Raw genomic sequence first — 55,916 nt, 5'->3', positions numbered from 1 at the left:
GTCAGGCGGCGATATGCGATCGCTATCTCGAGCTGATGGACAAGCTGCGGCTGGCGATGAACCGAGGTCTGTTCCTCGGGCTGGAGGAATTTGAGTGTCACTTCGCGATGTACCCGCCTGGGGCGTTTTACCTCAAGCATGTCGACCGCTTCCGCGACGATGACCGGCGCATGGTTTCGGCGGTGGTTTACCTGAACGATGCCTGGTTGCCCGAGCATGGCGGCCAGTTGCGTATGTACCTCAAGAGTGGGGTTGAGCACGATGTGGATCCCGCCGGCGGTTGCCTGGTGGTTTTCCTGTCAGGCGAGATGCCTCATGAAGTCCTGCCCGCGACTCGCGAGCGCCTATCCCTGACGGGCTGGTTTCGTCGGCGAGGTAACGAGCCTTTTTGACGCGCGATGGGTGTCTGGCCAGCCGCTGCCTGCGTGAGCACATCTCAAACCGGTGTCGACTCAGGGTTTCGCGGGCCTGCTCATATCCGTATCGAACCACTTCTGCGACAACGCCGCCAGCCGTCCATCGGCCTTGATCCGCTGCAATGCCTTGTCCAGGCTCGACTTGAACGCCGGGTTGCCCTTCTGGAAGGGGATCGCCAGGGTCAACGTCTTATCTTTCTTGCCGAGCGTTTTGGGCTCGACCTGACTGCGCAGGTCCACGCCTTCGGTTGCTTGCGTGCGGCTGGCAAACTGGCTGCTCGTGAGGGCGCCAAGACGCGCCAGCAGGGGCTTTTCCTGCTTGGGAGCAATCAGATGGGCCTTGGAGTAGCTGTAGGGTTCGCTGAAATCGAAACGATCCCGCAATTCAGGAGTCACAGCGATATGGTTGATCGCCACATCGTACTTGCCGCTTTCCACACCGGGCAGCAAATCGGTGTCGTCGGTAGTGATAAAGGAAGCGCGCAGATCCATTTCCCGGGCCAGCAGTTCACCCAGTTCCACCTCGAAGCCGGTGAGTTTGTCGTCTTTCTTGAAGTTGAAGGGCGGCGTATCGGCCTCCAGGGCGATGCGCAGCTCCCCGCGGTCAAACACATCATCGAACATTTCGGCGTGAGCCAAAGAGCTCATGAGGGGTAGCAAAAGTAACAGGCCAGGCAACAAGCGCATGGTCACTCCTAAAAAGATCGAATGAGCGAGACGCCGTTCAGGCCCGCTTTGCTATGGTGTCGAGTGCCTTGGACAACGTTTCGTCACTAAGTTGTCACAACCCTACAGATTTCGCAGAAAAACTGGAGAAGTTAATGAAAGCTATTTTGTCTCGTGCAACCCTGGCCAGCTTGCTGCTGGGTGTTTCGATGCTGGCTACTGCCGCTGACGGTATCCCGCGCAGCGCTCCACCGGCGGGCGCCGAAGTGTCCATCGTTTCGCCCAAAGATGGCGCTACCGTGGATAAGACCTTTACCGTCAAGTTCGCCATGGAGGGTCTGAAACTGGCTCCTGCCACTGACCAGGCTGAAGGTACCGGTCATCATCACTTGCTGATCGACCAGAAAGAACTCCCGGATGCCAGCCTGCCGATCCCTGCCACCGCCACCGTCATTCACTACGGCAAGGCCCAGACCGAAACCGAAGTGACCCTCGAACCAGGCAAGCACACGTTGCAACTGGTCGCAGGTGACAAACTGCACATGCAATTCGACCCGACTGTAGCCTCGAAAGTCATTACGGTTAACGTCAAGTAAGATTTGTTCAGACAAAAAAATGGGAGACCCTGCAGCAGGGGCTCCCATTTTTTGTACAGCGGTTGAAGTCTTAGAAAAGCACGCGGCTACGGATAGTCCCGTTGATGTGCTGCAGCTTCTCTTGCGCCAGGTCCGAGTATTCGGCGTCGACGTCGATGACGACGTAGCCGACTTTCTCGTTGGTCTGCAGGAACTGGCCGGAAATGTTGATGCCGTTTTCCGCGAAGACCTTGTTGATCTCCATCATCACGCCAGGGATGTTCTGGTGGATGTGCAGCAGGCGGTGCTTGCCAGGGTGAGCCGGCAAGGCCACTTCCGGGAAGTTGACCGAGGACACCGACGTACCGTTGTCACTGTATTTGACCAGCTTCTCGGCCACTTCCAGGCCGATGTTGGCCTGGGCTTCAGCGGTGGAGCCGCCGATGTGCGGAGTCAGGATCACGTTATCCAGGCCACGCAGCGGGCTTTCGAAGATGTCGTCGTTGGAGCGCGGCTCCACCGGGAATACGTCGATGGCTGCGCCGATCAGGTGCTTGTCCTTGATCGCGTCGGCCAGGGCATCCAGCTCGACCACGGTACCGCGCGCGGCGTTGATCAGGATCCCGCCTTTCTTGATGGCGCGAATTTCCTTTTCGCCGATCATCCACTGGGTTTCAGCGGTTTCCGGAACGTGCAGGGTGACGATGTCGGACATGCCCAGCAGCTCGGTCAGGCTCGACACTTGCGTGGCGTTGCCCAACGGCAGCTTGGTCAGGGTGTCGTAGAAGAACACCTGCATGCCCAGGCCTTCGGCCAATACCGACAATTGCGTGCCGATCGAGCCATAACCGACGATACCCAGCTTTTTGCCACGGATTTCGAAGGAGTTGGCTGCACTTTTGATCCAGCCGCCACGGTGGCAGGAAGCGTTCTTCTCCGGGATGCCGCGCAACAGCAGGATGGCCTCGGCCAGCACCAGTTCCGCAACGGAACGGGTGTTGGAGTACGGTGCGTTGAACACCGCGATACCGCGCTCGCGCGCTGCATTGAGGTCGACCTGGTTGGTGCCGATGCAGAAACAGCCGACAGCCACCAGCTTCTTGGCGTGATCGAAAACTTCTTCGGTCAGTTGGGTGCGGGAGCGAATGCCGATAAAGTGCGCGTCGGCGATCTTTTCCTTGAGCTGGGCTTCCGGCAGAGAACTGGTGATGTACTCAATGCTGGTGTACCCGGCGGCTTTCAGAACGTCGACAGCCGATGGGTGGACGCCTTCCAGAAGAAGGAACTTGATCTTGCTCTTATCGAGAGAAGTCTTGCTCATCTGCGTAAACCTGTATCCCGGAGAAAAATGGCAGGGAGTCGGGCCGCTTAAACTGACCCGGACGGCAGGAAAGCCGTCACCGCAGAAACGCCCTTGGGCTCTGTCCTGCGGGGGCGGTATGCTAGCATACGTGCCCCGCTAAACACCCATTCCTGCGACGTGAAGCGTTCTCAGGATGACCATGAATTGTTCGAGAGTTCTGTCGATGACCCATCCTGCCCTGATTGATGAGCTGAAGACCCTGGTTGAGCCTGGCAAAGTCCTGACCGATGCCGACTCCCTTGAGGCTTACGGCAAGGACTGGACCAAGCATTTCGCGCCGGCTCCGACCGCCATCGTCTTCCCCAAGACCATTGAGCAGGTACAGGCCGTGGTCCGCTGGGCCAATGAGCACAAGGTGGCGCTGGTACCGTCTGGTGGTCGTACTGGCCTGTCGGCTGCTGCGGTCGCGGCGAATGGCGAGGTGGTGGTGTCGTTCGACTACATGAACCAGATCCTCGACGTGAACCTCACCGACCGCACCGCCGTGTGCCAGCCGGGCGTGGTCACCAAGCAACTGCAGAACGTCGCCGAAGAGAATGGCCTGTACTACCCGGTGGACTTCGCTTCGTCCGGCTCCAGTCAGATTGGCGGCAATATCGGCACCAATGCCGGCGGCATCAAGGTGATTCGCTACGGCATGACCCGTAACTGGGTGGCCGGCATGAAGGTCGTCACCGGCAAGGGGGATGTGCTTGAGCTGAACAAGGATCTGATCAAGAACGCCACCGGCTATGACATGCGCCAACTGTTCATCGGCGCTGAAGGCACCCTGGGTTTTGTGGTCGAAGCGACCATGCGCCTGGATCGTGCGCCAAAAAATCTGACCGCGATGGTGCTTGGCACCACTGATTTCGATTCGATCATGCCGGTGCTGCACGCCTTCCAGGGCAAGCTGGACCTGACCGCCTTCGAATTCTTCTCCGACAAGGCCTTGGCCAAAGTCCTTGACCGTGGCGACGTACCCGCACCGTTCGAGACCGAATGCCCGTTCTACGCGCTGCTGGAGTTCGAAGCCACTACCGAGGAAGTCGCCAATCACGCGCTGGAAACTTTCGAGCACTGCGTCGAACAGGGCTGGGTATTGGATGGCGTAATGAGCCAGAGCGAAACGCAACTGCATAACCTGTGGAAGCTGCGCGAGTACATCTCCGAGACCATCTCCCACTGGACGCCGTACAAGAACGACATTTCGGTCACCGTGTCGAAAGTGCCGGCATTCTTGAAAGAAATCGACGCCATCGTCGGCGAACACTATCCGGATTTTGAAATTGTCTGGTTCGGCCATATCGGCGACGGCAACTTGCACCTGAACATCCTCAAGCCGGAAAACCTGAGCAAGGACGAGTTCTTCGCCAAGTGCGCCACCGTTAACAAGTGGGTGTTCGAAACCGTCGAGAAGTACAACGGTTCGATCTCTGCCGAACATGGGGTGGGCATGACCAAGCGCGACTACCTGACCTACAGTCGCTCCCCGGTGGAAATTGAATACATGAAGGCAGTGAAGGCGGTGTTTGACCCGAACGGGATCATGAACCCGGGCAAGATCTTCGCTGTTTAACCGTCACGAAAGAGGAAGCGGTCAAATGAGCTATCAGCACAAGTACGTCGACGGGGCCAACATCCATTTTCCCTTGGGTAAAGTGGTGTGCATCGGGCGCAACTACGCCGAACATGCCAAGGAACTGGACAACCCTGTGCCTTCCGAGCCCTTGCTGTTTATCAAGCCGGGCAGTTGCGTGGTGCCAATGGAAGGCGGCTTTGCCATTCCCGCAGAGCGCGGTTCGGTGCACTACGAGGCGGAAATCGCCGTCCTGATCGGCAAGCCCTTGTCCACCAAGCCAAGCCGCGAAGAAGTGCTGGACGCCATTTCTGGTTTCGCCCCGGCCCTGGACCTGACCCTGCGGGATAAACAGGCCGAGCTCAAGGCCAAGGGCTTGCCGTGGGAAATCGCCAAGTCCTTCGACGGTGCGGCCGTGATTGCACCTTTTGTGGTGAGCAGCAGCTTTGCAGACCTCACCGACATTGGCATCCGCCTGACCATCAATGGCGAAGTGCGCCAGGATGGCAACAGCGCGCAGATGCTCAACCCGATCGTGCCGATGATCCAGCACATGGCTGGCTGCTTCTCGCTGCAGGCCGGTGATGTGATCCTCACCGGCACCCCGGCCGGCGTAGGCCCGCTGAATGTGGGTGACGAGTTGGTGGTGGAGTTGCCGGGCGTGAGCCGCTTCGAAAGCAGCGTACGCTGAAGGTCGACCAGGCAGCGCGTGCTGCCTGGTCTTTTTGCATTTTTTTCACACCCCGTCCGGATAATCTCCAGCCTTTGGCGCGCGGGCCTGTTAATCCTGTGCTATCACCTATAGCTGACTTTCTGGAAAGCTCTCCATGGCTGTGCCTCTTCCTTCTGTGAAATCTCCTCGTCGTTCTCGCTTGGCCATGCGCTGGTATTCCTGGCTGTTTCTGGTCGGGGCGCTCATTTATGGTGTTTCCTGGGCGATGCACTGGGACGATCGCGGTGTGTTGTGGGTATTGGAGCGTTTCGAAAGCCCGGTCGAGCGCAAGGAGAGTGTCTGGCTCCCGGACTACCAAGCGGTCATCGACGCCAAGTTGCTGCCCGGCATGGAAAAAGATGAAGCCTCGGATCTGGCCTATAACCCGCAGACCAAGACCCTGTTTTCGGTAATGGGCAAAAACCCCTTCCTGGTCGAACTGAGCCTGCAAGGTGACGTGCTGCGCAAAATGCCGCTGGTCGGCTGGAACAACCCGGAAGGTGTGACCGTGATGGAAAACGGCGTGCTGGCGATCGTCGATGAGCGCATGCACACCCTGACCCTGGTCAAGGTCGATGCCGACACCCGTCAATTGACCTTCGCGGACTTCCCGACTTACGACCTGGGCCCCTCCAAAGATCAGAACAAGGCCTTTGAAGCCATCGCCTGGGACAAACGCAACCAGCAACTGGTGCTGGGTGAAGAACGGCCGGCCGCCTTGTTCACGTGGAGCAGCGACGGCAGCCAGACCCTGACCGGTGACAAACAGAAGTTGCCCAGCACCGAACTGGACATGCGCAACCTCTCGGCCCTGAGCGTGGACCCCCGTACCGGCCATTTGCTGGTGCTGTCGGCCGACTCCCACCTGCTGCTGGAGTTGGACGAAACCGGCGAACAAGTCAGCTTCATGACCCTGCTCGGCGGCTTCAACGGTTTGAAGGACACCATCCCCCGTGCCGAAGGCGTGACCATGGATGAGAGCGGCACGTTGTACATGGTCAGCGAGCCGAACCTGTTTTATCGTTTTGAAAGACAGAAATAACCGACGGTTTACGTCAGATCTTTCTCTAAGGGCGGCATTCTCCAGACAGCCAGGCGCGTTTAAGTTTAAATTCAGGCGGCCGTGATATCTATTCGCCAGTTTTCCTTTGAGCCCGCTCCCATGCGTCGACTTGCCCGCCCCAAACCTGCATTTTTTGTCCTGTTGCTGATCGCCCTGATGGCCGCTGGGGTGGTCGCGCAGCAATTTCGTCTGTTCGAGCGTGCCTGGTTCAACTGGCAAGTCTGGCGTCAGCCGCTGGATGAGCGCTCCATCGGCCTGGCGGATTATCAGGTGGTGCTGGAGGCGCAGGTGATCGATGGCCTGGACGATGACGTTTCGGCGCTGACCTACGATCCTGTGCGTAAAAGCCTGTTTACCGTGACTAATAAAAATGCCGAGCTGATCGAGTTGTCCCTGGAGGGCAAGATCGTGCGCCGTATTCATTTGGTGGGTTTTGGCGATGCCGAGGCGGTGGAGTTCATCAGTGAAAATACCTACGTGATCAGTGACGAACGCCAACAGCGGCTGATCAAGATTCATCTGGAAGACGACACTCGGTTCCTGGATGCCGCCGATGCCGAGCAAATGACACTCGGGGTGCATCTGAGTGGCAACAAGGGTTTTGAAGGCCTGGCTTATGACTCGGTAGGCAAGCGCCTGTTTGTTGCCAAGGAACGCGACCCGATGCTGATCTACGAAGTGCATGGATTCCCGCATTTCAAACCGGAAAAGACCTACTCCGTACATGTGGTCAACAATCCCAAGCGCGATGCCGGGTTGTTTGTGCGTGACCTGTCCAGCCTGCAATACGACGAGCGCAGCGGCCACCTGCTGGCGCTGTCCGATGAGTCATTTCTCGTGCTGGAACTGGATATCGACGGTCGACCTTTGAGCAGCCTTTCGTTGCTCAAAGGTCGTCATGGCCTGCAAAAACGTGTGCCCCAGGCCGAAGGGATTGCCATGGACGACCATGGCACGCTCTTTATGGTCAGTGAGCCGAACCTGTTCTACGTGTTTAAAAAGCCCTGATCAGAACATCCACTGCACGCCCAGCGAATAACCGGTCTGGCTGCCCTCGGCGTGGCCCAGGCGACCGTTCACTTCGGCGAACACCCCCAACTGCGGGGTAATAGCCAGTTGGCTACCCAGTTGAGCGCGGCCAAAACTCTTGTCCACTGCGCCGAGCCTTGCAGTCCGCGCCTGGCCGTCGGCGCGGGCGCTCAGGTCCAGATCGTCCAGCCGGCCATCGGCCAGTTCCTTGACCCAGGCGATATTCCCATAAGGCATCAGGTTCAGGCCGTAGGGCAGGGTGACGGCACCGCGCACACGCCAACCAACGCTGGCTTCCAGGGAATCGAAGGATTGCTCCTGATACTCAAGGGCAGTGCGCAGGTTCTGTTTTTCGTGGAATTTATCGATGCGGTAATGACTGTAATCCAGCCCGGCAAACGGTCCGGTCTTGATCGCGCCGAAGTCAAAGTCATACCCGCCCAGTGTTCGCGCGCCCAGGGACAAGGCGTCGGTCTCGCCGGTAAGTTGTTGATTGAGCAGTACCGGGCCGCCATTGGCCTGGATCAGCAGGTTGCGCTTTGAATCAAAGCTGCTGCGGCCCACGCTCAGGTCACCTGCCAGCCAGGCTGGGCCGCCATCGTTCAACAGGGCGTAGATCGCCGCTTGCCAGGTGTCGCTGTCCAGCTTGCCTCGGTGTTCAAGCTTGTCACGGCCATTGAGGTAACTGAGGCTGGCGCCGATGTTCAGGCTGCTGCTCAGTTGATAGTCGCCCAGGGCATGCAGGCCCAGGCGCCGTGCTTGTGGGTTGGCGGTTGTGTCAAAGCCGTTGTCCGGGTTGAACTCACCATCCACGCCAATTTCGCCGTCAAAGCTGCCCACGTCACGACTGGCCGATTGCAGCGTCAGCCAGCGCCGGTCATGCAGGCGCACCATGCTCTGGTGCTGGCGCTGCAGGTTGTCCTGCATATTGCGTGCAACCGCGCCGCCCGAGGCCGTGGACGCCATCAGGTCGGCATTGGTCAGTTCCAGCACCAGGCGGCTGAGCAGGCGCGAATAGTCCCGCAGGCGCTGATCGATTCGCTCCTGGCCGAAGGCGTTGGTCAGAACGGCTTTGTTGTCCTCAGTCGGATCGTGCCAGGTCGAGCCGCCGGGGATCGCCGGGTTGTCGGTCTGGGTGTAACCGTCCAGATCCCCCAGTTCCCAGTTGGTGGCTTCGATATAGAGGATGGGAATGTTCAGCCCTTCAAAAGCTTCGCCGTCACTGCAACATCCGGTGCCTGCGGGATATTGCGGGTCCAGGCCAGGGTTGGTGAACAGGTTGATGCCCAGCTCCCGGGCGATCTGCTGGGTGTGCTCGCGCAATGACGCCAGCGCCGGATTGGCGGTGCTGTTCTGGCCGGCGTGGGCGTACATCATGTCGCCGGTGATCAGGCTGTCGAGGTTGATCATCGCCAGCATGTTGGCGCGCTGGCTGGCACTCAACGAATCGACAAACGCCCGGGAGCCGCGCAGGCCTTCCTCTTCGGCGCCAAAGCCGACGATTTGCAGGCCGTTTTCCAGTTGCAGCCCGCCAAGGTTTTTGGCGACTTCCGTCAGCACGCTGGCGCCAGAGCCGTTGTCATCCAGGCCTTGCAGGGTTGGGCGGCCGAAATAAGTGTCGAAGTGCGCACCGATCACCACGTATTGCGCCTTGGTGCCCGCAGCGTAGGCCACCACGTTCTGCGAGGCGCGGCTGCCGCTGTTCCAGGTGAAGTCCTGGCGGCTGATGTTATAAGCGCTGCCCATCTGGCTTTGCATCCAGTCGGCGGCCCCGGCGAAATTGGCCGTGCCTCGGTAACGGCCGGGGTAGTCGGTGATCAGCTTTTCCAGGGTGACATTGGCGTGCTCGCCATAGTCGTAGGCATTGGATTGAGTCGACATCAGGGCACAGGCAACGCTGACAGCGAGGGCTAGGGGCTTTATCACAAGGTCTTCCTTGAAGGGGCGAGGGAGTTGCTCGGCGGGACCGTTTGCACAATGCGCGCCTCATTCCATGGGGCAGTCGCGAATTGACGCGTTGTTGGAAGTGGGGGTCGCCTGGCTATAAGTTGTAACGGATTTGATACCAGATATGGCTGGGGATGCCGTGACCTGGCGCACAAATTGGGACGGGCGGGAGAGGGGATGCAGCGAAAAGTAGCGTTTTTGTTACATTTCCATCGGATGAAGCGCGGTCAAAAATGTGGGAGCGGGCTTGCTCGCGATGGCGGGGTGTCAGTCGATATCTTGATTGACTGATCCATCGCTATCGCGAGCAAGCCCTATCCCACATGGGTTCTGCGTGTACTTAGGCCTTGAGGGTTTTCACGCCTTCCGGGGTGCCCAGCAGCAGCACATCAGCGGGACGCGCGGCAAACAAACCATTGGTGACTACACCGACGATGGCGTTGATCTGCGTTTCCAGCTGCACCGGGTTGGTGATCTGCATGTTGAACACGTCGAGAATGATGTTGCCGTTGTCGGTCAACACGCCTTCGCGATACACCGGGTCGCCACCCAGCTTCACCAACTCGCGGGCCACGTGGCTGCGGGCCATCGGGATCACTTCCACCGGCAGCGGGAAATTACCCAGTACCGGCACCAGCTTGCTGGCATCGGCGATGCAGATAAAGGTCTTGGCCACCGCGGCGACGATCTTCTCGCGGGTCAGGGCTGCACCGCCGCCCTTGATCAGGTTCAGGTGCTCGTCGCTTTCATCGGCGCCGTCGACATAGAACTCCAGGTCGCTCACGGTATTGAGCTCGTACACTGGAATCCCGTGGCCCTTGAGCCGTGCGGCAGTGGCCTCGGAGCTGGCGACTGCGCCGTCAAAAGCACCCTTGTGAGCGGCCAGCGCATCGATAAAGCAGTTGGCGGTGGAGCCGGTGCCAACACCAACGATGCTTTTGTCGTCGAGTTTGGGAAGGATTAAATCGACGGCGGCCTGGGCCACTGCCTGTTTGAGTTGATCCTGGGTCATGCGGGCTCCGGAACGGGCGGGGACTAAAGAGGGGCGCGAGTATAACCCAACAAAACCTATGGATTCGTGTGGTCGTTTGGCCAAAGGGCGGGTTAGACTCCTCGGCCCTGCCCAACCCGCCCAGTGATGCTTTCCGATGCTCGAACAGTACGTCAAGAAGATCCTCACCTCGCGCGTTTACGACGTTGCCGTGGAAACCCCGCTGCAGACTGCCCGCCAGCTCTCCGAGCGGCTGGGCAACCAGGTCTGGCTCAAGCGCGAAGACTTGCAGCCGGTGTTCTCGTTCAAGATTCGCGGCGCCTACAACAAGTTGACCCAATTGACCGCCGAAGAACGTGCGCGTGGCGTGGTCACTGCGTCGGCGGGCAACCATGCCCAGGGCCTGGCGCTGGCGGCCAAGGTGCTGGGGGTCAAGGCAACCATCGTGATGCCCAAGACCACGCCAGAGATCAAGGTCGAAGGCGTGCGCTCGCGCGGCGGCAAAGTGGTGCTGCACGGTGATTCCTTCCCGGAAGCCCTGGCGTATTCGCTGAAGCTGGTCGACGAAAAAGGCTACGTCTACATTCACCCCTACGACGATCCGCACACTATTGCCGGGCAGGGCACGGTGGCGATGGAAATCCTGCGCCAGCACCCGGGGCCATTGGATGCGATTTTCGTTCCGGTGGGCGGCGGCGGGCTGATCGCCGGGATTGCGGCTTACGTGAAATATCTGCGGCCGGAGATCAGGATCATCGGCGTCGAGCCGGACGACTCCAATTGCCTGCAGGCGGCCATGGCCGCCGGTGAGCGCGTGGTATTGCCGGTCGTGGGCATTTTTGCCGACGGTGTGGCGGTGGCCCAGATCGGCCAGCACACCTTCGACATCTGCAAGGATTACGTCGACGAGGTCATCACGGTCAACACCGATGAAATCTGTGCGGCAATCAAGGACATCTACGACGATACCCGCTCTATCACTGAACCGGCCGGCGCCCTCGGCGTGGCGGGGATCAAGAAGTATGTCGAGACCCGTGGTGTCAGTGGCCAGACCTTTGTCGCCATCGATTCCGGAGCCAACGTTAACTTCGACCGCTTGCGCCATGTGGCCGAGCGCGCCGAGCTGGGTGAAGGTCGCGAAGCCATTATCGCCGTGACCATCCCCGAAAAGCCCGGCAGCTTCAAGGCGTTCTGCGAGGCCGTGGGCAAGCGCCAGATCACCGAGTTCAACTACCGTTACCATTCCGGCAGCGAAGCGCACATTTTTGTCGGGGTGCAGACGCATCCGGAGAACGACCCGCGCAGTGGGTTGGTTGCCAGCCTCACCGAGCAGGGTTTCCCGGTGCTCGATCTCACGGAGAACGAACTGGCCAAGCTGCACATTCGTCATATGGTCGGTGGACATGCGGCGCATGTCAGCAATGAAGTGGTGTTTCGCTTCGAGTTTCCGGAGCGCCCGGGCGCCTTGTTCAACTTTCTCAACAAACTGGGCGGACGCTGGAACATCTCGATGTTCCACTATCGCAACCACGGTGCGGCCGATGGGCGGGTGGTCGCTGGGCTGCAAGTACCGGCGAACGAGCGGCATCTGGTGCCAGCAGCGCTGGAGGCCATCGGCTATCCGTACTGGGATGAGAGTGATAACCCGGCGTATCAACTGTTCCTCGGTTGAGCGACTACGCTGACTGAGCGCCCTTTAAGGAATCGAGAACATGGAAACCCTGACAACCCTAAAAGTCATTCACGTAGTGGCCACGGTGCTGTTGCTGGGCTGCGGCCTGGCTCTGGCCATCCTCGCCTGGCGCAAGCGCAGCGCGGGCCCCGCGGTTACCGTGCAGCGCCCGTGGGTGTTCATCTGGCTGTTGATGGGGATAAGCCTGGTGAGCATGCCTTTCACCGGCTGGTGGCTGGTACACCTGATCGGCTGGCCGTTGGGGCAGACCTGGATTTTGGGCTCGAGCGTGATCTACACCGTGGCGGCGCTGTGCTGGTTCTGGTTGGTGGTGCGCTTGAGTCGCCTGCGGCTGGGCGGCACAGGCAGCGCGAGATTCACCCTGGCCCTGGCGATTGTGAGCCTGGTGGGGTTTGTGGCGATTGCCGGGTTGATGGGGGCTAAACCGGTTTAACACTTGAGACCGAGTTGGTTTCATTCGCGAGCAAGCCCGCTCGCACACTCGATCGAGTTCCACCTTTGGAATGCGGTCGAGTGTGGGAGCGGGCTTGCTCGCGAAGGCGTTATCAGCCGCGCAGGGTAATCACCGGCCAATCACGCTTTTGGGCTTCGGCTCGCAGATTGGCATCCGGATCCACAGCCACCGGGTGTGTGACCTGCTCCAGCAACGGCAAGTCATTCATCGAATCGCTATAAAAGTAGCTGTCTTGCAGGGTATATCCCGTCTCTTCCAGCCATCTATTCAAGCGCGTCACCTTGCCCTCGCGAAAGCACGGGATGTCTGTGCTGCGCCCGGTGTATCGGCCATCGGCCATCTCGCACTCGGTCGCGATCAGGGTTTCAACCCCCAGGCGTGCGGCAATCGGCGCGGTGACAAAACGATTGGTGGCGGTGATGATTACCAGCGTGTCACCGGCGGCGCGGTGTTTGGCCAAAAGTTCTGCGGCCAGCGGCAACATCAGTGGCTCGATGCAGTCGCGCATGAAGTCGCGATGCCACTCGTCCAACTGGGCCATCTCGGTGCGGCCGAGGATTTCCAAGCTGAAGTTCAGGTAGGCTGCGTTGTCCAGCTTACCGGCCAGGTAATCCTGGTAGAACTCGTCGTTGCGGGCTTTGTAGGCCACCGGGTCGAGAATCCCGCGCTCACACAGGTAATCACCCCAGGCGTGGTCACTGTCGCCGCCCAAAAGCGTGTTGTCCAAGTCGAATAAAGCCAGGCGCATTGCGGTTACTCGCTGAAAAGTCTGTAAAAAGGCGTCCAGAATACGGTCTTTTCACAAGAGTGCACATAAGGTAAGCAGCCTCGTTGCCGCTGCAACAAGCTTTGTGGAACAATGCGGCGACATGCGTTTGCGAGGTTGTTGCCGTGATCGACCCCGATGGTTTCCGTCCTAATGTCGGGATTATTCTTACGAATGATGCCGGACAGGTGCTATGGGCTCGCCGTATCAACCAAGATGCCTGGCAGTTTCCTCAAGGCGGGATCAACCCCGATGAAACCCCTGAAGACGCCCTGTACCGTGAGTTGAACGAAGAAGTGGGCCTTGAGCGCGAAGATGTGCAGATTCTCGCCTGCACCCGTGGCTGGTTGCGTTATCGTTTGCCGCAACGCCTGGTGCGTACCCACAGCCAACCGCTGTGCATCGGCCAGAAGCAGAAGTGGTTTCTCCTGCGCCTGATCTCGAACGAGCAGCGGGTGCGGATGGATTTGACCGGTAAACCGGAGTTCGATGGCTGGCGCTGGGTCAGTTATTGGTATCCGTTGGGCCAGGTGGTGACATTCAAGCGCGAAGTTTATCGTCGCGCTCTCAAAGAGCTTGCCCCGCGCCTTTTAGCGCGCGACTGACGACGGAGTTCGACCCCGAGCCATGCTCAATACGCTGCGCAAGATCGTCCAGGAAGTTAACTCCGCCAAGGATCTCAAGGCGGCGTTGGGGATTATTGTGTTGCGCGTCAAGGAAGCCATGGGCAGCCAGGTCTGTTCGGTTTACCTGCTGGACCCCGAGACCAACCGGTTTGTGCTGATGGCCACGGAGGGTTTGAACAAGCGCTCCATCGGCAAGGTCAGCATGGCGCCCAATGAAGGTCTGGTGGGCCTGGTAGGGACGCGTGAAGAACCCTTGAACCTCGAAAATGCCGCGGATCACCCGCGTTATCGTTACTTTGCCGAAACCGGTGAAGAGCGTTACGCCTCCTTCCTTGGCGCGCCGATCATTCACCACCGCCGCGTTGTCGGCGTGTTGGTCATCCAGCAGAAAGAGCGCCGCCAGTTCGACGAGGGCGAAGAAGCCTTCCTCGTGACCATGAGCGCGCAGCTGGCTGGCGTTATCGCCCACGCCGAAGCTACCGGCTCGATTCGCGGCTTGGGGCGCCAGGGCAAGGGCATTCAGGAAGCCAAGTTTGTCGGCGTTCCCGGCTCGCCCGGTGCGGCAGTCGGTACTGCCGTGGTCATGCTGCCGCCGGCCGACCTTGATGTCGTGCCGGACAAGACCGTCACCGACATCGAAGCCGAAATCAAACTGTTCAAGACTGCCCTGGAAGGCGTGCGCAGCGATATGCGCAACCTGTCGACCAAACTGGCCACCCAGTTGCGCCCCGAAGAGCGGGCGCTGTTCGACGTGTACCAGATGATGCTCGACGACGCGTCCCTGGGCAACGAAGTCAAGACTGTGATCAAGACCGGGCAGTGGGCCCAGGGCGCGTTGCGCCAGGTGGTCACCGATCACGTCAATCGCTTTGAGATGATGGACGACGACTACCTGCGCGAGCGCGCCTCGGATGTGCGTGACCTCGGCCGTCGTCTGTTGGCCTATTTGCAGGAAGACCGCACCACCAACCTGGTCTATCCCGACAACACCATTCTCATCAGTGAAGAACTGACCGCCACCATGCTTGGCGAAGTGCCGGAAGGTAAGCTGGTAGGCCTGGTCTCGGTATTGGGTTCGGGTAACTCACACGTGGCGATCCTGGCGCGGGCCATGGGGATCCCGACGGTGATGGGCCTAGTGGACCTGCCGTATTCCAAGGTCGACGGCATCGACATGATCGTCGACGGCTACCACGGCGAGGTCTATACCAACCCCAGCGATGTATTGCGCAAGCAGTACGCCGAGGTGGTCGAAGAAGAGCGCCAGCTGTCCCAGGGCCTCGATGCCCTGCGTGAATTGCCGTGCGTGACCCTCGACGGCCACCGCGTACCGCTGCTGGTCAATACCGGCCTGCTGGCGGACGTGGCACGGGCGCAACAGCGTGGCGCTGAAGGAGTGGGGCTGTACCGCACTGAAGTGCCATTTATGATCAACCAGCGTTTCCCGAGCGAGAAGGAGCAGCTGGCGATTTATCGCGAGCAACTGTCCGCCTTCCATCCGCTACCGGTGACGATGCGCAGCCTGGACATCGGCGGCGACAAGTCACTGTCTTATTTCCCGATCAAGGAAGACAACCCCTTCCTTGGCTGGCGCGGCATTCGCGTGACCCTCGACCACCCCGAAATCTTCCTCGTCCAGACCCGCGCGATGCTTAAGGCCAGCGAGGGCTTGAACAACCTGCGTATCCTGCTCCCGATGATCTCCGGCACCCACGAGCTGGAAGAAGCCCTGCACTTGATTCACCGCGCCTGGGGTGAGGTGCGCGACGAAGGCGCCGATGTACCCATGCCGCCGATTGGCGTGATGATCGAAATCCCGGCAGCGGTGTATCAGGCTAAAGAACTGGCGCGGCAGGTGGACTTCCTGTCAGTAGGTTCCAACGACCTGACCCAATACTTGTTGGCCGTGGATCGCAACAATCCGCGTGTGGCGGACCTCTACGACTACCTGCACCCGGCGGTACTGCAAGCCCTGCAACATGTTGTGCGTGACGCCCATGCCGAAGGCAAGCCGGTGAGTATCTGCGGTGAAATGGCCGGTGATCCGGCTGCAGCAGTACTGTTGATGGCGATGGGCTTTGACAGCCTGTCGATGAACGCCACCAACTTGCCCAAGGTCAAGTGGATGCTGCGTCAGATCAATTTGAGCAAGGCCAAGGACTTGCTGGCAGAGCTGATGACCATCGACAACCCGCAAGTTATCCACAGCTCGCTGCAACTGGCGCTGAAAAATCTCGGGTTGGCGCGGATGATCAATCCCGCCTCTGCAAAAAGCCTCTAGACCGGACCTAAAGCCTGGCGCGGGGCAACATGTGGGAGCGGGCAAGCTCGCTCCCACATTGGTTTTATGGCAGGGCTAGAAATGGAGTTCGACTTCACCCAGCCGCCCGCCATGGGGTCCGAAACTGCGTTCCACCATATGCCGCCTTCCATCGGCATGCACAATCAGCGCAGTACTCGCCCGTGTCCCGTAACTGGGGCTGGCGATAAACACGCTCGACAACAGGCTCTCCGTCGCCAGCCCCACTCCGGTATCCGGCAGGTCGGCAAACGGCGCGGTGTGCGGATCACTCAAAATATCCAGCAGAGCCTCGGGACGTGGATCGCCGAGCACCTCGCTCAGCGCTGCCCTGGCTTTGAGCAGCTTGGGCCATGGCGTATCAAGCCCGGCGTTCGATAGCCCGTAGAGACCGGGTTTCAGTTGCGTGGGAGTGGTGTCATTGGCGTTGTAATGCCACAACTCCTCCCGCGTACCGAGCAGCAGGTTGAACCCGGCATATTCGATGGATCTGCCGTTAACGTCGGCCAAATACTCCTCGATCGAGAATGAGCCATTGAGAAATCGTGCCACCAGTTCGCCGCGGGATTTGCGTGCCGGTGGCTGGTGCGGGTCGCGGATGTTGGTCAGGGCGGCGAAGCGCCCGTCGGCATTGACCCCTAACCAGGTGCCGCCCGCTTCCTGGTCGCGTCCGGCATACACCTGCGGCGCATCGAGCCATCGGGCCAATGGCAGGCTGGGCCTTGCATAGAATTCATCACGATTGGCCGCGACTACCAGCGGCTGGGCATGATCCGGTCGCCAGGCAAAAACAATCAGGCACATACAGCCATCCCTTGGTGTTTTGCCCACTCTACCCATAGAACCCAGTGCTTTGCATCCGTTAACATGCCGGTTCGATTTTGGGGGCTCCCATGGAATTTCTGCTGTATTTGGCGCTGGGCGCCTGCGCGGGCGTGCTCGCCGGGCTGTTTGGCGTGGGCGGCGGGATCATCATTGTTCCGGTGCTGGTGTTCAGTTTCACCTTGCAAGGCTTTGACCCGCAGGTGCTGACGCACTTGGCGGTCGGCACCTCCCTGGCGAGTATTATCTTCACTTCGGTGAATGCCGTGCGTGAACACCACCGTCGTGGCGCGGTGCGCTGGCCGATCTTTGCCTGGATGACCTTGGGTATTCTGCTGGGCGCAGGTTTTGGCGCGCTGACTGCCGAAGCCATCTCCGGCCCGCATCTGCAGAAGATCATCGGTGTATTTGCGTTGGTTATCGCCGTGCAGTTGGCGCTGGACGTCAAACCCAAGGCCAGCCGACAGGTGCCGGGAAAGCCGGTACTGGCCCTGGTGGGCAGCTTGATCGGGTGGGCCTCGGCGATTTTCGGGGTGGGAGGCGGCTCGCTGACCGTACCGTTCCTGACCTGGCGCAGCGTGCCGATGCAGCAGGCAGTGGCTACTTCGTCGGCCTGCGGCTTGCCGATTGCCTTGGTGAGTGCATTAAGTTTCATGATTCTGGGCTGGCACGACCCACTGCTGCCCGCGCATAGTCTGGGGTTCGTGTATTTACCGGCATTGTTGGGCATTGCCCTGACGAGCATGGTCGCCGCCCGTTTCGGCGCACGCCTCGCCCACCGCTTGTCGCCACGTTTGCTCAAGCGTCTGTTCGCCGGGTTGCTGTTTTGCGTGGGCTTGAGTTTTTTAATTTGATGCCGTTGCTCTGACGAAATACTGGCTTAATCGCGCGCCGGCATGGTCCCGGTGCAATAACGAATGATTTAACAAGGAGTCGCAATGCTGGCTTACCCGCAGATCGATCCGGTGGCCCTGGCCATCGGTCCGCTGAAAATCCATTGGTACGGCTTGATGTACCTTATCGGCATTGGCGGCGCCTGGCTGCTGGCTTCCCGGCGTTTGAACCGGTTCGACCCGACCTGGACCAAGGAAAAGCTCTCCGACATGGTGTTCTGGCTGTCGATGGGGGTAATCGTCGGCGGGCGCCTGGGATACGTTCTGTTCTACGACTTGAGTGCCTACATTGCCAACCCGACGTTGATCTTCGAGGTCTGGAAGGGCGGCATGGCTTTCCACGGCGGTTTTGTCGGCGTGATGATCGCGGCTTGGTGGTTTGCCCGGCGCAACGGCAAGACATTCTTCGAGCTGATGGACTTTGTCGCACCGCTGGTGCCGATTGGCCTGGGTGCCGGGCGTATCGGTAACTTCATCAATGCCGAGCTGTGGGGCAAACCGACCGATGTACCGTGGGCCATGGTGTTCCCGCCGTTCAGCGACCCGGCACAACTGGCGCGCCATCCATCGCAGCTGTATCAGTTCGCCCTGGAAGGCGTGGCGCTGTTCCTGATCCTGTACTTTTTCTCGCGCAAGCCACGGCCAACGATGGCGGTATCGGGGATGTTCGCTTTGTTCTACGGGATCTTCCGTTTTGTCGTCGAGTTCGTCCGGGTACCGGATGCCCAGCTGGGTTACCTGGCGTTCGGTTGGGTGACCATGGGTCAGATTCTCAGCCTCCCGATGATCCTCGCGGGTCTGGGCTTGCTGTGGTGGGCTTACAATCGTCCACAAACGATCAAGAACACCGCGCTTTAAATTCGAATGCCGAGGCTCTCGGGCTTCGGCTTCAACGATACAGGTACCGTCATGAAGCAATATCTTGAACTACTGAACGACGTCGTGACCAATGGCCTGGCCAAGGGCGACCGTACTGGCACCGGCACCAAGGCCGTGTTCGCCCGTCAGTTCCGGCATAACCTGGCCGACGGCTTTCCGCTGCTGACCACCAAGAAGCTGCACTTCAAAAGTATCGCCAATGAGCTGATCTGGATGTTGAGCGGCAACACCAACATCCAGTGGCTGAATGAAAACGGCGTGCGGATCTGGGACGAGTGGGCCACCGAAGAAGGTGACCTGGGCCCGGTGTATGGCGAGCAGTGGACCGCCTGGCCAACCAAGGACGGCGGCACGATCAACCAGATCGACTACATGGTCGAGACGTTGAAGACCAACCCCAACAGCCGCCGCATCCTGTTCCACGGCTGGAACGTCGAATACCTGCCGGATGAGACCCGCAGCCCCCAGGAGAACGCGCGCAACGGCAAGCAGGCCCTGCCACCGTGCCACCTGCTGTACCAGGCGTTCGTGCATGACGGTCATCTGTCGATGCAGCTGTATATTCGCAGCTCCGACGTATTTCTCGGCCTGCCTTACAACACCGCTGCACTGGCGCTGCTGACCCACATGCTGGCCCAGCAATGCGACCTGATCCCCCATGAGATCATCGTCACCACCGGCGACACCCATGCATACAGCAATCACATGGAGCAGATCCAGACCCAACTGGGGCGCATGCCGAAAAAGCTGCCGGAACTGGTGATCAAGCGTAAGCCTGAGTCGATCTACGACTACAAGTTCGAAGACTTCGAAATCGTGGGTTACGACGCCGACCCAAGCATCAAGGCCGACGTGGCGATCTGAATGATTTGATCGTTCCCACGCGGTGGGAACGATCAATGGCCGTGGCTGCGACCTACATGGGAATGTGCTGCCTCGCTCGCCGCCACACTTCCGCTGACTTCCAGGCGCTGCAAAATCCCGCACTGATCAAGCCCCGGCCCTTCGCCACAACGTTGGCGCAGGTCGAGTAGTTGTGCCTGCAACACCAACAACCCATCAATTCGCGCCTTGACGTGATGGATATGCTCGTCGATCAGTGCGTTGACATTTTCACACTGATCTTGCGGACTATCCCGCAGGCCCAGCAGGCTGCGGATTTCCTCCAGGGTCATGTCCAGGCTGCGGCAGTTGCGGATAAACGTCAGTCGCTCGGTGTGAGCCTGGGTGTACAAACGGTAGTTACCTTCGCTCCGGGCCGGCGGCGGCAGCAGGCCTTCTTTCTCGTAATAACGGATGGTTTCTACCTGACAGTCGGTCAGTTTTGCCAATTCCCCGATCTTCATGACAGCAATCTCCAAAAGGGTGCTTGACCCTATAGTGGCTACAGGGTCTTTACTTGGCAACAGGCACTTTCTGCGGACTGCATTCATGAGCGATTCCATTCATACCCAGCACAAGCACAATCACGGCGATCACGATCACGATCACGATCACGATCACGATCACAGCCACAGCCACAGCCACAGCCACGATCATGCGCACGGCGCAAAATTGACGTCTGTGCCAAAGCATGATCATGCAAGTCACGGCGGCTCTTGCTGTTCCAGCGGTGCTGCACCTTCGCTGATAAAACTGAGCGAAGCGACCACTGCCGGTTCGCGCCTGAGCAGCTTTCGCATCGAAGCCATGGACTGCCCCACCGAGCAAACGCTGATCCAGAACAAACTGGGCAAGCTTGCCGGTGTGCAGCAACTGGAATTCAACCTGATCAACCGGATTCTGGGGGTCACCCATGATCTGCCAGACACCGTGCCGATCATTGAGGCCATCAAGTCCCTGGGAATGCAGGCCGACCCGATCGAAGACGGTGTTGCGGCCGCCCCGCCGCCTGCCAAGAAACACTGGTGGCCTCTGGCGCTGTCCGGCGTCTGTGCGTTGGGGGCGGAGGTGATCCACTTCACCAACGCCGCACCGACCTGGGTTGTGGCTCTGGTGGCGCTGGTGTCGATCCTCAGCGGTGGCCTCACCACCTACAAGAAGGGCTGGATTGCCCTGAAGAACCTCAACCTCAACATCAACGCCCTGATGAGTATCGCCGTGACCGGCGCTATTCTGATCGGGCAGTGGCCCGAAGCGGCGATGGTGATGTTCCTGTTCACCGTGGCCGAATTGATTGAAGCCAAGTCCCTGGACCGGGCCCGCAACGCCATCAGCGGCTTGATGCAAATGACGCCGGAACGGGCCACGGTACGTCAGGCGGACGGAAGTTGGGCCGAACAGGAAGCCAAACTCATCGAGTTGGGCGCTATTGTGCGAGTTCGTCCCGGTGAACGTGTTGCTTTGGACGGTGAAGTCACCGCCGGACAATCCACCATCGACCAGGCACCGATCACCGGTGAAAGCCTGCCGATTGAAAAGACAGTGGGTGACAAAGTCTTCGCCGGCACCATCAACCAGGCCGGTTCCCTGGAGTACCGCGTCACCGCCGTTGCCAACAACTCCACCCTGGCTCGCATCATCCACGCGGTGGAACAGGCCCAAAGCGCCCGGGCGCCGACGCAGCGCTTCGTCGACAGCTTCTCGAAAATCTACACTCCAGCGGTGTTCCTGTTTGCACTGGGCGTGGCGTTGATCCCACCACTGTTTATGGGGGGGGTCTGGTTTGACTGGATCTACCGCGCGCTGGTTTTGCTGGTAGTCGCGTGTCCGTGTGCGCTGGTGATATCTACACCGGTGACCATCGTCAGCGGCCTGGCAGCTGCCGCTCGCAAGGGCATCCTGATCAAGGGCGGTGTGTACCTGGAGGGGGGTTACAAGCTCGATTACCTGGCACTCGACAAGACCGGCACCATTACCCACGGCAAACCGGTGCAGACTGATTTCCTGGCGCTGTTCCCGAATGTCGAAGGTACGGCTCCAGCGCTGGCCGCAAGCCTGGCGGGGCGCTCCGATCACCCCGTATCGTTGGCCATCGCCAATGCGGCAGTGGATAAAAAGCTGTCGATGTTCGCTGTGGATAACTTCGAGGCCCTGCCCGGCCGTGGGGTGCGCGGTGAGATCAACGGCGAGGTCTATCACCTGGGTAACCACCGCCTGGTTGAAGAACTGGGCCTGTGCTCGCCGGCACTTGAGGAAAAACTCTTCGCACTGGAAAAACAAGGCAAGTCCGTGGTGCTGTTGCTCGACAAGTCTGGCCCGCAGGCGCTGTTCGCCGTGGCCGACACGGTCAAGGACAGCAGCCGCGAAGCCATCCAGCAACTGCACGAGCTGGGCATCAAGACCCTGATGCTCACCGGCGACAACGCCCACACCGCCCAGGCGATCGCCGCCCAGGTGGGCATCGACCAGGCCCAGGGCGATCTGTTGCCCATCGACAAGCTGCAAGCCATCGAAGCCTTGTATGCCAAAGGTCATCGGGTCGGCATGGTCGGTGACGGCATCAACGATGCCCCTGCACTGGCGCGCTCCGAGATCGGCTTCGCCATGGCTGCTGCCGGTACGGACACGGCCATCGAAACCGCCGACGTGGCGCTGATGGATGATGATTTGCGCAAGATTCCGGCATTCGTGCGGCTCTCGCGGCAAACGTCGAGTATCCTCAAGCAAAACATCGCCTTGGCGCTGGTGATCAAGGCGATCTTTCTCGCGGTCACCTTCATGGGCATGGCGACCATGTGGATGGCGGTGTTCGCCGACATGGGCGTGAGCTTGCTGGTGGTATTCAATGGTCTGCGCCTATTGCGCAAATAGTCGATGAGAGGGTGGCGTGCTGAGTGCCGAGCTGAAGGCGTTTTACATGGTCGCCCGCCTGGGCAGCATCACTCAGGCGGCGAAGAAGCTCGGCTTGAGCCAACCTACGGTGACCACCCAGATTCGTCATCTGGAAAGCCAGTATTCGGTTGAGTTGTTCTACCGGGGTGGGCGCCGCCTTACCGTCAGCGACGAAGGTGCGCGGTTGTTGCCGATGGTCAAGGCGTTGTTGCAGCAGGAAGCGGATATCGAATTTTTCCTGCGCAACAGCGGCCAGGTCCAGGGTGCGCTGAGGATTGCCGCCACCGCGCCGTATTACATCCTTGATCTGGTCAAAGCCTTTCGCGAGCGTCTGCCCCAGGTGGATGTATCGGTAGAAATCGGTAACTCGCAACAGGTTATCGAAGCGCTGGAAGACTACCGCGTGGATGTCGCCGCCTCGTCGCAACTGATGGATGATCCACGTCTGATTCGCCGGGTGCTCGGCACCGATCCGCTGGTGCTGGCAGTGCATCGCAATCACCCATTGGCTTTACTCGAGCATGTGTCTTTGACGGCACTGGCCGGGCATACCTTGCTGATGCGCGAAGCCGGTTCCACCACGCGGCGCCTGACCGAAGAAATGTTGGCGGGCGCAGGGGTGAGTTACGGGCCGCTGCTGGAAATCGGCAGTCGCGAGTCGATCCGCGAAGCGGTGTTGCGCAATATCGGTATCAGCATCATTGCCCGCCAGGAAGTGCCCCACGACCCGCAATTGCGGGTTCTGACCATTGAAAACGCACCGCAGATCCCCGAGTACTTGTACTGCCTCAAAGAGCGAAAAGGTGCGCGATTGCCGGCGGCCTTTCTGGGGTTGGCGCAGGAAATGTCGCCGATCTGAGGTTGTTGGGTGGTCTTGAAGCCGCCATCGCGAGCAAGCCTGCTCCCACATTTGGATCTGTGAATATATTCAGATGTGTGTGCTGGCTTGCTCGCGATGGCGCCAGATCAGTCACCAGCTCCTTATGGCCCTACCCAAATTCACCAATACCACTATCGCCAGGTTTTGCCTTTCTGCCACAACAGGGACGCATTGCCGGCCTAGCATGGCCTTCATCAGTTCGATGAGGTGCCACCATGAACACAGCCCTGACCAACCCCGGCGCACCGATGAAGGTGCGTGGTATCCAGAAGCGTTTCGGCGCCTTTACTGCGCTGGACCATGTGTCCCTGGACGTCGCCGCCGGCGAACTGGTGTGCCTGCTTGGCCCATCGGGTTGCGGCAAGACCACCTTGTTGCGCTGTATCGCCGGGCTCGAGCGCCAGGACAGCGGCGAGTTGTACCTGGGCGACCGGGATGTTTCGCTGCTGGCACCCCAGGCTCGGGACTACGGCATTCTGTTCCAGTCCTACGCGTTGTTTCCCAATCTCACCGTTGAAGCGAACATCGGCTACGGCCTGGCCGGCAGCGGTCGCGATGAAGTGCGCAAGCGCGTAGCGCAGATGCTGGAGCTGGTGGGCCTGATCGGCAGCGAAAAGAAATACCCTGGCCAATTGTCCGGTGGTCAGCAACAGCGGGTCGCCCTGGCGCGTGCCCTGGCACCGGCACCGTCACTTTTGCTGCTGGATGAACCGATGTCGGCCCTCGACGCTCGGGTTCGCGAACATTTGTGTACCGAGTTGCGCCAACTGCAACGTCGCCTGGGCATCACCACGCTGATGGTCACCCACAACCAGGACGAGGCCATGCTGATGGCTGATCGCATCGCCGTGATGAATAACGGCAAGGTCGAGCAGTACGCCACGCCCCAGGAAATCTACGACCGTCCCGCCACACCGTTCGTGGCCGAGTTTGTCGGCCAGGGCAATTGGTTGCCTTTCAGCCGCAGCAGTGCCAGCCATGCCCAGGTCGGCGGGATGAATGTGCGCTTGGCCGATGATTGCGGCAAAGCCGCGTCGGGCCGTCTGTTTTGCCGCCCGGAAGCCATCAGCGTCAATCCGCCGGTGCATGAGGAAAATCTGTTCCCGGCCAAGGTCCGCGAAATCACCTTCCTCGGTAATCGCTGCCGCATGAGCTTTGAGCTGGACCAGTTGCCCGGCCATCCATTGCTGGCCGAACTGGCGCCCGAAGCCATGCCGCGCCTGGGTGCCCAGGACATTTGGGTCGCGCTGCCACCCCGCAGCCTGCAGGTGTTTGCCTGAGATGGCCGTCGACATGAGCCTGCCGCTACCCGAACCCGTGCCCCGTCAGGTTTCCCGCGCCGAAATCGGCGACCGCGTTTTCGTCCTCGGCGGCAAGCTGCTGTTGTTGTGCCTGTTGGGCGTTGCCGTGCTAATGCCGCTGTTGGCGATCTTCTGGCGCGGATTCAGCTCTGAGGCAGGGCAGGGTGGCGGATGGGTCGCGGCACGTGAGTTGGTCACCAGCGCAAACTTCCACTGGTTGCTGGGCAATAGCCTCAAGGTTTCCCTCAGTGTGGCCTGTATTGTGGTGCCCTTGGCCTACCTGTTTGCCTACGCTTTGCAGCGCACACTGATTCCCGGTAAAGCCGTCTGGCGCGGGTTGTCATTGCTGCCGTTGATGGCGCCGTCGATGCTGCCGGGCATTGCCCTGGTGTATCTGTTTGGTAATCAGGGCATGTTGCGCGGCTTGCTGTCGGAGAATATCTACGGCTTCTGGGGCATTGTCCTGGGAGAGGTGATCTACACCTTTCCCCATGCGCTGATGATTCTGCTGTCGGCGTTGTCCCTGGCGGATGCGCGATTGTTCGATGCGGCCTCAAGCATGGGCGCCAGCCCCGCCCGTGCGTTTCGCAGCATTACCTGGCCGGCGACGCGCCAGGCGGTGTTCGCCGCCTTTTGCCTGGTATTTACCCTGACCATTACCGACTTCGGCGTGCCCGTGGTGGTGGGTGGTGATTATCAGGTGTTGGCATTGGAGGCCTATAAGGCTGTGGTCGGCCAGCAGCAGTTCGGGCGCGGCGCCTTGATCGGCATGGTGCTCCTGGTGCCGGCGCTGTTCAGTTTTGCTGTCGATGCGTGGCTGCGCCGCCGTCACGGCGACTCCATGAGTGGTCGCGCCCAAGTATTCCAGCCAGCACCGTCGCGGTTGCGCGATGGTTGTTATCTGGCGATTGTTTTACTGATCTGTGCCGTACTGCTGCTGGTGTTCGGCATGGCGGTGTATTCATCGCTGGTGAAGTTCTGGCCGTACAACCTGTCGCTGTCGCTCAATCACTACCAGTTCAATGACACCGCGGGCGGCGGCTGGCTGGCCTATCGCAACAGCCTGACCATGGCCTTGTGTACCGCGTTGATCGGCAGCGCGCTGATTTTTACCGGTGCCTACCTGATGGAAAAAACCCGTGGCCAGCGCGGCCTGAATTTGGCGTTGCGCATGCTCAGTTTCGTACCCATGGCGGTGCCGGGCCTGGTCCTGGGCCTGGGGTACGTGTTCTTTTTCAACCTCAACGGCAACCCGTTGCACGTGTTTTACGGAACCATGACATTGCTGGTGGTGTGCACCATTGCTCACTATTTGACCACTGCGCAAATGACTGCCACCACGGCCCTGCGCCAACTGGATGCCGAGTTCGAAGCCGCCGCGCTGTCCCTCAAGGCGCCGCTGTATCGCCATTACCTGCGGGTCACGGTGCCGATCTGCCTGCCAGCCCTGTTGGATATTGTCCGCTACCTGTTCGTGTCCGGGATGACCACTGTCTCGGCCGCGATCTTTCTCTACAGCCCCGACACCATCCTTGCGGCCGTGGCGGTCCTGAACATGGATGACGCCGGCAACGTCGGCGGCGCGGCGGCCATGTCCACCCTGATCCTGTTCACTTCGGCAGGCGTTTCACTGCTGCTGGCGTGGACCTCACGCGGTTTGTTGCGCCGCTCCCAGGCTTGGCGCCAAACCGCGCCTGGCCAGTAAATCTGTCCTCATATAAGGAAACGCACCATGTTCAAGCCCCTGGCGTTAGCCGCTGCTGTGCTCACCGCGTTCAGCCTGAATGCCGTTGCCGCAAAAACCGAGCTGACCGTGTACACGGCTCTCGAAGCCGAGCAATTGAAGACCTACAAAAAAGCCTTCGAAGCGGCCAACCCGGACGTAGAGATCAAATGGGTGCGCGACTCCACCGGGATCATCACTGCCAAGCTGCTGGCCGAAAAAGCCCGCCCGCAAGCTGACGCCGTGTGGGGACTGGCGGCTTCCAGCCTGGCAATCCTCGACCAGCAGGGCATGTTGCAAAACTACGCGCCCAAAGACCTGGACAAGATTGGCGCGAACTACCGTGACGCCGCCAACCCTCCCGCCTGGGTCGGCATGGATGTGTGGGCGGCGACTATCTGCTTCAACACTGTCGAAGCCGAAAAACAGGGCCTGAGCAAGCCAATCAGCTGGCAGGACCTGACCAAGCCCGAATACAAGGGCAAGATCGTCATGCCTAACCCGGCTTCATCCGGCACAGGCTTCCTGGATGTCAGCGCCTGGTTGCAGACTTTCGGTGAGAAGCAGGGCTGGCAGTACATGGATGACTTGCACCAGAACATCGGCCAGTACGTGCATTCCGGTTCCAAACCGTGCAAGTTGGCGGCATCCGGTGAGTTTCCGATCGGCATTTCCTTTGAATACCCGGCCGTGCAGTTGAAGCGCCAGGGCGCACCACTGGATATCGTGTTGCCCAAGGAAGGCCTGGGCTGGGATATCGAAGCCACGGCGGTGATCAAAGGCACGGCCCATGAAGACGCGGCGAAAAAACTTGCCGACTTCTCCGCCAGCCCCGCGGCAATGGAGCTGTACAAGGAGAACTTCGCCGTCCTGGCCCAGCCGGGGATTGCCAAGCCGCAGACTGAACTGCCGGCGGACTACGAGCAGCGCTTGATCAAGAACGACTTTGCCTGGGCCTCGAAAAACCGCGACAACATCCTGGCAGAATGGCGCAAGCGCTATGATGGCAAGTCGGAGAAGGTGGCCGGCCAGTAAGTTATTTGTTTGGCTGATGGCCCTATCGCGAGCAAGCCCGCTCCCAAATTTGACCTCATTTCCACGGTGAAACCCGGTCAAGTGTGGGAGCGGGCTTGCTCGCGATAGCGGTCTCGAATCCAGGAAAATTTCGCCATGACACAACACAGTGATCTGCTGATCATCGGCGCCGGTATCCTCGGCCTGTCCCACGCCTACGCTGCTGCCAGGCGTGGGCTCAAGGTCAAGGTTTTCGAGCGCAGCGCCACGCCGTTGGGCGCCTCGGTGCGTAACTTCGGCCAAGCGCTGGTCACCGGCCAGCCGCCGGGTCTTATGCTTGATCTGGCGCGGGAAAGCCGCGATATCTGGGGGCGTTGGTCCGAATTGGCGGGCTTGCAACTCAAGCGCAACGGCTCGTATCTGTTCGCCCGTACCGAAGCCGAAGAGCATCTACTGGAAGCCTTTTGCGCCGGTCGCGCCGAGGCGTATGGCTATCGGGTGAATCTGCTGCGGGGCGCGGCCATGCAAGACCTGTACGGCGGCCAGTTTCGCCATCACCGGGCCGCGCTGCATGGCCTGGACGATCAACAACTGTACTCGCGCGAAGCCCTGCCTGCGCTGATCAACTACCTGCGCAGCGAGCTCAAGGTAGAGTTTCACTTTTCCACGCTGGTGCGCGACGTCGAGCCGGGCCAGTTGCATAGCACTGCCGGGACCTTTCACGGCAAGCAGATCATTGTCTGTTCCGGTCATGACTACCAGACCTTGCTGGCCGGTCAGCTTGCCGAGTTCGACCTGCAAATCTGCCGCCTGCAAATGCTGCGCGCGCGACCCAGGCTGGATCTGAACCTGCAACATGCACTGCTGACGGGCTTGAGCTGTGTGCATTACGGCGCGTTTGCCGATCTGCCGGAGGCGGCACCGGTGCAGGCGCAAATCCTGCGGGAGTCGCCACATTTGCACGAAAACGGTATCCACCTGCTGATCAGCCCTACACCGTATGGTGAGCTGATCATCGGTGATTCCCACCATTACGGCAGCGATCCTTCGCCCTTCAATGGCGAACAGGTGGATAACTGGATGATCGAACTGGCGCAGCAGACCCTGGGGTGTGAGATTCAGGTCGTGGAACGCTGGCAAGGCGTCTATGGTTCTCGTGGCCCGGGACCGTTTTCTTTCCTGCGGGCGGCACCCGGCGTGAATGCGGCGTTGATGCACACTGGCGTCGGCATGAGCGTCGGGCCGGCAATGGCCGAACGTAATATTGCCGAACTGTGGGGAGATGGGTAATGCAGCCGGAACAGGTGATCACTGAAGTCTTCGGCTTGTATGAACGACATGGCGCTGCCGATTACATCGGCGAGCCAGTGTCACAGCTCGAGCACATGTCCCAGGCTGCGCAGTTGGCCATGGCCGAGGGCTGTGATGACGAGGTGGTGTTGGCGGCGTTCTTCCACGATATCGGGCATCTCTGTGGGCAAGGCAGCGAAAACATGGGCGGCTACGGCGTGGTCAGCCATGAACGCCTGGGCGCCGATTATCTGCGTCGTGCCGGTTTCAGCGAGCGCTTGGCCAGGCTGGTGGAATACCACGTCCAGGCCAAGCGTTACCTGACCTTTCGCCAGCCGGATTACTACGCCCGCCTGAGTGAAGCCAGCCGTCGAACCCTGGCCTACCAGGGCGGCGTGATGAGCGCCGAAGAGGCACAGGCTTTTGAGCGCGATCCGCTCTGTGGTGTGAGCCTGCGCATGCGCCATTGGGATGAACAAGCCAAGGAAATGCATGTGCCGGTGCTCGACCTTGGCGTGCTCAAGGCCAAGGCTCGGCAACTGCTGGCGGCTTAGTCGGCGTCCAGGCGCTGGGCCAGAGCCTCGATCTGCTCCTGGCGTTCGGCCTGACTCAGCCTGGCGTGAGGGTTGAGGGACGACCATTGTGGATGGGCCCGGGCTTTGTTCAGGGCCTGCGGCAGTTTGCCTTCGCGCCAGGTCTTGTCCTGCGGCGTATCGACTTTGATGCTGTGCATGGCCGCGTGGCCACGCAGGTTCAAGGCCTTGAGCAATTGCCGCTGACGCAGGGCCAGCAGGCGCAGCACGCTGTCGTCGACGGTCAGCTCGCGCTGGCCCTTGATCTTGCCCAACAGACGGCTGCCATAACTGCGTGCGGTCTGCAGCGCGCCACCGGCGATGGCGCCGGCCAATGCGGCGGCGCCAAGTGTCAGGCCACCGACCAGCAAATCCACGCCGGCACCGGCTGCTGCGCCTGCGGCAATTCCGCCGCCCACGCGTACGCCGAGTTGCTTGAGGGTTTCGGGGTTGAACAGGTCATCACCCCAGCGCCCATCGAGCAGCGGCAAATCACTGGCGGCGGCGTCTTGCGGGCGGAAGCCGAACAGCTTGAGCAGCGCTTCGACACAGTGTTGTTCACGCTGGCGCACAGCCTTGCGCAGTTCGCTGATGGCTTGCTGTTCGACCTCGGCTTCGCTGACCACGCTGCGTCGGCAGGCGGCGCAGTCGATCAGCAATTCGGCGATCAGGCGGGCGGCACTTTGCTGGCGGGCCTGGCGTTGGGCCTCCTGATCAAGAATCAGCCGCTCCAGTTGCCCCCGCGAGGTTTCCAGCAGCAAGGCCAGGCTTTCGTACAGCCGCCGCTCGCCGTCTTCCGGCGGCGCGACGCTGTCAAAGCGCACCAGTGCGTGCAGGCCAAGCCGTGCCAGGGCTTGGCGCCATTGCGGTTCACGGTGTTCGGTGCTGCTGACAAAATTGAGGACTGGCAGCAAGGGCTTGCCACAACTGGCCAGCACTTGCAGTTCGTCGCGGTACTTGGCCAGCACCGGCTCCCTTGCATCGATCACATACAGTCCAGCGTCGCAGACGAGCAATTGGCGCAGCACCTTGGCTTCCTGTTCGAAGCGTTGCCGGGCTTCACTGCCTTCCAGAAAACGCGCCAGTCGGGCCGGGCCGTCGAGACGTTCACCGGGACGGTCCAGGCGTTCTAGGTAGTCGAGCAGGGCGATGGCATCTTCCAGGCCCGGGGTGTCATACAGTTCCAGCAAGGCCTCGCCATCGACCGACAAGCGCGCGCCTTCTACATGGCGGGTGGTGCTGGGGCGATGGGACACTTCGCCAAACCCCACGTCGCGAGTCAGGGTGCGCAGCAGCGAGGTCTTGCCGACGTTGGTATGGCCGACCACGGCAAGCTTCAGGGGTTTAGTCATGACCGGTCTCCAGCCAAGTCAGCGGCGCGCAATCGGCAAATGGCACGTCCAGTTGTTGCAAGGCTGTGTGCCAATCGCCCAAGCGCTCGGCATCCAGGGCCTGGCCCGGTGGCGCCTGCAGTAGCCAGACCCGTGTTGCGCTGGCGCTGCGGGCCAGTTCGCCGATCAGTGCCAGGCTGCCGCGATCTGGCGAGCGCCGTGGGTCGCAGGCGATAGCCAGGCGTGCAGGCGGGAAGCGGCTCAGTTGTTCCAGCAATTTGTTGCGCGATTCGCGACTGTCGAGGATGCCGGCATCTTTGACGCCGGGCGGCAGTTTCGGTGGCCAGGAGCGCTGGTCGTCCAGTTCGATGCCCACTAACAGCGCGCCATCACTGTGTAGGTCGCTGATACCAGCCGTTACCTGATGCAACTGCTCGGGCGCGGTATCGTTGACACCGAGGCGCTCGCTGCTGGGCATCAACGGTTCGCGCAACTGGCTGTAGCCGGGCAAGTTGAGGTCCAGGTGCAAGGCTGCGCGTCCGCTTTTCCAGCGCCACAGACACAGCAGGGCCAAGATCAGCCGAGGCAGGATGCCGTAGATCAACAACACGCCTACCAGCCACGCGGCCCAGGTCTGGCGGGCACTTTCGATATTCAGCGCCGAATCGCCGCTGGCGCGGATCATCTCGACGGTGGGCACACTGAAGCCAAGCAATGCGGGCAGGGCGCCGAGGGCCTGGGTCAGGCTGACGAAAGTATCGGCGCCCAGGATGGTGGTCTCCCAGACAAAGCCGTAGCGCCGGGTGGCCATCAAGGTCAACAGGATCACCAACGCGCTGAGCAGGGCCAGCAGCCACAGGCCATTGACCAGTACGCCAACGGCCCAGCGATTGAGTTTTTGTCGTTGCAAGAGCAGCAGCAGCGCCGGCGCCAGTTGCGCGGCCTTGGCATCACGGGCGAGCTTTTCACTGAGCCACAGCCATAGGCGCCCGAGGCTGGCACTGTGATCTGCGGCAAACAGCAGGCCCAGGACCCAGCTCAGCAACAGGATCAGGTTCAGGCCCAACAAACTGCCCAGCGCCCAGAACACGTTGACCGGCGTCAACCCATTGCCCAGCGCGGCAAAGGCCAGGCCGGCGCCACTGACGACAGCCAGCACCGCCAGTATCATCAGCGCCAGGCGCGCGCCCTGCAGCCAGTGCCGTAGGGCAACGGTCAGACCGTCACGCTCGGCCAGCCACAGGGCGCGATTTTGAATGCGTGTCGACAGGTCGCCGCCACTGCTGCGGGCCAGCCGATTGGCTTCCTGGTCTTGCAGGGGGCCGGCATGTTCTTCGCGCAGGCGTACGGCTTCCGTCAGCCAGAGTTTTTGCAGGGGGTTCAGTGCAGTCACGCGCCGTCCTGTTGTACAAGTGAGGTTGGAGCATAACCGCTGTGAAGGCGGTTGGGGTATGCCGGGCGTGCGTCTGGTATTCTCGTCGCCATGAAAAAAACTCTCCCTTTAAGCCTGATCGCAGCCCTCGGTGAAAACCGCGTGATCGGCGTCGACAACAGCATGCCCTGGCATTTGCCGGGGGATTTCAAATACTTCAAGGCCACTACCCTTGGCAAGCCGATCATCATGGGGCGCAAGACTTGGGACTCCCTGGGTCGACCGTTGCCGGGACGCTTGAACATTGTGGTCAGTCGTCAGACCGATCTGAAGCTCGAAGGTGCTGAGGTTTTCCCCTCCCTTGAGGCTGCAGTGGCGCGAGCCGAAGCGTGGGCGCTTGAACAAGGCGTAGATGAACTGATGCTGATCGGCGGTGCGCAATTGTATGCCCAGGGGCTGGAACAGGCGGACCGCTTGTATCTGACGCGCGTGGCGCTGAGCCCGGACGGGGATGCGTGGTTTCCCGAGTTTGATCGGAGCCAGTGGAAGCTGGTGTCGAATGTAGGGAATGCGGCGCAAGGGGATAAGCCGGCGTACGACTTTGAAGTATGGGAAAGAATCGAACTGTAGGAGCGAGCGGGCTCCTACAGTTGACCCGGCTATCAGGCCTGCGCTAATTCCGCATGCTCATCAGCATCCAGCAGCTTTTTATCGGTCTGCTGCATGATCTGGCTGGTAATCGCCCCGGCCGTCATCGAACCATTCACGTTCAGCGCCGTGCGACCCATGTCGATCAGCGGCTCCACGGAAATCAGCAACGCTACCAGTGCTACTGGCAAGCCCATGGCCGGCAGCACGATCAGCGCGGCAAATGTCGCGCCGCCGCCCACGCCGGCAACGCCTGCCGAACTCAAGGTCACAATCGCCACCAGCGTCGCGATCCACAGTGGGTCCAGCGGATTGATGCCCACGGTGGGTGCGACCATCACTGCCAGCATCGCCGGATACAGGCCTGCACAACCGTTCTGGCCGATGGTGGCGCCGAACGAGGCCGCAAAACCTGCGATCGACTGCGGAATACCGAGACGACGGGTTTGCGCTTCAATGCTCAGCGGGATGCTTGCTGCGCTGGAACGGCTGGTGAAGGCGAAGGTCAGCACCGGCCACACCTTGCGGAAAAACCGCAGCGGGTTGATCCCGGCCAGCGACAGCAGCAGGCCGTGGACGACAAACATCAGCCCCAGAGCGAGATAGGACACCACCACGAAACTGCCAAGCTTGATGATGTCTTGCAGGTTTGAGCCGGCCACCACCTTGGTCATCAGCGCCAAAACGCCATACGGTGTCAGCTTCATGACCAGGCGTACCAGGCGCATCACCCAGGCTTGCAGGGTGTCGATGGCGTTGATTACTTTCTGGCCCTTTTCCACGTCATCCTTGAGCAGCTGTAATGCAGCGACTCCCAGGAATGCGGCAAAGATCACCACACTGATGATCGACGTCGGCTTGGCCCGTGCCAGGTCGGCGAACGGATTCTGTGGGATGAACGACAGCAGCAGTTGCGGCACATTCAGGTCGGCGACCTTACCCGCGTAGTCGTTCTGGATCACTTGCAGGCGCGCTATTTCCTGGGTACCGGCCACCAGGCCCTCGGCGGTGAGACCGAACAGGTTGGTCAGGCCGATACCGATCAGCGCCGCAATGGCGGTAGTGAACAGCAGCGTGCCGATCGTCAGGAAGCTGATTCTGCCCAGGGACGAGGCATTGTGCAGGCGCGCCACGGCGCTGAGGATCGAGGCGAACACCAGCGGGATCACGATCATCTGCAGCAATTGCACATAACCAATACCTACCAGGTCGAACCAACTGATCGACGCCTTGAGCACCGGATGACCGGCACCGTAGATAGTGTGCAGGGCCACACCGAACGCTACGCCCAGCACCAGCGCGAACAAGACCTTTTTGGCCAGGCTCCAATTAGTGCGGCGGGTTTGCGCCAGGCCCAGCAATAGCGCGAGGAACACCAGCAAGTTGAGAATCAGCGGCAGATTCATTGAAGCTCCAGGTCGAGGACTGCCAGTCGCATGAGCGTGCGACCGCGAACCGGTAAGCCTAACAGTTTGAAATATATTGATTTAATACCTTTATGGAATGTCAACTGTCGTTTTTGGAATAAGCAAGTGACGCGCAGGCGTATGCCGGTGACGGGATCACGACGCAGGTGGTCGTGCTTGTGGTGGGTTTGTTAACGAGGATTTGTTAGCGTCGAGGTCTTTTACTCAGGGAGAAAAACGCCGATGAAGTTCGTACCGAGATTGTTCGCCGCCGCTTTGTGTCTGGGGCTTGCTACGCAGGTCATGGCCGCTGTCGAGTTGAAACACTGGCCCGCACCTGCCGCCAAGCAACTGAACGAAATGATCGCCGCCAACGCCAACAAGGGCAATTTCGCGGTGTTCGACATGGACAACACCAGCTACCGCTTCGACCTTGAAGAGTCGTTGCTGCCCTACATGGAAAACAAGGGCCTGATCACCCGCGACAGTCTCGATCCTTCACTAAAACTGATGCCCTTCAAGGACACAGCCGAGCATAAGGAAAGCCTGTTCAGTTACTACTATCGCCTGTGCGAAGTGGACGATATGGTCTGTTATCCATGGGTTGCGCAGGTGTTTGCAGGCTTTACCCTCAAGGAACTCAAGGGCTACGTCGATGAGCTGATGGCGTCCGGCAAGCCGGTTCCGGTCACTTACTACGAAGGCGACGTGGTGAAGAGCATGGAGGTGCAGCCACCGAAAATCTTCACTGGCCAGAAAGAGTTGTTCAACAAGCTGATGGAAAACGGCATCGACGTCTATGTAATGACTGCCGCGTCCGAGGAACTGGTGCGCATGGTCGCGTCTGATCCCAAGTACGGCTACAACGTCAAGCCGCAGAACGTCATTGGTGTCAGCCTGCTGCTCAAGGATCGCAAGACCGGCGAGCTGACCACCGCGCGCAAGCAAATCACTGCCGGCAAGTACGATGAAAAAGCCAATCTTGGCCTGGAGTTGACGCCTTATCTATGGACCCCGGCAACTTGGATGGCGGGCAAACACGCGGCTATCCTCACCTACATCGATGAATGGAAAAAACCGGTGCTGGTGGGCGGCGACACCCCGACCAGTGACGGCTACATGCTGTTCCATGATGTAGACGTGGCCAAGGGTGGCATTCACTTGTGGATCAACCGCAAGGACAAGTACATGACCCAGCTCAACGGGATGATGGCCAAGCATGCGGCGGCGCAAGCCAAGGAAGGCTTGCCGGTGACGGCGGACAAGAATTGGGTGATCGTCAAGCCTGACGAAATCCAGTAACAGGTTAAACGCGATCAACAAATGTGGGAGCGGGCTTGCTCGCGATGATGCTGGATCAGCTAAATGTATTTCGACTGATACACAGTCATCGCGAGCAAGGCCGCCCCACATTTTGATCTTCGGTGTTCTGGTGTTTTTGGCAGGCAAAAAAATGCCCCGCACTTGGCGGGGCATTTGTATGGGCGGGGCTTACAGGCCGTCGAGCATGGCCTTGTTACGCACCGCACCTTTGTCGGCACTGGTCGCCAACAGCGCGTACGCTTTCAACGCAGTGGTGACTTTACGCGGACGTTTCTCCACCGGTTTCCAGCCCTTCTTGTCCTGCTCGACCCGGCGTGCCGCCAGCTCTTCGTCACTGATCAACAGGTTGATCGAGCGGTTCGGAATGTCGATCAGTACCTTGTCGCCATCTTGCACCAGGCCAATCGCGCCACCTGCAGCGGCCTCTGGCGAAGCGTGGCCGATGGACAGGCCCGAGGTGCCACCAGAGAAACGCCCATCGGTCAGCAGCGCACAGGCTTTGCCCAGGCCCTTGGATTTCAGGTAGGACGTGGGGTAGAGCATTTCCTGCATACCCGGGCCGCCTTTCGGACCTTCGTAGCGGATGATCACGATATCGCCTTCTTTGACCTCGTCGGCGAGGATGCCGCGAACCGAGCTGTCCTGGCTTTCGTAGATCTTGGCGCGGCCTTCGAATACATGGATCGATTCATCCACGCCAGCGGTTTTCACCACACAGCCATCGAGGGCGATGTTGCCGTACAGCACGGCCAGGCCGCCTTCTTGCGAGTAGGCGTGCTCGACGCTGCGGATACAGCCGTTTTCACGGTCGTCGTCCAGGGTGTCCCAACGGGTTGACTGGCTGAACGCCGTCTGCGTCGGGATGCCGGCCGGGCCTGCCTTGAAGAAGGTGTGCACGGCTTCGTCGTCAGTCTGGGTGATGTCCCACTTGGCGATACCTTCGGCCAGGGACTTGCTGTGCACGGTCGGCAGGTCGGTGTGCAACAGGCCGCCACGGGCAAGCGAACCGAGGATCGAGAAGATCCCGCCAGCGCGGTGGACGTCTTCCATGTGGTACTTCTGGATGTTCGGCGCGACCTTGCACAGCTGCGGCACGTGGCGGGACAGGCGGTCGATGTCGCGCAGGTCGAAATCGATCTCGGCTTCCTGGGCAGCGGCCAGCAAGTGCAGGATGGTGTTGGTGGAACCGCCCATGGCGATGTCCAGGGTCATGGCGTTTTCGAACGCCTTGAAGTTGGCGATATTGCGCGGCAATACCGACTCATCGTTCTCGGTGTAGTAACGCTTGCACAGCTCGACGATGGTACGACCGGCCTGCAGGAACAGCTGCTCGCGGTCACTGTGGGTGGCCAGGGTCGAACCGTTGCCCGGCAAGGCCAGGCCCAGGGCTTCCACCAGGCAGTTCATCGAGTTGGCCGTGAACATGCCGGAGCACGAACCGCAGGTCGGGCAAGCGCTGCGCTCGTATTCGGCGACCTTCTCGTCTGACGCGCTGGAGTCGGCGGCGATGACCATGGCGTCGACCAGGTCGAGGCCGTGGGAGGCGAGCTTGGTCTTGCCGGCTTCCATCGGGCCGCCGGAGACGAAGATCACCGGGATGTTCAGGCGCAGGGCAGCCATCAGCATGCCGGGGGTGATCTTGTCGCAGTTGGAGATGCATACAATGGCGTCGGCGCAGTGGGCGTTGACCATGTACTCCACGGAGTCGGCGATGATCTCGCGGCTCGGCAGGGAATACAGCATGCCGTCATGGCCCATGGCGATACCGTCATCGACTGCGATGGTGTTGAATTCCTTGGCTACGCCGCCAGCACGTTCGATCTCGCGGGCGACCAGTTGGCCCAGGTCCTTGAGGTGGACGTGGCCGGGTACGAACTGAGTGAACGAGTTGGCAATCGCGATGATCGGCTTCTTGAAGTCGTCATCTTTCATCCCCGTGGCACGCCACAGTGCGCGCGCGCCGGCCATGTTGCGGCCGTGGGTGGATGTTTTCGAGCGGTAATCAGGCATTGGAGCACTCCGGGCGGCTAATCAGAAATCAAAGGGGAGTGAGCTTCTATTGACTTCTGGAGCACTCAGAAAATGGCTGTGTGTCCGGAAGTTGCCACTCGCATTGCGGGATCGCCGCTTGCTTGGGCCTCGAGCTCATAAACCCGCCGGGGGATGACTGGCGATGAATAGTCCGATTCTACACCGCTGGCGGCTGGAGGGAATGGTCGTAACCGCGAAGATAGCGCTCACGGTGTAGGTGGCTGCTCCTTGATCAGTGCATTCAACACCAGGCCGATGCTACTCAGAGTCAAAAAGCACAACGCGAGGGCGATGTTCAGGTTGTCGGTTGCCAGAGTAATTACCAGGCTGATCAGGCCGCCGCACATGAAAATCAGCAGGCTGCCGGCGGAGGTCGCCGTGCCGGCGAGTTGTGGATAAAGGCTCATCGCCCTGGAGTTGGCGATGGGACGGCAGATAGTAGTGCCGATGGTGCAGATCAACATCGGTATCAGCACCGTGGCGGCGGACAGGCCGAACTGCCACATCAGCCCAAGCATCACGACCCCTGAAAAGGCAATCAGCCACAGGCCGGTATTGATCTGACGGTCGCCTGCCATCTTGCGATGCAGAATGCTGGCAACTATTCCTCCTGCTATATAAGCCAAGCCGTACAGCAGTAACGCCCAGGCAAACTGGTAGGCCGAGAGCTTAAGGTGCTCCATGAAAATCAGCGGCGACGTCACGATGAACGAAAAGTGACAGGCAAAGGCCAAGGCGGAAATCAGCCAGTAGCCTACAAATCGCCTGTCTGAAAACAGCAACCAATACCCGCTGAAAAACTGTATTGGTGATGAACGGTGACTACCGCGCGAGTTGTGCAGCAAACGCGCGGACCAGAACCAGACCACAATCGCGAGGGCAATGAATACGTAAAAGCTGGCCTGCCAGCCCCCATACATTTGTAACCAGGTGCCCATCAACGGCGAGCAGGAAATGAAAATTCCGCCAGCGGTGGTCATCCAGATCCGAATGCGCTCCAGTTCCCGGCCAGCGAACAGATCCTGGATCAGCGCCTGCGACAAGGCAAAGGCCCCGCACCCCACGGCCTGGACTACGCGAAAGCCTAAAAACCAGGCGAAATCCTCTGTCAGCAGGCAGCCCGTTGCGCCGACTGCTGACAAGGCAATACCTCCCAGCAACAGCTTCTTGCGACCGAATATGTCGGACAAAGGCCCGATCAGCAGTAATGAGAGTGCCAGGCCGATAGCGAAAATGCTGACGGACTGGGCGATGTCCGAAGGAGTGCTACGAAAATGCGCGGAGAGTGCGGGGAAGGAGGGTAAAACCACGTCCAGGGGGAAGACGGCGAGCAGCGTCATCGTCATCAGGAGCAGGATCAAAGATGATTTTTTTGCTGTGTTTGTGATGCAGGGCATCAGCCGGACTCGATCCGTGAGGAGGGCTGAGGATCAGATCGATGGCCGTGGAAGTCAACGGTGGGTGCAGTAGGAAGCAGCCGAATGCCCTGTAGGGGAAATCTACAGGGCGCTGATGTCATCAGCTATTGGGCAACAACCGGCACGTAATACTCTTGATATACCGCGTCTCCACAATCGCCGGGTGCACCGGATGATCAGGACCCTGGCCACCACGCTCCAGCATCTGGATATTGCGGTCCAGGTGACGGGCGCTGGTCAACAGGATGTTCTGCAGGTCGTCTTCCGGCAGGTGCATGGAGCAGGAGGCACTGACCAGGATGCCGTCCTTGCTGAGCAGGCGCATGGCTTGCTCGTTCAGGCGGCGATAGGCGCCTTCGCCGTTTTTCATGTCTTTCTTGCGTTTGATAAAGGCCGGTGGGTCGGCGACGATCACGTCGAAGCGTTCTTCGCTGGCTTTCAATTCCTTGAGCGCTTCGAACACATCGCCTTCGATGCAAGTCATCTTCTCAGCGAAGCCGTTCAGCGCGGCGTTGCGTTCCACGCCATCGAGGGCGAAAGCGGAAGCATCGACGCAGAACACTTCACTGGCGCCGAAAGCTGCCGCTTGCACGCCCCAGCCGCCGATGTAGCTGTACAGATCCAGCACGCGCTTGCCTTTGGCATACGGGGCCAGGCGTGCGCGGTTCATGCGGTGGTCGTAGAACCAGCCGGTCTTCTGGCCCTGGATCACCGGGGCTTCGAATTTCACGCCGTTTTCTTCCAGTGCGACCCATTCCGGCACCAGGCCGAATACGGTCTCGACGTAGCGGTTGAGGCCTTCGGCGTCGCGTGCTGCGGAATCGTTCTTGAACAGGATGCCGCTGGGCTTGAGCACCTGGGTCAGGGCCGCGATCACGTCTTCTTTATGGGCTTCCATGGTCGCCGAGGCGATCTGCACCACCAGGATGTCGCCGAAACGGTCGACCACCAGGCCTGGCAGCAGGTCGGAATCGCCGTACACCAGGCGGTAGAACGGCTTGTCAAACAGGCGGTCGCGCAGGGACAGGGCGACGTTCAGGCGGTGTACCAGCAGCGACTTGTCCAGGGGCAACTTGATGTCACGCGACAGCAGGCGCGCGCAGATCAGGTTGTTCGGGCTCATTGCCACGATGCCCAGGGTCTTGCCGCCGGCCGCTTCCAGAATAGCCTGGTCGCCTGCCTGGAAGCCGTGAAGTGGGGTGGCGGCCACGTCGATTTCATTGCTGTAGACCCACAGGTGGCCGTTGCGCAAACGACGATCGGCGTTGGCTTTGAGACGCAGGCTTGGCAGGGACATGACGTCGCTCCGGAAAAAAGAGCGGGAGTATACCGTGTGTGGGAGCGGGCTTGCTCGCGAAAGCGGTGTGCCAGGCATTTGGTCCGCCGACTGGTACCCGCTTTCGCGAGCAAGCCCGCTCCCTATTCAGGCCGGTTTCAATTCTGCATTTGGGTGTCGAGCAAGTCTTCATAAGGGTTAGAATCGCGCCCTAGTCCAGAGTGTGTCTTTATGCCCCAAGAGCTTTCCGCCGAACAGATCAAACAAGCCCTGCAAGGCATCAGCGTGCCACCCCAGCCGCAAATCATGGTGGATTTGCAGATGGAGCAGTACATGCCTGACCCCGATCTGGAAGTGATCGCGCGGCTGATTTCCCAGGACCCCGGTCTGTCCGGTGCGTTGCTGAAAATCGTCAACTCGCCTTATTACGGGCTGAGTAACAAGATTGCTTCGATACAGCGCGCGGTGAACCTGTTGGGCAGTCGCTCGGTGATCAACCTGATCAATGCCCAATCGATCAAGGGCGAGATGAGTGACGACACCATTGTCACCCTCAACCGCTTCTGGGACACCGCCCAGGATGTAGCGATGACCTGCCTGAGCCTGGCCAAACGCACGGGCTCCCAGACGGTAGACGAAGCTTACGCCCTGGGGTTGTTCCACGATTGTGGTGTGCCGTTGATGCTCAAACGCTTTCCCGATTACATGGCGGTGCTGGAAGCAGCCTATGCCAGCGCCGGCCCCGAGTGCCGCGTGGTCGACACCGAAAACCGCGCGTTCAACACTAATCATGCGGTGGTGGGCTACTACACGGCAAAGTCCTGGCGCCTGCCGGAGCACGTGACTGACGCCATTGCCAATCACCACAATGCCCTGGCGATTTTCAGTGATGAATCTTCGCGCAATCCGCAACTGAAGAACCTGCTGGCAATCCTGAAAATGGCCGAGCACATCTGTTCGTCCTATCGGGTGCTGGGTAATCAGGTGGATGATCATGAGTGGAGCAGCATCGGCCATCTGGTGCTGGACCACGTCGGTTTGTCGGATTACGACTTCGAAAACATGAAGTTGTCGATCCGTGAACTGGGCACTCACTGACCCTTTATTTCAAGAGGTACACATGCCCGAGTTACCTGAAGTCGAGACCACCCGGCGCGGGATTGCGCCGCACTTGGAAGGCCAGCGCGTCAGCCGGGTGATTGTGCGTGAGCGGCGCCTGCGCTGGCCGATCCCGGAAGACCTGGATGTGCGTTTGTCCGGGCAGCGCATCGTGTTGGTAGAGCGGCGGGCCAAGTACCTGTTGATCAATGCCGAAGTGGGTACGTTGATCAGCCACCTGGGCATGTCGGGCAACCTGCGCCTGGTGGAAATCGGCATGCCGGCGGCCAAGCATGAACATGTGGACATCGAGCTGGAGTCCGGACTGGCCCTGCGTTACACCGACCCTCGACGTTTCGGCGCGATGCTCTGGAGCCAGGACCCGCACAATCATCAACTGCTGATTCGCCTGGGGCCGGAGCCGTTGACCGACCTGTTCGACGGTGACCGCTTGTTTGAGCTGTCCCGTGGGCGCTCCATGGCGGTCAAGCCGTTCATCATGGATAACGCAGTGGTGGTGGGGGTAGGCAATATCTACGCGACCGAAGCGTTGTTCGCCGCCGGGATTGATCCGCGTCGCGAAGCCAAGGGCATTTCTCGTGGGCGGTATTTGAAGCTGGCCGTCGAGATCAAGCGCATTCTGGCGGCGGCCATCGAGCGTGGTGGCACTACCCTGCGGGACTTTATTGGTGGTGACGGCCAGCCGGGGTATTTTCAGCAGGAGCTGTTTGTCTACGGCCGGGGCGGCGAGGCGTGCAAGGTCTGCGGGAGCGAATTGCGCAATGTGATGCTGGGGCAGCGGGCAAGTGTGTTTTGCCCTAAGTGCCAGAGCTGAAGATTTGTGTCGATGATGATGGCTTCATCGCTGGCAAGCCAGTTCCCACATTTGGAATGCATTTCCCTGTGGACGCCGGGCTTGCCCGCGACGAGGGCCGGCCAGGCGCTACAAAATCTCAGGCCTTGCCGGTAATCAACCGGTACTTCTCCATCAACTGCTCTTCAGTTTCAGGATGGGCCTCATCCAACGGAATGCAATCCACAGGGCAAACTTGTTGGCACTGGGGTTCGTCGTAATGGCCAACGCACTGGGTACACAGGTTGGGGTCGATTACGTAGATCTCTTCGCCCTGGGAAATAGCGGCGTTCGGGCACTCGGGTTCGCAGACGTCGCAGTTGATGCAATCGTCGGTGATGATCAGGGACATGGAAACTCCTGCCGGGGCATTCGAGCCAAGGCATCTGAAAACTTAATGCGCGCAATTGTGCCGCATTGACGCCCGTAGTGCGAGCGGGCGCCGATTGAACGGTCGTTACTTCTTGAAGCGAAGGGTCAGCGCATCGGCGACTGCCGGGTGTACAAATTTGGTGATATCACCGCCCAGCGCCGCAATTTCCCTGACCAGCGTCGAGGAGATGAACGAATAACGCTCCGATGGCGTAAGGAACAGGCTTTCCACGTCCGGCGCCAGTTGACGGTTCATGTTGGCCAGCTGGAATTCGTATTCGAAATCCGACACCGCCCGTAGCCCGCGCAGGAACACATTGGCGTTCTGCTCCTTGGCGAAATGCGCCAGCAACGTGGAAAATCCGACCACCTCGACGTTGGGCAGGTGTTTGGTGACCTCTTGCGCCAGCTCCACGCGCTGTTCCAGGGGAAACAGCGGGTTCTTCTTGGGGCTGGCAGCGACGGCGATGATCACATGGTCGAACAAGCGTGAGGCACGTTCGACCAGATCGCCATGGCCCTTGGTAATCGGGTCGAAGGTACCTGGGTACAACACTCGGTTCATCGCGTCGTCCTGGCGGAGTCCGTTGGGGAACCGGATGGTATCGCAGCCATCCCGGTCGGCCAAGTCAACTTATGCAGAAGAAAGCACTATAGACACCGCCAATACCCGGTTTTTTCACGCCGTTTTCAGACGTTCGGCCAATGCCGTCGCCAGTTGTGCGGTTAATCCGTACACCGACAATTGCGGGTTGGCGCCAATGCTGGTGGGGAATAACGAGCCATCGTGGATCGACAGGTTGCGCAATTGGTGATGCCGTCCAAGGCTGTCTGCCACTGCGTTTTTCGGTTCTTCCCCCATGGCACAACCGCCCATGACGTGAGCGCTGCCCAGGACGGTTCGGTGCAGTTCCAGGCTCAGACCATCAATCAGGCTGCGGGCTTCGGCCAGGCTTGTGACGTAGCGTGCATCATGGTGCAGTGGCTTCACTGACTTGGCGCCTGCGGCGAACTGGATTTCGGCCATGCTGTGAAATGCCCGGCGCAGACCATCCCACGCGTAGGGGGAGACCTGATAGTCGAGCACGGGTGTGCCGTCGCCACGCAAGTCCACGCTACCGCCCTGACTGTCGGGGTGAAAGCCGTCCCGCAGCAGTGCCAGCATTGCGTGGGTATTGGGCAACTGGCCCATATCCAGGGCGTTCTGCGTGCCATAGCCACCGAACAGCGTGCTGGCCAAGGCGGGATGCAAGGGCGGTGCCTCCAGCTTGTAAGACATCTTGCCGGTTGTGCCGTCCTGCCATTGGAAGTGATCGGAATAGATCGACTGTGGCGCGCCATAGAACGGGTTGATCACGTCGTCGAACAACCCTGCGGAAAAATTCACCAAATGCAGGAAGGTCCGCTTGCCCAGCCGCGAGTGCGGGTCGGGCGCGTCCGAGCGCATCAGCAATGCCGGGCTGTTGATACCGCCGCCGGCCAGCACGTAATGCTTGGCCTTCACGATGATTTTATGGCCGCTGGGTGCCACGCAGCGCGCATCCATGGCTACGCATTCGAGGCTTGTAATAGTGTCACCGCTGAACTTCAAGCGCTCGGCGCGGGCCAGGTACAGTAGCTCGCCGCCTTTCTCCAGGGTGGAAGGAATCGTTGTCACCAGCATCGATTGCTTGGCGTTGACCGGGCAACCCATGCCGCAATAGCCCAGGTTGAAACAGCCACGCACGTTGCGCGGGATCACATGCCAGCTATAGCCAAGTGTTTCGCAGCCCTTGCGGATCACATCGTTGTTGGCGTTGGGGGGCAGGGCCCACGGCGCGATGCCCAGGCGCTGCTCCATTTTTTCGAACCAGGGTGCCATCTCGGCGCTGCTGTGGCCTTTGACCGCGTACTCGCTGGCCCAGTGGGCAAGCGTCTGGTCAGGCGTGCGGAAACTGGAGGTCCAGTTGATCAAGGTGGTTCCGCCCACTGCGCGACCCTGGAGGATGGTGATGGCGCCGTCCTTGCTCATACGCCCGATACCTTCCTGATAGAGGCTGGCGTAGGCCTCATCTTCCAGCAGTTTGAAGTCGCTGCTGGTCTTGAGCGGGCCTTCTTCGATAAGCAGTACTTTGTAGCCGGCAGCGCTGAGGATTTCAGCGGTGGTGCCGCCGCCCGCGCCGCTGCCGATAATCGCCACATCCGCTTCCAGGGTCAGGTCCTGCTCGAGGGCCGCGCCATTATGGGTTTTCCAGCCGCGGGCCAGGCCGTCGCGGAACAGATCAGGTACGGGCATTGGGTTGCTCTCTTGTTTTTATCGAGGATGTACGCAAATCAGATCTGCGGCGGGCCGGGATAGCCGCTATGCGCCCAGGACTCGGGTCGGAAATACCAGGCCATGATCACCAGCTTGAGCAGAGAGCCCTGGCCCATGCGCAGCAGGTTCAGGTAGCTGTTCTCCCAGCGATGCAGGAAATTGCGGATTTGCTCGCTGCTGGCATTTTCCCAACTGCCCCAAATGCCGGTCAACGGGCCTCGGGTGACGGGCATGCTCAGCACGTCGAACAGTTGCTGGGTGAGCTTGAACATCTCCGGTGACAGATGCTGCAGGCTGTAATCGAGCTTTTTCAGCGTGTCCTCGATGCCTGCGGTCACAGCCTCGAAACTGGCGGCGCCCTCCAGCAGCACCGGGATCACCGCCCGCAGAAACGGCAGGTCACTGTTGCGCAGCATGGCGAAACCGCTGGCGGGCGTGCTGCTGGAACAACCGCTGAGGCTGGCGCCAAGCCCGGCGGTCGCCAGGAAAGCGCTGGCGCACAGGCCGATTTTCAAGACGCCGCGCCGTGACAGCGCGGGTGATTCAGTCAGGCTAGGGGGCATTTTTATTGTTATCCCTGAGGAGGCGTTAGCGGACGAACAACTTCTGGATCAACTTTTGAATGGCTTTTCCATAGGGCGGATAAATCAGCTTGGCCGCGTTCAAGCGCTGCTTGACCAGCACGCCCTTGGCTTTGCTGAACGTCAGGAAGCCCTCATGCCCGTGGTAGTGCCCCATGCCCGAAGGGCCGATGCCGCCGAAGGGCATGTCGTCCTGGGCCACATGCAGCAAGGTGTCGTTCAAGCACACGCCGCCGGAATGGGTTTCGTGCAGTACGCGGTCCTGTTCGGCCTTGTTGTAGCCGAAGTAATACAGCGCGAGTGGGCGAGGGCGTTGGTTAATGTAGGCGAAGGCCTGGTCAAGGCCGCGATAGGGCACGATCGGCAGCAGCGGGCCGAAGATCTCGTCCTGCATCAGCGTCATGTCGTCACTGACATTGAGCAGCAGGCTGTGGACCATGCGTCGGTCCTGGCCCTGATCGTAGAGTGGGATAACGGTAGCGCCTTTGTCGGTGGCGTCCTGGATATAGCCATTGAGCCGGGCGAGTTGCCGCTCGTTGATGATGGCGGTGTAGTCGGGGTTGTCGGCCAAGGTCGGATAGAACCCACGTACGGCCTGGCTGTAGGCCTCGACGAAACCCTCGATGCGATCTTCGGGCACCAGCACATAGTCCGGCGCCACGCAGGTTTGCCCTGCGTTCAGTGTCTTGCCGAAAGCGATCCTTTCGGCGGCGTCCTTGAGGGGCACATCAACCGAAACAATCACCGGCGATTTGCCGCCCAGCTCCAGGGTTACCGGGGTCAGGTGTTCGGCGGCGGCGCGCATCACGTGCTTGCCGACACTGGTCGCGCCGGTGAACAGCAGGTGGTCCAGGGGCAGCCTGGAAAATGCCATGCCCACTTCAGCTTCACCCAGCACGACACACACCAGGTCCTCGGGGAAAATTTTTGCCAGCAGGGTCTTGAGCAACTGTCCGGTAGCCGGCGTTGATTCGCTGAGCTTGAGCATCACCCGGTTGCCTGCCGCCAGCGCCCCTACCAGCGGGCCGATGGCCAGGTACAGGGGATAATTCCAGGGCACAATGACCCCGACCACGCCCAACGGCTGATAAATAACCTTGGCCGAGGCGGGTTGGAAGGCGATGCCTACGGCGCGGCGGGATGGTTTCATCCAGCCCCTGAGGTGTTTGCTGGCGTAATGAATGCCGTGCAGGCTGGGCATCAGTTCGGCGAACAGGGTTTCGTCAGCGCTGCGATGGCTGAAGTCACTGTTGATAGCTTCAATCAGTGCCTGGCGTTCACTGTCGAGTATGTCCCGCAGCGCTTTGAGCCACTGCTGGCGCTGCGCGGCCGGCGGCATGGGATTGGCTGCGTAGGCGCGACGTTGGGCGTCGAACAGGTCCTGGAGTTGGTCCAGCGTCTGGGAATCTTGCAGGTAGGCAACGTTGGCAGACATGGCACAGTTCCTGATTCTTATTGGAGTGTGCCAATTTTTAGAGTTATTGCTCTAAGTTGTCAAATGACATTGCAGCAACATGCGGATTTATCCTGATCGGGATAGACCGTAAGATGTTTGTATCAGACTAAGAAGCCGATCCCCTATGGCACCACGAGTAAAGACCAGCGAACGAATTGTGCAAACCAGCCTGGAGCTTTTCAACCAGCAGGGCGAGCGCAGTGTCAGCACCAACCACATCGCCGCGCACATGGAGATTTCGCCGGGAAACCTGTACTACCACTTCCCCAACAAGCAGGCGATCATCGCGGTGCTGTTTCGTGAGTACGAAGCGCTGGTAGATGGCTTCCTGCGCCCTCCCCAGGGGCGTGGGATGGTCGTGGAGGACAAACGTTTCTACCTGCAAGCAGTCCTGGCCGGCATGTGGCGCTACCGCTTTTTGCACCGCGACCTCGAACACTTGCTGGAGAGCGATCCGGAGTTGGCCACGGGCTATCGGCGCTTCTCCCAGCGTTGCCTGATCCAGGGTGGCGCGATCTATCGCGGGTTTGTCGAGGCAGGAATCCTGAATATGGACCCGGTGCAGACCGAGGCCCTGACCCTCAATGCCTGGATCATCCTCACTTCCTGGGTGCGTTTCCTGTGTACCACCAATGAAAACTCCGCGCACCTGAGTGCCGAGGCCATCAAGCGCGGGGTCTATCAGGTGCTGGTGCTGGAGGCAGGTTTTGTCACGCCACAGGCTAAAGAAGCGGTGGACGCGCTGTTCAAAGAGTTTTACGTGCCGTTGAATCAGGCATTGGAAGAAGTGAAGTAGGCCCTTTCCCGAACGTATTGTCAGGAGTCTGTTATGCCGCTAGCGCAACTGATCAGCCCGCAACAACTGGCCGAACGCCAGACGCAAGGGGGTTTAGTCGTTCTCGACTGCCGTTTTGCCCTGGAAGATCCGGACTACGGGCGTTGCAGCTATACCGAAGGGCATATCGAAGGTGCGCAGTATGCTGATCTGAACCGTCATCTGAGTGGACCGGTGACCAAAGGCAAAACGGGGCGTCATCCCCTGCCGGCGCCCGATGTGCTGGTCCGGCAGTTGCAGGCTTGGGGTGTCAGCGCCGATAGCGAAATCATATTGTATGACGATGGTCCCGGCGCCTATGCCGCCCGCGCCTGGTGGCTGCTGGCATGGCTGGGCAAGCGTGACGGCGTGTTTATCCTCGATGGCGGTTTGAAAGCCTGGCATGCGGCAGGCTTTCCGCTGAGCCTGGATGCGCCGAAGGTTGAGCCCGGGACGTTTACAGGCTCCCCGGACAACCATTTGCTACTGGATGCCGAACACCTGCACAAACGTCTCGGGCAGCCGGGCCTGACGCTGATCGATGCTCGTGCCCTGCCGCGTTTTCGCGGAGAGGTGGAACCTATCGACCCGGTTGCCGGGCACATCCCGGGAGCGCAGTGTGCGGCGTTCAATGAAAACCTGGGCAGTGATGGCCGTTTCTTGCCCGCTGAACAGCTCAAGCAGCGTTTCGCCGCCAAGCTGCAAGAGCGTTCGCCGGATGAACTGGTGGCGTATTGCGGTTCCGGCGTGACGGCGTGTCACAACCTGTTTGCGCTGTGTCTGGCGGGTTATCCCTTGGGCAAGCTGTACGCGGGGTCATGGAGCGAGTGGATTACCGATCCGGCACGGGAAATCGCTACGGGCGCATGACTTGCAGGCACGCTCAGGACGCTGCCGTGAGCAGCCACTGCGGTATCCGTCGCTCCAGGTAGTAGCCGGGACACTTCAGGGTTCCGTCGACAAAACCCACGTGCCCGCCCCTGGCCGTCAGTTCGAACTCGGTGCAAGCCGACAACTCGCTAGCGTCCGGCAAGCTATGGGCGAACACGAACGGATCGTCGGCGGCCTGGATGATCAGGGTGGGCGTGCGGATATCACCCAGGAAGTAACGGCTGGACGCCCGGCGGTAGTAATCCTCGGCACTCAGGTAGCCATGCAGCGGCGCGGTGACGCGGCCATCGAAGTCCCAGAACGTGCGCATCTTTTCCAATGAGCCAAGCGACTCCAGGATTCTCAGCCCCTCTGCACGGCCATCCTGCAGAAACTGGCGTTGCTTGACTCGGATATACGCGAGCATCTCACGCATGAAGTGCCTCTGGTAAACCCGCGAGAAGCCCAGGCCGATACGGTCGGCGCACTGGTCCAGCCGAAACGGCACCGACACCGCCGCCGCGCCCTGCAACCCGGACGCTTCGCCGGTTTCCCCCAAATGCTTGAGCAGCACATTGCCTCCCAGCGAATACCCCACCGCATACAGCGGCGCCAATGGTCGCTGGGTACGCAGGTGGGCAATGGCTTGTGCCAGGTCTTCGCTGGCACCCGAGTGATAGCTGCGTGCCAATAGATTCGGCTCGCCCGAGCAGCCCCGCCAGTTCAGTGCAACGCTGGCCCAGCCTTGCGCGGCGAGGGCTTTTTGCAGGCCGGCGACATAAGGTGAATTGGAGGAACCGGTCAAGCCGTGCAGCACCAGTACCAGCGGTGCACGCGCGTCATGCGGTCCGTGCCAGTCGAGGTCGAGAAAATCACCGTCCTCCAGCCATAGCCGCTCGCGCTGGCGTTCGATATGTATGGTTTTGCGCCACAGCGGTCCCCACAGCGTTTGCAGGTGTGGGTTGCCGAGGCCGAAGGCGGGGGTGAAGCGGTCGGATGTGATTGACACGATGATTCTCGCAGCAGGCGCTCCGTGAGTCGGAGCACCCTGTTCAGGCCGAACGATTATTCGGCGCTCTCTGCCGTACGTTGCCACAACGAGTAATACACGCGCCCGGATTTTTGCTCCCGGTGCAGGCGCCAGCTTGCGGGCAGGCCCAGGGTGGAGGGCGCGGTTTCGCTCTCGGTGTAGATCCACGCGTCATCGGCCAGCCATTGACGCTCTTCCAGCAGGGTGCAGACGGTCGGCAGCAGGTTCTGGTTGAACGGCGGGTCGAGGAATACCACGTCGAAAGCAGCAGCCGGCTGCGTTTCCAGATAGCGCAAGGCATCGGCGGTCTGTACCTGGCCGGTGGTGCAACGCAGCGTACCCAAGTGTTCGCGCAGGCTGGAGACCGCGATGTTGCTGGCGTCCAGCGCCTGGCCCAGCGCAGCGCCACGGGACAGGGCTTCGAGGAACAGCGCGCCACTGCCGGCGAACGGATCGAGCACCTTGGCCCCGGCGATGTACGGCGCCAGCCAGTTGAACAGAGTTTCGCGGACGCGGTCCGGCGTTGGGCGCAGACCCACCACGTCCGGGAAGCTCAACTTGCGGCTGCGCCATTCGCCGCCAATGATGCGTAATTGGCCCACACCGTTGTGCACGTTGTGGACAGGTTTTTTAGGGCGCGATGGACTGGCCATTAATGCTCCGGAACCCCGAGCGGTTGCTCGGCAGGTTTATCAGTGGGGGGCGGTAGTGGCTTTTGCGCAATGGTCGGACCGGCGGTCACGATCACCATTTTATCGCTGCTCAAGTGTTTGTTCAGCGCTGCCTTTACTTGCTCGACAGTCAGCGCCTGGGATTGCTTCATGAAATCTTCCAGGTAATTGAGCGGCAGGTTGTAGAAGCCCATGGCACCCAGTTGCCCCACGATATCGGCGTTGCTGGCCGTCGACAGCGGGAAGCTGCCGGCCAGTTCACGCTTGGCGTCATCCAGCTCTTTCTGGGTTGGGCCGGTCTTGAGGTAGTCGGCCAGCACTTGCTCCACCAGGCGCAAGGTGCCGCCGCTCATTTCGGCGCGGGTCTGCAGATTGATCATGAACGGGCCGCGGACCTGCATCGGCGAAAAGCCGGAATAGACACCATAGGTCAGGCCGCGTTTTTCACGCACTTCACTCATCAAGCGGGTGCCGAAGCCTCCGCCCCCGAGGATCTGGTTACCCAGGGACAGTGCGGCGTAATCCGGGTCGGCCCGATCGATGCCCAGCTGTGCGAACAGCAGGTGCGTCTGCTTGGAAGGGAACTCAATGTGCCCAAGGCCTGCCTTGGGTTCGGTCGGCTGGGCGATCTTCGCCAGCGCCGGGCCTTTGGGCAGTGACGCGGAAACCTTGGCAGCCATGGCTTCGGCGTCGGCGCGAGACAAGTCACCCACCAGCGCAATCACTGCGTTGCCGGCGGCATAGGCCTTGGCGTGGAACTCCTTGAGCTGTGCCAGCGTAATGGCAGGAACGCTCTGGGGCGTGCCCTCGCTCGGGTGCGCGTACGGGTGATCGCCATACAGTCGCTTGAACAGTTCGATGCTCGCCAGTTTGCCGGGGTTTTGTTTCTGATACTCGAAACCCGCCAGCAGCTGGTTTTTGATCCGCGCCAGGGAGTCGGCGGGGAAAGTAGGCTGACCGATCACCTGGTCAAACAGATCCAGGGCGGCATCGCGCTTGTCGACGGTGCTCAGGCTGCGCAGCGAAACCAGCGCCATGTCGCGGTAGGCGCCATTGCCGAAATCGGCGCCCAGGCCTTCGAGGCCGGCCGCGATCTGCCCCACATCCTTGCCTGGCACGCCTTCGTTGAGCATCGCGTTGGTCAGCAACGCCAGGCCAGGCGTGCTGCCGTCCTGGCTGCTGCCGGCGGCGAACAGGATGCGCAGGTCGAACATCGGCAGCTCGTGGGCTTCGACGAACAATACCTTGGCGCCTTCGGCGGTGTTCCAGGTCTGTACGTCGAGCTTGCGGTTGGTCGGGTTCTTGCCGTCCAGCTCTGCCAGGGACTGCAGGGTCTTGGCGGACCGGGCTTGATCCGTTACCTGGCTGGCGACGGAGTCGTCCGGGCGACCGATATACACCGCGACTGCGGCCACCAGCGTGACAACGATCAAGCCGGGAAGCACTAGGCGGTTGCTTTTGCGATCACTCATGAGTGGTCTCCTCGGGCAGGACATGGGCGACGCTGAGACGTTCGCGGGTGAAATAGGTGCGTGCGGCTTTCTGGATATCCTCCGGGGTCACGCTTTGCAGCTCGGCGAGTTCGGTGTCCATGAGTTTCCATGACAGGCCGACGGTCTCCAGGGAGCCGATGGCCGTGGCCTGGCTGGTGATGGAGTCGCGCTCATAAACCAGGCCGGCAATTACCTGGGCGCGGATGCGCTCCAGCTCATCAGCGGTCGGTGGCTTGTCCTTGAGCTCGTCCAGCAGGCGCCACAAGCCGGCTTCGGCCTGGGCGACGGTTTTGTTTTTCTGCTGGTTGGGCGTGGCGCTCAGGGTGAACAGGCTGTCACCCCGGGTGTAGGCGTCATAATTGGTCGAGGCGCCGGACACCAACTCTTCGCCGCGTTCCAGCTGAGTTGGAATGCGTGCACTGTAGCCGCCGTCCAGCAGGGCCGAGATCAGGCGCAAGGCATTGACCGAGCGCTTGTCTTCAGTGGTGGCCAGGCTCGGCACGTTGAAGCCCAGCAGGACGCTTGGCAGTTGGGTCTGCACATGCATGGTCAACAGGCGTTCGCCCGGTTCGGCCAGCTCCAGCGGTTTTTTCGCCGGCGGCACATCACGCTTCGGGATCGGGCCGAAATAGCGCTGGGCGAGGGTTTTGACTTCGTCTGCGGTCACGTCGCCGACTACCACCAGCGTGGCATTGTTCGGTGCGTACCAGGATTGATACCAGTGACGCAGCTCCTCGATCTTCATGCGCTCCAGGTCAGCCATCCAACCGATGGTCGGCGTGTGGTAGCCGCTGGCCGGGTAAGCCATCGCCTTGAAACGCTCGAAAGCCTTGGACATAGGGTTGTCGTCGGTGCGCAGGCGGCGTTCTTCCTTGATGACCTCGATTTCACGGCTGAACTCGTCGGCCGGCAGGCGCAGGGTGGCCATGCGGTCGGCTTCCAGCTCCAGGGCAACGCCCAGGCGGTCGCGTGCCAGGACTTGGTAATACGCCGTGTAGTCGTCGCTGGTGAACGCGTTTTCTTCGGCACCCAGGTCGCGCAGGATCAGCGAGGCTTCGCCTGGGCCGGTCTTGGAGCTGCCCTTGAACATCATGTGCTCCAGGGCGTGGGACAAGCCTGTCTGGCCTGGGGTTTCGTAGCTGGAACCTACTTTGTACCAAACCTGCGAGACCACCACCGGTGCGCGATGGTCTTCGCGCACGACCACCTTCAGGCCGTTGTCCAGGGTGAATTCGTGGGTGGGCTGTGGGTCAGCGGCCAAGGCTGAAAAGGGCAGGCAAAGTGTGCTGAGCAGCAGGCCAGCGGCGCAGCGGGCTAGAGCATTCATTCGTTTTTAAACCTGTTGGGTTGCCCGCGTGGTCTTAGCGTAGGCGGGCGAGGAGGTGCTAGGATACTGATCCGGATTAACGACGGCCACTGCGGCTGTCACTCCGATTCGGATCCTGTTGCAGGGATTGTGAGGTTAGCGGTGGTTTTCCCCGAATATCTTCCATTTTTCGCCGATTTTATCGTTTCAATTCTACTTTGAATCGATTTGTCGAGGCTGTATTAACGCCTCACAAAATGTTGCGCATGAACAAGCTGGCTAAAAAACAGTCTGTTGCGCATCGAATATTATTTACCGAGGCGCCACCTGGGCGCGTCGCTACTTTGAGATAGCCGTCCTCCATGTTTGGTTCCAACGACGACAAAAAGACCCCAGCTGCGGCTGGCGAGAAAAAAAGCCTGTTCGGATGGCTGCGCAAAAAGCCGCAGGAAACCGTCGTCGAACAGCCACACATCCAACCTGAACCGCTTCCAGAACCGGCCGTAGAGTCGGAACCGGTTGTCGAGGTGCCGGAGCCGGTGGTGCTGCCTATTGCCGAGCCGGTATTGCAGCCCGCCGCAGAGGACGAGCCCGCGCCTGTCCCGGAGCCCGAGCCAGAACACCAGCCTTGGCCGCCATTGCCGGTAGCCGAAGAGCCTGTAGCGCTGGTTGAGGATGTGCAGGCCGAGCACGTGGCACCGCCAATCCCGGCGATTGTCGAGCCCGCGCCGTTTGTCGTCGAGTCGCCGCCAATCGTCGAACAGCCTGTTCCGGTCGTGACCGCCCCTACGGAGGCCGGCAAGACCGGTTTCTTTGCCCGCCTCAAGCAAGGCTTGAGCAAAACCAGCGCCAGCATCGGCGAAGGCATGGCCAGCCTGTTCCTGGGCAAGAAAATCATCGATGACGAGCTGCTCGAAGACATCGAAACCCGCTTGCTGACCGCTGACGTGGGTGTCGAAGCCACCGCGGTGATCATCCAGAGCCTGACCCAGAAGGTCGCGCGCAAGCAGTTGACTGACGCCGACGCGCTTTATAAGTCATTGCAGGCCGAGTTGGCCGCCATGCTCAAGCCGGTGGAAGCACCACTGGTCATCAATTCGCAGAACAAGCCTTTCGTGATCCTGGTAGTCGGTGTCAACGGTGCCGGCAAGACCACCACCATTGGCAAGCTGGCCAAGAAGCTGCAGCTTGAAGGCAAGAAAGTCATGCTTGCTGCCGGCGACACCTTCCGCGCAGCAGCGGTGGAGCAACTGCAAGTATGGGGCGAGCGCAACAATATTGCGGTGATCGCCCAGCACACGGGCGCCGATTCGGCATCGGTGATCTTCGATGCGGTACAGGCTGCCAAGGCCCGTAACATCGACGTATTGATCGCTGACACCGCCGGACGCCTGCATACCAAAGACAATCTGATGGAAGAGCTGAAGAAAGTACGCCGGGTCATCGGCAAGCTGGACGCCGAAGCGCCGCACGAGGTTCTGCTGGTGCTGGACGCCGGTACTGGCCAAAACGCCATCAGCCAGGCCAAACAATTCAACCAGACGGTGCAACTGACCGGGCTGGCATTGACTAAGCTCGACGGCACGGCCAAGGGCGGGGTGATCTTTGCCTTGGCGAAACAATTCGGGTTGCCGATTCGTTATATCGGTGTCGGTGAAGGCATCGACGATCTGCGCACGTTTGAAGCCGAGCCCTTTGTCCAGGCATTGTTTGCCGAGCGGGAGCGTTCATGATTCGTTTCGAGCAGGTAGGTAAACGCTATGCCAACGGCCACGTTGGCTTGCATGAGCTGAGTTTCAGGGTGCGTCGCGGTGAGTTCTTGTTTGTAACCGGGCATTCCGGTGCCGGCAAAAGTACGCTGCTGCGCTTGTTGCTGGCGATGGAGCGCCCAACTACCGGCAAACTGCTGCTGGCGGGCCAGGACCTGGCCACTATCAGCAATGCGCAGATCCCATTCCTGCGGCGCCAGATCGGTGTGGTGTTCCAGAATCACCAGTTGCTGTTTGATCGCACGGTGTTCAATAACATCGCCTTGCCGTTGCAGATCCTTGGGTTGTCCAAGGCAGAAATCGTCAAGCGGGTGGATTCGGCCCTGGAGCGCGTGGCGCTTTCGGACAAGACCGATCTATACCCGGGCGACCTGTCGACCGGCCAGCAACAGCGTGTCGGCATTGCCCGCGCCATCGTCCATCGTCCGGCCTTGCTGCTGGCGGACGAACCGACCGGTAACCTCGACCCGCGCCTGGCGGCAGAAATCATGGGCGTTTTCGAAGATATCAACCGGCTGGGCACCAGCGTGCTGATCGCCAGTCACGATCTGGCGCTGATCGCCCGCATGCGCCACCGCATGCTGACCCTGCAACGCGGCCGCCTGATTGGCGATGGGGAGGCTGGCGTATGAGTGCGACTCGCAGTCCTAAAGTATCCGAGCGCGTTGCGCCAAAACCGGCCGACCCGCAACCGCAGAAAAAGAAACGCGATGAAGACGACGGTCCGGATTTCAGCACCTTGCTCCACGCCTGGATCGAAAGTCATCGTGCCAGCTTGCTCGATAGCCTGCGGCGCCTGGGCAAGCAACCGATTGGCAGCTTTTTTACTTGCCTGGTAATGGCCGTGGCCCTGAGCCTGCCGATGGGGCTTTCGCTGCTGCTTAACAATGTCGAGCGCCTGGGCGGTTCCTGGCAGCGAGCGGCACAGATTTCCCTGTATCTGCAGCTGGACGCTGGCGCCAGTGAAGGCGAGGCCTTGCGCGAGCAGATCAAGAACATGCCGGGTGTGGCAGATGCCGAGTACATCAGCCGCGAGCAGGCGCTGGAAGAGTTCCAGCAACAGTCGGGCCTGGGTGAGGCGCTTAAAGAGCTGCCGCAAAATCCGTTGCCCGGCGTAGTGTTGGTAACGCCCAATGAGGTCGACAAGCAGGCCCTTGAAGGGTTGAGGCAAAAACTGGCCGAGTTGCCCAAGGTGC

51 protein-coding genes (2 of these 51 cut by a window edge) are annotated in these 55,916 nt (G+C 60.2%); 29 read left to right on the top strand and 22 right to left on the bottom strand.

Features of this window, described 5'->3' with window-relative positions:
* Positions 1–392, top strand: the 3' portion of a protein-coding gene (locus tag OQ460_RS23520) for a 2OG-Fe(II) oxygenase (protein WP_410022090.1). It extends 241 nt beyond the left edge of the window; the window shows 392 of its 633 coding nt (coding positions 242–633); the start codon falls outside the window, past its left edge; its stop codon occupies positions 390–392.
* A 60-nt stretch (positions 393–452) separates the two neighbouring features.
* Here OQ460_RS23520 and OQ460_RS23515 read toward each other — a convergent pair whose 3' ends face one another.
* Positions 453–1,103 (bottom strand): transporter substrate-binding domain-containing protein, encoded by a 651-nt coding sequence (locus tag OQ460_RS23515; protein ID WP_410019667.1) that lies wholly within the window; start codon positions 1,101–1,103, stop codon positions 453–455.
* A 134-nt stretch (positions 1,104–1,237) separates the two neighbouring features.
* On the opposite strand from OQ460_RS23515, the gene OQ460_RS23510 reads away from it, so the two are divergent.
* On the top strand, positions 1,238–1,678 hold the full coding sequence (locus OQ460_RS23510) for a DUF4399 domain-containing protein (protein ID WP_410019666.1): 441 nt from the start codon (positions 1,238–1,240) through the stop codon (positions 1,676–1,678).
* 70 nt (positions 1,679–1,748) lie between these two features.
* Here OQ460_RS23510 and serA read toward each other — a convergent pair whose 3' ends face one another.
* Positions 1,749–2,978 carry a phosphoglycerate dehydrogenase gene (serA, locus tag OQ460_RS23505; protein WP_410019665.1) on the bottom strand — a complete coding sequence of 410 codons (1,230 nt, stop codon included), beginning with the start codon at positions 2,976–2,978 and terminating at the stop codon, positions 1,749–1,751.
* A 205-nt stretch (positions 2,979–3,183) separates the two neighbouring features.
* Between serA and OQ460_RS23500 the strand changes: the two genes are divergently transcribed.
* The 4 genes from OQ460_RS23500 to OQ460_RS23485 all read left to right on the top strand — a co-directional run bounded on the left by OQ460_RS23500 (position 3,184) and on the right by OQ460_RS23485 (position 7,361).
* Complete coding sequence (locus tag OQ460_RS23500; protein ID WP_410019664.1) at positions 3,184–4,578, top strand: FAD-binding oxidoreductase; 1,395 nt, start codon at positions 3,184–3,186, stop codon at positions 4,576–4,578.
* Positions 4,579–4,603: 25 nt separating this feature from the next.
* A complete protein-coding gene (locus OQ460_RS23495; protein ID WP_410019663.1) occupies positions 4,604–5,269 on the top strand; it encodes a fumarylacetoacetate hydrolase family protein in 666 nt (221 codons plus the stop codon).
* Positions 5,270–5,405: 136 nt separating this feature from the next.
* Positions 5,406–6,332, top strand: a complete 927-nt coding sequence (locus OQ460_RS23490) for an SdiA-regulated domain-containing protein (protein WP_410019662.1) — start codon at positions 5,406–5,408, stop codon at positions 6,330–6,332.
* A gap of 120 nt (positions 6,333–6,452) precedes the next feature.
* Positions 6,453–7,361 (top strand): SdiA-regulated domain-containing protein, encoded by a 909-nt coding sequence (locus OQ460_RS23485; RefSeq protein ID WP_410019661.1) that lies wholly within the window; start codon positions 6,453–6,455, stop codon positions 7,359–7,361.
* Here OQ460_RS23485 and OQ460_RS23480 read toward each other — a convergent pair whose 3' ends face one another.
* Positions 7,362–9,308, bottom strand: a complete 1,947-nt coding sequence (locus tag OQ460_RS23480; protein WP_410019660.1) for an autotransporter domain-containing protein — start codon at positions 9,306–9,308, stop codon at positions 7,362–7,364.
* 361 nt (positions 9,309–9,669) lie between these two features.
* On the bottom strand, positions 9,670–10,341 hold the full coding sequence (gene rpiA / locus OQ460_RS23475) for a ribose-5-phosphate isomerase RpiA (protein ID WP_410019659.1): 672 nt from the start codon (positions 10,339–10,341) through the stop codon (positions 9,670–9,672).
* A 136-nt stretch (positions 10,342–10,477) separates the two neighbouring features.
* Here rpiA and ilvA point away from each other — a divergent pair, with 136 nt between their 5' ends.
* Positions 10,478–11,992, top strand: a complete 1,515-nt coding sequence (gene ilvA, locus OQ460_RS23470; protein ID WP_410019658.1) for a threonine ammonia-lyase, biosynthetic — start codon at positions 10,478–10,480, stop codon at positions 11,990–11,992.
* Between the two features lie 40 nt (positions 11,993–12,032).
* A complete protein-coding gene (locus tag OQ460_RS23465; RefSeq protein ID WP_410019657.1) occupies positions 12,033–12,446 on the top strand; it encodes a DUF2269 family protein in 414 nt (137 codons plus the stop codon).
* Positions 12,447–12,558: 112 nt separating this feature from the next.
* On the opposite strand, the gene OQ460_RS23460 is transcribed toward OQ460_RS23465, so the two are convergent.
* Positions 12,559–13,215 carry an HAD family hydrolase gene (locus OQ460_RS23460; protein ID WP_410019656.1) on the bottom strand — a complete coding sequence of 219 codons (657 nt, stop codon included), beginning with the start codon at positions 13,213–13,215 and terminating at the stop codon, positions 12,559–12,561.
* 143 nt (positions 13,216–13,358) lie between these two features.
* Between OQ460_RS23460 and OQ460_RS23455 the strand changes: the two genes are divergently transcribed.
* Together OQ460_RS23455 and ptsP are read left to right on the top strand one after the other, a co-directional pair.
* Positions 13,359–13,838 (top strand): RNA pyrophosphohydrolase, encoded by a 480-nt coding sequence (locus tag OQ460_RS23455; RefSeq protein ID WP_003176750.1) that lies wholly within the window; start codon positions 13,359–13,361, stop codon positions 13,836–13,838.
* Between the two features lie 22 nt (positions 13,839–13,860).
* Positions 13,861–16,140, top strand: a complete 2,280-nt coding sequence (ptsP, locus tag OQ460_RS23450) for a phosphoenolpyruvate--protein phosphotransferase (RefSeq protein WP_410019655.1) — start codon at positions 13,861–13,863, stop codon at positions 16,138–16,140.
* Positions 16,141–16,215: 75 nt separating this feature from the next.
* On the opposite strand, the gene OQ460_RS23445 is transcribed toward ptsP, so the two are convergent.
* On the bottom strand, positions 16,216–16,962 hold the full coding sequence (locus OQ460_RS23445; protein ID WP_410019654.1) for an NRDE family protein: 747 nt from the start codon (positions 16,960–16,962) through the stop codon (positions 16,216–16,218).
* An 89-nt stretch (positions 16,963–17,051) separates the two neighbouring features.
* On the opposite strand from OQ460_RS23445, the gene OQ460_RS23440 reads away from it, so the two are divergent.
* The 3 genes from OQ460_RS23440 to OQ460_RS23430 all read left to right on the top strand — a co-directional run bounded on the left by OQ460_RS23440 (position 17,052) and on the right by OQ460_RS23430 (position 19,616).
* Positions 17,052–17,834: a sulfite exporter TauE/SafE family protein gene (locus OQ460_RS23440; RefSeq protein ID WP_410019653.1), complete on the top strand. Its 783-nt coding sequence runs from the start codon at positions 17,052–17,054 to the stop codon at positions 17,832–17,834.
* A gap of 84 nt (positions 17,835–17,918) precedes the next feature.
* Positions 17,919–18,731, top strand: coding sequence for a prolipoprotein diacylglyceryl transferase (gene lgt / locus OQ460_RS23435; RefSeq protein ID WP_410019652.1), 813 nt, complete (start codon positions 17,919–17,921; stop codon positions 18,729–18,731).
* A 51-nt stretch (positions 18,732–18,782) separates the two neighbouring features.
* On the top strand, positions 18,783–19,616 hold the full coding sequence (locus tag OQ460_RS23430; protein ID WP_410019651.1) for a thymidylate synthase: 834 nt from the start codon (positions 18,783–18,785) through the stop codon (positions 19,614–19,616).
* A gap of 32 nt (positions 19,617–19,648) precedes the next feature.
* On the opposite strand, the gene cadR is transcribed toward OQ460_RS23430, so the two are convergent.
* A complete protein-coding gene (gene cadR / locus OQ460_RS23425; protein ID WP_410019650.1) occupies positions 19,649–20,098 on the bottom strand; it encodes a Cd(II)/Pb(II)-responsive transcriptional regulator in 450 nt (149 codons plus the stop codon).
* 85 nt (positions 20,099–20,183) lie between these two features.
* Between cadR and OQ460_RS23420 the strand changes: the two genes are divergently transcribed.
* From OQ460_RS23420 to OQ460_RS23390, 7 genes are all read left to right on the top strand, one after another.
* Positions 20,184–22,505: a heavy metal translocating P-type ATPase gene (locus OQ460_RS23420; RefSeq protein ID WP_410019649.1), complete on the top strand. Its 2,322-nt coding sequence runs from the start codon at positions 20,184–20,186 to the stop codon at positions 22,503–22,505.
* 16 nt (positions 22,506–22,521) lie between these two features.
* Positions 22,522–23,385: a LysR family transcriptional regulator gene (locus OQ460_RS23415; protein ID WP_410019648.1), complete on the top strand. Its 864-nt coding sequence runs from the start codon at positions 22,522–22,524 to the stop codon at positions 23,383–23,385.
* A gap of 236 nt (positions 23,386–23,621) precedes the next feature.
* Complete coding sequence (locus OQ460_RS23410; RefSeq protein ID WP_410019647.1) at positions 23,622–24,686, top strand: putative 2-aminoethylphosphonate ABC transporter ATP-binding protein; 1,065 nt, start codon at positions 23,622–23,624, stop codon at positions 24,684–24,686.
* Position 24,687: 1 nt separating this feature from the next.
* A complete protein-coding gene (locus OQ460_RS23405) occupies positions 24,688–26,412 on the top strand; it encodes a putative 2-aminoethylphosphonate ABC transporter permease subunit (protein ID WP_410019646.1) in 1,725 nt (574 codons plus the stop codon).
* A gap of 27 nt (positions 26,413–26,439) precedes the next feature.
* Positions 26,440–27,465: a putative 2-aminoethylphosphonate ABC transporter substrate-binding protein gene (locus tag OQ460_RS23400; RefSeq protein ID WP_410019645.1), complete on the top strand. Its 1,026-nt coding sequence runs from the start codon at positions 26,440–26,442 to the stop codon at positions 27,463–27,465.
* 135 nt (positions 27,466–27,600) lie between these two features.
* Positions 27,601–28,734: a TIGR03364 family FAD-dependent oxidoreductase gene (locus tag OQ460_RS23395; RefSeq protein ID WP_410019644.1), complete on the top strand. Its 1,134-nt coding sequence runs from the start codon at positions 27,601–27,603 to the stop codon at positions 28,732–28,734.
* Complete coding sequence (locus OQ460_RS23390) at positions 28,734–29,288, top strand: phosphonate degradation HD-domain oxygenase (protein ID WP_410019643.1); 555 nt, start codon at positions 28,734–28,736, stop codon at positions 29,286–29,288. Before OQ460_RS23395 ends, OQ460_RS23390 begins: the two co-directional genes overlap by 1 nt.
* On the opposite strand, the gene OQ460_RS23385 is transcribed toward OQ460_RS23390, so the two are convergent.
* The gene (locus tag OQ460_RS23385; RefSeq protein WP_410019642.1) at positions 29,285–30,658 is read right to left on the bottom strand and encodes a GTPase/DUF3482 domain-containing protein; all 1,374 of its coding nucleotides are present in this window, start codon (positions 30,656–30,658) and stop codon (positions 29,285–29,287) included. The genes OQ460_RS23390 and OQ460_RS23385 overlap by 4 nt on opposite strands.
* Entirely contained in the window at positions 30,651–32,030 is a 1,380-nt protein-coding gene (locus tag OQ460_RS23380) for a DUF2868 domain-containing protein (protein ID WP_410019641.1), read from the bottom strand. The genes OQ460_RS23385 and OQ460_RS23380 overlap by 8 nt, the downstream gene beginning before the upstream one ends.
* A 90-nt stretch (positions 32,031–32,120) precedes the next feature.
* On the opposite strand from OQ460_RS23380, the gene OQ460_RS23375 reads away from it, so the two are divergent.
* Entirely contained in the window at positions 32,121–32,639 is a 519-nt protein-coding gene (locus OQ460_RS23375) for a dihydrofolate reductase (protein WP_410019640.1), read from the top strand.
* A gap of 32 nt (positions 32,640–32,671) precedes the next feature.
* On the opposite strand, the gene OQ460_RS23370 is transcribed toward OQ460_RS23375, so the two are convergent.
* Positions 32,672–34,063 (bottom strand): L-cystine transporter, encoded by a 1,392-nt coding sequence (locus tag OQ460_RS23370; RefSeq protein WP_410019639.1) that lies wholly within the window; start codon positions 34,061–34,063, stop codon positions 32,672–32,674.
* 243 nt (positions 34,064–34,306) lie between these two features.
* On the opposite strand from OQ460_RS23370, the gene OQ460_RS23365 reads away from it, so the two are divergent.
* Positions 34,307–35,365: a haloacid dehalogenase-like hydrolase gene (locus OQ460_RS23365; protein ID WP_410019638.1), complete on the top strand. Its 1,059-nt coding sequence runs from the start codon at positions 34,307–34,309 to the stop codon at positions 35,363–35,365.
* A 189-nt stretch (positions 35,366–35,554) separates the two neighbouring features.
* Here the strand turns inward: OQ460_RS23365 and ilvD are convergent, their stop codons facing one another.
* The 3 genes from ilvD to OQ460_RS23350 form a co-directional block, all read right to left on the bottom strand.
* A complete protein-coding gene (ilvD, locus tag OQ460_RS23360) occupies positions 35,555–37,396 on the bottom strand; it encodes a dihydroxy-acid dehydratase (protein WP_410019637.1) in 1,842 nt (613 codons plus the stop codon).
* A gap of 227 nt (positions 37,397–37,623) precedes the next feature.
* The gene (locus tag OQ460_RS23355; protein ID WP_410019636.1) at positions 37,624–38,814 is read right to left on the bottom strand and encodes an MFS transporter; all 1,191 of its coding nucleotides are present in this window, start codon (positions 38,812–38,814) and stop codon (positions 37,624–37,626) included.
* A 121-nt stretch (positions 38,815–38,935) separates the two neighbouring features.
* Entirely contained in the window at positions 38,936–40,132 is a 1,197-nt protein-coding gene (locus tag OQ460_RS23350) for a class I SAM-dependent rRNA methyltransferase (protein WP_005792302.1), read from the bottom strand.
* A gap of 264 nt (positions 40,133–40,396) precedes the next feature.
* On the opposite strand from OQ460_RS23350, the gene OQ460_RS23345 reads away from it, so the two are divergent.
* Together OQ460_RS23345 and mutM are read left to right on the top strand one after the other, a co-directional pair.
* Positions 40,397–41,209, top strand: a complete 813-nt coding sequence (locus OQ460_RS23345; protein WP_410022089.1) for an HDOD domain-containing protein — start codon at positions 40,397–40,399, stop codon at positions 41,207–41,209.
* Positions 41,210–41,231: 22 nt separating this feature from the next.
* Entirely contained in the window at positions 41,232–42,044 is an 813-nt protein-coding gene (gene mutM / locus OQ460_RS23340) for a bifunctional DNA-formamidopyrimidine glycosylase/DNA-(apurinic or apyrimidinic site) lyase (RefSeq protein ID WP_410019635.1), read from the top strand.
* A 118-nt stretch (positions 42,045–42,162) separates the two neighbouring features.
* Here mutM and OQ460_RS23335 read toward each other — a convergent pair whose 3' ends face one another.
* From OQ460_RS23335 to OQ460_RS23315, 5 genes are all read right to left on the bottom strand, one after another.
* Entirely contained in the window at positions 42,163–42,414 is a 252-nt protein-coding gene (locus OQ460_RS23335) for a YfhL family 4Fe-4S dicluster ferredoxin (RefSeq protein ID WP_003213796.1), read from the bottom strand.
* Positions 42,415–42,519: 105 nt separating this feature from the next.
* Positions 42,520–42,999 carry a pantetheine-phosphate adenylyltransferase gene (coaD, locus tag OQ460_RS23330; protein ID WP_003195136.1) on the bottom strand — a complete coding sequence of 160 codons (480 nt, stop codon included), beginning with the start codon at positions 42,997–42,999 and terminating at the stop codon, positions 42,520–42,522.
* Positions 43,000–43,113: 114 nt separating this feature from the next.
* On the bottom strand, positions 43,114–44,709 hold the full coding sequence (locus OQ460_RS23325) for a GMC family oxidoreductase (protein WP_410019634.1): 1,596 nt from the start codon (positions 44,707–44,709) through the stop codon (positions 43,114–43,116).
* 38 nt (positions 44,710–44,747) lie between these two features.
* Entirely contained in the window at positions 44,748–45,293 is a 546-nt protein-coding gene (locus tag OQ460_RS23320) for a twin-arginine translocation pathway signal protein (protein WP_410019633.1), read from the bottom strand.
* Positions 45,294–45,318: 25 nt separating this feature from the next.
* Positions 45,319–46,761: a coniferyl aldehyde dehydrogenase gene (locus OQ460_RS23315; protein WP_410022088.1), complete on the bottom strand. Its 1,443-nt coding sequence runs from the start codon at positions 46,759–46,761 to the stop codon at positions 45,319–45,321.
* Between the two features lie 130 nt (positions 46,762–46,891).
* Between OQ460_RS23315 and OQ460_RS23310 the strand changes: the two genes are divergently transcribed.
* Both OQ460_RS23310 and OQ460_RS23305 read left to right on the top strand, forming a co-directional pair.
* A complete protein-coding gene (locus OQ460_RS23310) occupies positions 46,892–47,563 on the top strand; it encodes a TetR/AcrR family transcriptional regulator (RefSeq protein ID WP_410019632.1) in 672 nt (223 codons plus the stop codon).
* Positions 47,564–47,596: 33 nt separating this feature from the next.
* On the top strand, positions 47,597–48,451 hold the full coding sequence (locus tag OQ460_RS23305; RefSeq protein WP_410019631.1) for a sulfurtransferase: 855 nt from the start codon (positions 47,597–47,599) through the stop codon (positions 48,449–48,451).
* A gap of 13 nt (positions 48,452–48,464) precedes the next feature.
* Here the strand turns inward: OQ460_RS23305 and OQ460_RS23300 are convergent, their stop codons facing one another.
* From OQ460_RS23300 to OQ460_RS23285, 4 genes are read right to left on the bottom strand one after another with little or no spacing between them, the layout of a single operon-like run.
* Positions 48,465–49,460, bottom strand: coding sequence for a hydrolase (locus tag OQ460_RS23300; protein ID WP_410019630.1), 996 nt, complete (start codon positions 49,458–49,460; stop codon positions 48,465–48,467).
* Positions 49,461–49,516: 56 nt separating this feature from the next.
* Positions 49,517–50,134 (bottom strand): 16S rRNA (guanine(966)-N(2))-methyltransferase RsmD, encoded by a 618-nt coding sequence (rsmD, locus tag OQ460_RS23295; protein ID WP_410019629.1) that lies wholly within the window; start codon positions 50,132–50,134, stop codon positions 49,517–49,519.
* The gene (locus OQ460_RS23290; protein WP_410019628.1) at positions 50,134–51,624 is read right to left on the bottom strand and encodes a M16 family metallopeptidase; all 1,491 of its coding nucleotides are present in this window, start codon (positions 51,622–51,624) and stop codon (positions 50,134–50,136) included. The genes rsmD and OQ460_RS23290 overlap by 1 nt, the downstream gene beginning before the upstream one ends.
* On the bottom strand, positions 51,617–52,972 hold the full coding sequence (locus OQ460_RS23285; RefSeq protein WP_410019627.1) for a M16 family metallopeptidase: 1,356 nt from the start codon (positions 52,970–52,972) through the stop codon (positions 51,617–51,619). Before OQ460_RS23285 ends, OQ460_RS23290 begins: the two co-directional genes overlap by 8 nt.
* A gap of 341 nt (positions 52,973–53,313) precedes the next feature.
* On the opposite strand from OQ460_RS23285, the gene ftsY reads away from it, so the two are divergent.
* The 3 genes in view from ftsY to ftsX are tightly spaced (each overlapping or abutting the next) and all read left to right on the top strand, a layout consistent with a single transcriptional unit that may run on beyond the window.
* A complete protein-coding gene (gene ftsY / locus OQ460_RS23280; RefSeq protein WP_410019626.1) occupies positions 53,314–54,684 on the top strand; it encodes a signal recognition particle-docking protein FtsY in 1,371 nt (456 codons plus the stop codon).
* Positions 54,681–55,352 carry a cell division ATP-binding protein FtsE gene (gene ftsE / locus OQ460_RS23275; protein ID WP_003213784.1) on the top strand — a complete coding sequence of 224 codons (672 nt, stop codon included), beginning with the start codon at positions 54,681–54,683 and terminating at the stop codon, positions 55,350–55,352. Before ftsY ends, ftsE begins: the two co-directional genes overlap by 4 nt.
* On the top strand, positions 55,349–55,916 hold the 5' portion of the coding sequence (gene ftsX / locus OQ460_RS23270) for a permease-like cell division protein FtsX (RefSeq protein WP_410019625.1). 455 nt of this gene lie beyond the right edge of the window; the window shows 568 of its 1,023 coding nt (coding positions 1–568); it begins with the start codon at positions 55,349–55,351; its stop codon lies off the right edge, out of view. The genes ftsE and ftsX overlap by 4 nt, the downstream gene beginning before the upstream one ends.

Source organism: Pseudomonas imrae, assembly GCF_046352735.2.
GTDB classification, from domain to species: domain Bacteria; phylum Pseudomonadota; class Gammaproteobacteria; order Pseudomonadales; family Pseudomonadaceae; genus Aquipseudomonas; species Aquipseudomonas imrae.
Note: the sequence above shows the minus strand (reverse complement) of the source record. Positions and strands in the feature narration are given on the sequence as shown.

What these genes read in the sequence shown, in the direction of transcription:
- OQ460_RS23485 (WP_410019661.1), top strand. Translation starts at nt 6,453, where the DNA reads ATGCGTCGACTTGCCCGCCCCAAACCTGCATTTTTTGTCCTGTTGCTG.
- OQ460_RS23515 (WP_410019667.1), bottom strand. Translation starts at nt 1,103, where the DNA reads ATGCGCTTGTTGCCTGGCCTGTTACTTTTGCTACCCCTCATGAGCTCT.
- OQ460_RS23305 (WP_410019631.1), top strand. Translation starts at nt 47,597, where the DNA reads ATGCCGCTAGCGCAACTGATCAGCCCGCAACAACTGGCCGAACGCCAG.
- OQ460_RS23490 (WP_410019662.1), top strand. Translation starts at nt 5,406, where the DNA reads ATGGCTGTGCCTCTTCCTTCTGTGAAATCTCCTCGTCGTTCTCGCTTG.
- serA (WP_410019665.1), bottom strand. Translation starts at nt 2,978, where the DNA reads ATGAGCAAGACTTCTCTCGATAAGAGCAAGATCAAGTTCCTTCTTCTG.
- OQ460_RS23290 (WP_410019628.1), bottom strand. Translation starts at nt 51,624, where the DNA reads ATGAGTGATCGCAAAAGCAACCGCCTAGTGCTTCCCGGCTTGATCGTT.
- OQ460_RS23460 (WP_410019656.1), bottom strand. Translation starts at nt 13,215, where the DNA reads ATGCGCCTGGCTTTATTCGACTTGGACAACACGCTTTTGGGCGGCGAC.
- ptsP (WP_410019655.1), top strand. Translation starts at nt 13,861, where the DNA reads ATGCTCAATACGCTGCGCAAGATCGTCCAGGAAGTTAACTCCGCCAAG.
- OQ460_RS23390 (WP_410019643.1), top strand. Translation starts at nt 28,734, where the DNA reads ATGCAGCCGGAACAGGTGATCACTGAAGTCTTCGGCTTGTATGAACGA.
- OQ460_RS23410 (WP_410019647.1), top strand. Translation starts at nt 23,622, where the DNA reads ATGAACACAGCCCTGACCAACCCCGGCGCACCGATGAAGGTGCGTGGT.
- OQ460_RS23405 (WP_410019646.1), top strand. Translation starts at nt 24,688, where the DNA reads ATGGCCGTCGACATGAGCCTGCCGCTACCCGAACCCGTGCCCCGTCAG.
- OQ460_RS23370 (WP_410019639.1), bottom strand. Translation starts at nt 34,063, where the DNA reads ATGAATCTGCCGCTGATTCTCAACTTGCTGGTGTTCCTCGCGCTATTG.
- OQ460_RS23440 (WP_410019653.1), top strand. Translation starts at nt 17,052, where the DNA reads ATGGAATTTCTGCTGTATTTGGCGCTGGGCGCCTGCGCGGGCGTGCTC.
- OQ460_RS23310 (WP_410019632.1), top strand. Translation starts at nt 46,892, where the DNA reads ATGGCACCACGAGTAAAGACCAGCGAACGAATTGTGCAAACCAGCCTG.
- OQ460_RS23385 (WP_410019642.1), bottom strand. Translation starts at nt 30,658, where the DNA reads ATGACTAAACCCCTGAAGCTTGCCGTGGTCGGCCATACCAACGTCGGC.
- OQ460_RS23500 (WP_410019664.1), top strand. Translation starts at nt 3,184, where the DNA reads ATGACCCATCCTGCCCTGATTGATGAGCTGAAGACCCTGGTTGAGCCT.
- OQ460_RS23395 (WP_410019644.1), top strand. Translation starts at nt 27,601, where the DNA reads ATGACACAACACAGTGATCTGCTGATCATCGGCGCCGGTATCCTCGGC.
- OQ460_RS23510 (WP_410019666.1), top strand. Translation starts at nt 1,238, where the DNA reads ATGAAAGCTATTTTGTCTCGTGCAACCCTGGCCAGCTTGCTGCTGGGT.
- OQ460_RS23325 (WP_410019634.1), bottom strand. Translation starts at nt 44,709, where the DNA reads ATGCCCGTACCTGATCTGTTCCGCGACGGCCTGGCCCGCGGCTGGAAA.
- OQ460_RS23365 (WP_410019638.1), top strand. Translation starts at nt 34,307, where the DNA reads ATGAAGTTCGTACCGAGATTGTTCGCCGCCGCTTTGTGTCTGGGGCTT.
- OQ460_RS23445 (WP_410019654.1), bottom strand. Translation starts at nt 16,962, where the DNA reads ATGTGCCTGATTGTTTTTGCCTGGCGACCGGATCATGCCCAGCCGCTG.
- OQ460_RS23285 (WP_410019627.1), bottom strand. Translation starts at nt 52,972, where the DNA reads ATGAATGCTCTAGCCCGCTGCGCCGCTGGCCTGCTGCTCAGCACACTT.
- OQ460_RS23420 (WP_410019649.1), top strand. Translation starts at nt 20,184, where the DNA reads ATGAGCGATTCCATTCATACCCAGCACAAGCACAATCACGGCGATCAC.
- OQ460_RS23320 (WP_410019633.1), bottom strand. Translation starts at nt 45,293, where the DNA reads ATGCCCCCTAGCCTGACTGAATCACCCGCGCTGTCACGGCGCGGCGTC.
- OQ460_RS23430 (WP_410019651.1), top strand. Translation starts at nt 18,783, where the DNA reads ATGAAGCAATATCTTGAACTACTGAACGACGTCGTGACCAATGGCCTG.
- rpiA (WP_410019659.1), bottom strand. Translation starts at nt 10,341, where the DNA reads ATGACCCAGGATCAACTCAAACAGGCAGTGGCCCAGGCCGCCGTCGAT.
- OQ460_RS23495 (WP_410019663.1), top strand. Translation starts at nt 4,604, where the DNA reads ATGAGCTATCAGCACAAGTACGTCGACGGGGCCAACATCCATTTTCCC.
- OQ460_RS23375 (WP_410019640.1), top strand. Translation starts at nt 32,121, where the DNA reads ATGAAAAAAACTCTCCCTTTAAGCCTGATCGCAGCCCTCGGTGAAAAC.
- OQ460_RS23355 (WP_410019636.1), bottom strand. Translation starts at nt 38,814, where the DNA reads ATGCCCTGCATCACAAACACAGCAAAAAAATCATCTTTGATCCTGCTC.
- ftsY (WP_410019626.1), top strand. Translation starts at nt 53,314, where the DNA reads ATGTTTGGTTCCAACGACGACAAAAAGACCCCAGCTGCGGCTGGCGAG.
- cadR (WP_410019650.1), bottom strand. Translation starts at nt 20,098, where the DNA reads ATGAAGATCGGGGAATTGGCAAAACTGACCGACTGTCAGGTAGAAACC.
- OQ460_RS23350 (WP_005792302.1), bottom strand. Translation starts at nt 40,132, where the DNA reads ATGTCCCTGCCAAGCCTGCGTCTCAAAGCCAACGCCGATCGTCGTTTG.
- ftsE (WP_003213784.1), top strand. Translation starts at nt 54,681, where the DNA reads ATGATTCGTTTCGAGCAGGTAGGTAAACGCTATGCCAACGGCCACGTT.
- rsmD (WP_410019629.1), bottom strand. Translation starts at nt 50,134, where the DNA reads ATGGCCAGTCCATCGCGCCCTAAAAAACCTGTCCACAACGTGCACAAC.
- lgt (WP_410019652.1), top strand. Translation starts at nt 17,919, where the DNA reads ATGCTGGCTTACCCGCAGATCGATCCGGTGGCCCTGGCCATCGGTCCG.
- ilvA (WP_410019658.1), top strand. Translation starts at nt 10,478, where the DNA reads ATGCTCGAACAGTACGTCAAGAAGATCCTCACCTCGCGCGTTTACGAC.
- ilvD (WP_410019637.1), bottom strand. Translation starts at nt 37,396, where the DNA reads ATGCCTGATTACCGCTCGAAAACATCCACCCACGGCCGCAACATGGCC.
- mutM (WP_410019635.1), top strand. Translation starts at nt 41,232, where the DNA reads ATGCCCGAGTTACCTGAAGTCGAGACCACCCGGCGCGGGATTGCGCCG.
- coaD (WP_003195136.1), bottom strand. Translation starts at nt 42,999, where the DNA reads ATGAACCGAGTGTTGTACCCAGGTACCTTCGACCCGATTACCAAGGGC.
- OQ460_RS23465 (WP_410019657.1), top strand. Translation starts at nt 12,033, where the DNA reads ATGGAAACCCTGACAACCCTAAAAGTCATTCACGTAGTGGCCACGGTG.
- OQ460_RS23400 (WP_410019645.1), top strand. Translation starts at nt 26,440, where the DNA reads ATGTTCAAGCCCCTGGCGTTAGCCGCTGCTGTGCTCACCGCGTTCAGC.
- OQ460_RS23335 (WP_003213796.1), bottom strand. Translation starts at nt 42,414, where the DNA reads ATGTCCCTGATCATCACCGACGATTGCATCAACTGCGACGTCTGCGAA.